Annotated in this window: 50 protein-coding genes, 1 pseudogene and 1 other annotated feature; of the genes and pseudogenes, 4 read left to right on the top strand and 47 right to left on the bottom strand. The window is 34.5% G+C overall.

All coding sequences use genetic code 11. From position 1 onward, the window contains the following. Positions 1–202: 202 nt before the first annotated feature. From ACSULM_RS09435 to ACSULM_RS09375, 13 genes are read right to left on the bottom strand one after another with little or no spacing between them, the layout of a single operon-like run. Positions 203–1,339 (bottom strand): glycosyltransferase family 4 protein, encoded by a 1,137-nt coding sequence (locus tag ACSULM_RS09435; RefSeq protein ID WP_436862371.1) that lies wholly within the window; start codon positions 1,337–1,339, stop codon positions 203–205. 11 nt (positions 1,340–1,350) lie between these two features. After that, positions 1,351–2,625, bottom strand: coding sequence for a nucleotide sugar dehydrogenase (locus ACSULM_RS09430; RefSeq protein WP_436862369.1), 1,275 nt, complete (start codon positions 2,623–2,625; stop codon positions 1,351–1,353). Positions 2,626–2,642: 17 nt separating this feature from the next. After that, positions 2,643–3,644 carry an NAD-dependent epimerase gene (locus ACSULM_RS09425; RefSeq protein ID WP_436862367.1) on the bottom strand — a complete coding sequence of 334 codons (1,002 nt, stop codon included), beginning with the start codon at positions 3,642–3,644 and terminating at the stop codon, positions 2,643–2,645. A gap of 2 nt (positions 3,645–3,646) precedes the next feature. After that, positions 3,647–4,198, bottom strand: coding sequence for an acyltransferase (locus ACSULM_RS09420; RefSeq protein ID WP_436862365.1), 552 nt, complete (start codon positions 4,196–4,198; stop codon positions 3,647–3,649). A gap of 5 nt (positions 4,199–4,203) precedes the next feature. Next, positions 4,204–5,079, bottom strand: a complete 876-nt coding sequence (locus tag ACSULM_RS09415; protein WP_436862363.1) for a glycosyltransferase family 2 protein — start codon at positions 5,077–5,079, stop codon at positions 4,204–4,206. Then, positions 5,076–6,266: a glycosyltransferase gene (locus tag ACSULM_RS09410; protein ID WP_436862361.1), complete on the bottom strand. Its 1,191-nt coding sequence runs from the start codon at positions 6,264–6,266 to the stop codon at positions 5,076–5,078. The genes ACSULM_RS09415 and ACSULM_RS09410 overlap by 4 nt, the downstream gene beginning before the upstream one ends. Continuing rightward, positions 6,263–6,688, bottom strand: a complete 426-nt coding sequence (locus ACSULM_RS09405; RefSeq protein WP_436862359.1) for a serine O-acetyltransferase — start codon at positions 6,686–6,688, stop codon at positions 6,263–6,265. The genes ACSULM_RS09410 and ACSULM_RS09405 overlap by 4 nt, the downstream gene beginning before the upstream one ends. Then, a complete protein-coding gene (wzx, locus tag ACSULM_RS09400) occupies positions 6,663–8,036 on the bottom strand; it encodes an O-unit flippase-like protein (protein WP_436862358.1) in 1,374 nt (457 codons plus the stop codon). Before wzx ends, ACSULM_RS09405 begins: the two co-directional genes overlap by 26 nt. A gap of 4 nt (positions 8,037–8,040) precedes the next feature. Beyond that, positions 8,041–9,414: a hypothetical protein gene (locus ACSULM_RS09395; protein ID WP_436862356.1), complete on the bottom strand. Its 1,374-nt coding sequence runs from the start codon at positions 9,412–9,414 to the stop codon at positions 8,041–8,043. Between the two features lies 1 nt (position 9,415). Next, on the bottom strand, positions 9,416–11,227 hold the full coding sequence (locus ACSULM_RS09390) for a polysaccharide biosynthesis protein (protein ID WP_436862354.1): 1,812 nt from the start codon (positions 11,225–11,227) through the stop codon (positions 9,416–9,418). A 23-nt stretch (positions 11,228–11,250) separates the two neighbouring features. Continuing rightward, a complete protein-coding gene (locus ACSULM_RS09385; protein ID WP_436862352.1) occupies positions 11,251–12,018 on the bottom strand; it encodes a tyrosine-protein phosphatase in 768 nt (255 codons plus the stop codon). Between the two features lie 2 nt (positions 12,019–12,020). Next, entirely contained in the window at positions 12,021–12,710 is a 690-nt protein-coding gene (locus ACSULM_RS09380) for a polysaccharide biosynthesis tyrosine autokinase (RefSeq protein WP_436862350.1), read from the bottom strand. Positions 12,711–12,726: 16 nt separating this feature from the next. Next, positions 12,727–13,188, bottom strand: a complete 462-nt coding sequence (locus tag ACSULM_RS09375) for a YveK family protein (RefSeq protein WP_436862348.1) — start codon at positions 13,186–13,188, stop codon at positions 12,727–12,729. Positions 13,189–13,416: 228 nt separating this feature from the next. Between ACSULM_RS09375 and ACSULM_RS09370 the strand changes: the two are divergent. Further along, a pseudogene (locus ACSULM_RS09370) lies at positions 13,417–14,770 on the top strand (IS1182 family transposase). Between the two features lie 124 nt (positions 14,771–14,894). On the opposite strand, the gene ACSULM_RS09365 reads toward ACSULM_RS09370, so the two are convergent. From ACSULM_RS09365 to ACSULM_RS09350, 4 genes are all read right to left on the bottom strand, one after another. Then, on the bottom strand, positions 14,895–15,401 hold the full coding sequence (locus ACSULM_RS09365) for a GNAT family N-acetyltransferase (protein ID WP_436862346.1): 507 nt from the start codon (positions 15,399–15,401) through the stop codon (positions 14,895–14,897). A gap of 24 nt (positions 15,402–15,425) precedes the next feature. After that, on the bottom strand, positions 15,426–15,998 hold the full coding sequence (locus ACSULM_RS09360) for a GNAT family N-acetyltransferase (protein WP_436862345.1): 573 nt from the start codon (positions 15,996–15,998) through the stop codon (positions 15,426–15,428). A gap of 254 nt (positions 15,999–16,252) precedes the next feature. Continuing rightward, positions 16,253–16,744 (bottom strand): kinase, encoded by a 492-nt coding sequence (locus ACSULM_RS09355; RefSeq protein WP_436862343.1) that lies wholly within the window; start codon positions 16,742–16,744, stop codon positions 16,253–16,255. A gap of 119 nt (positions 16,745–16,863) precedes the next feature. Beyond that, positions 16,864–18,054 (bottom strand): glycine C-acetyltransferase, encoded by a 1,191-nt coding sequence (locus ACSULM_RS09350; RefSeq protein WP_436862342.1) that lies wholly within the window; start codon positions 18,052–18,054, stop codon positions 16,864–16,866. Positions 18,055–18,246: 192 nt separating this feature from the next. Here ACSULM_RS09350 and ACSULM_RS09345 point away from each other — a divergent pair, with 192 nt between their 5' ends. Beyond that, positions 18,247–19,428, top strand: a complete 1,182-nt coding sequence (locus ACSULM_RS09345) for a M20 family metallopeptidase (protein ID WP_436862340.1) — start codon at positions 18,247–18,249, stop codon at positions 19,426–19,428. Positions 19,429–19,845: 417 nt separating this feature from the next. Here ACSULM_RS09345 and tuf read toward each other — a convergent pair whose 3' ends face one another. From tuf to ACSULM_RS09205, 28 genes are all read right to left on the bottom strand, one after another. Continuing rightward, positions 19,846–21,033 (bottom strand): elongation factor Tu, encoded by a 1,188-nt coding sequence (gene tuf / locus ACSULM_RS09340; RefSeq protein ID WP_436862339.1) that lies wholly within the window; start codon positions 21,031–21,033, stop codon positions 19,846–19,848. 217 nt (positions 21,034–21,250) lie between these two features. After that, positions 21,251–23,341 (bottom strand): elongation factor G, encoded by a 2,091-nt coding sequence (fusA, locus tag ACSULM_RS09335; protein WP_436862337.1) that lies wholly within the window; start codon positions 23,339–23,341, stop codon positions 21,251–21,253. A 119-nt stretch (positions 23,342–23,460) separates the two neighbouring features. Then, positions 23,461–23,931: a 30S ribosomal protein S7 gene (rpsG, locus tag ACSULM_RS09330; protein WP_069994187.1), complete on the bottom strand. Its 471-nt coding sequence runs from the start codon at positions 23,929–23,931 to the stop codon at positions 23,461–23,463. Between the two features lie 70 nt (positions 23,932–24,001). Continuing rightward, a complete protein-coding gene (gene rpsL, locus ACSULM_RS09325) occupies positions 24,002–24,415 on the bottom strand; it encodes a 30S ribosomal protein S12 (RefSeq protein ID WP_002484156.1) in 414 nt (137 codons plus the stop codon). A 94-nt stretch (positions 24,416–24,509) separates the two neighbouring features. Then, positions 24,510–24,764, bottom strand: coding sequence for a ribosomal L7Ae/L30e/S12e/Gadd45 family protein (locus ACSULM_RS09320; protein ID WP_436862335.1), 255 nt, complete (start codon positions 24,762–24,764; stop codon positions 24,510–24,512). Positions 24,765–24,923: 159 nt separating this feature from the next. Further along, complete coding sequence (rpoC, locus tag ACSULM_RS09315) at positions 24,924–28,520, bottom strand: DNA-directed RNA polymerase subunit beta' (RefSeq protein ID WP_436855345.1); 3,597 nt, start codon at positions 28,518–28,520, stop codon at positions 24,924–24,926. A gap of 164 nt (positions 28,521–28,684) precedes the next feature. Then, a complete protein-coding gene (gene rpoB, locus ACSULM_RS09310) occupies positions 28,685–32,236 on the bottom strand; it encodes a DNA-directed RNA polymerase subunit beta (RefSeq protein WP_436862334.1) in 3,552 nt (1,183 codons plus the stop codon). A 193-nt stretch (positions 32,237–32,429) separates the two neighbouring features. After that, positions 32,430–33,041, bottom strand: coding sequence for a class I SAM-dependent methyltransferase (locus ACSULM_RS09305; protein WP_436862332.1), 612 nt, complete (start codon positions 33,039–33,041; stop codon positions 32,430–32,432). Between the two features lie 257 nt (positions 33,042–33,298). After that, a complete protein-coding gene (rplL, locus tag ACSULM_RS09300; protein WP_069994182.1) occupies positions 33,299–33,667 on the bottom strand; it encodes a 50S ribosomal protein L7/L12 in 369 nt (122 codons plus the stop codon). A 40-nt stretch (positions 33,668–33,707) separates the two neighbouring features. Then, positions 33,708–34,217, bottom strand: a complete 510-nt coding sequence (rplJ, locus tag ACSULM_RS09295) for a 50S ribosomal protein L10 (protein WP_436862330.1) — start codon at positions 34,215–34,217, stop codon at positions 33,708–33,710. 78 nt (positions 34,218–34,295) lie between these two features. Then, positions 34,296–34,442 (bottom strand) — a sequence feature (ribosomal protein L10 leader region). A gap of 77 nt (positions 34,443–34,519) precedes the next feature. Further along, positions 34,520–35,218, bottom strand: a complete 699-nt coding sequence (gene rplA, locus ACSULM_RS09290) for a 50S ribosomal protein L1 (protein WP_436862328.1) — start codon at positions 35,216–35,218, stop codon at positions 34,520–34,522. A 233-nt stretch (positions 35,219–35,451) separates the two neighbouring features. After that, positions 35,452–35,874 carry a 50S ribosomal protein L11 gene (gene rplK / locus ACSULM_RS09285; RefSeq protein WP_046837699.1) on the bottom strand — a complete coding sequence of 141 codons (423 nt, stop codon included), beginning with the start codon at positions 35,872–35,874 and terminating at the stop codon, positions 35,452–35,454. A gap of 319 nt (positions 35,875–36,193) precedes the next feature. Further along, positions 36,194–36,742, bottom strand: coding sequence for a transcription termination/antitermination protein NusG (nusG, locus tag ACSULM_RS09280; RefSeq protein ID WP_436854870.1), 549 nt, complete (start codon positions 36,740–36,742; stop codon positions 36,194–36,196). A gap of 14 nt (positions 36,743–36,756) precedes the next feature. Then, a complete protein-coding gene (gene secE, locus ACSULM_RS09275; protein ID WP_002484168.1) occupies positions 36,757–36,936 on the bottom strand; it encodes a preprotein translocase subunit SecE in 180 nt (59 codons plus the stop codon). Positions 36,937–37,062: 126 nt separating this feature from the next. Continuing rightward, positions 37,063–37,206: a 50S ribosomal protein L33 gene (gene rpmG, locus ACSULM_RS09270; RefSeq protein WP_070014052.1), complete on the bottom strand. Its 144-nt coding sequence runs from the start codon at positions 37,204–37,206 to the stop codon at positions 37,063–37,065. Positions 37,207–37,314: 108 nt separating this feature from the next. Continuing rightward, positions 37,315–37,911, bottom strand: coding sequence for a sigma-70 family RNA polymerase sigma factor (locus ACSULM_RS09265; RefSeq protein ID WP_436862326.1), 597 nt, complete (start codon positions 37,909–37,911; stop codon positions 37,315–37,317). A gap of 73 nt (positions 37,912–37,984) precedes the next feature. Then, positions 37,985–38,509, bottom strand: a complete 525-nt coding sequence (locus ACSULM_RS09260) for an NYN domain-containing protein (RefSeq protein ID WP_436862324.1) — start codon at positions 38,507–38,509, stop codon at positions 37,985–37,987. Then, positions 38,506–39,255, bottom strand: coding sequence for a 23S rRNA (guanosine(2251)-2'-O)-methyltransferase RlmB (gene rlmB, locus ACSULM_RS09255; RefSeq protein ID WP_436855344.1), 750 nt, complete (start codon positions 39,253–39,255; stop codon positions 38,506–38,508). Before rlmB ends, ACSULM_RS09260 begins: the two co-directional genes overlap by 4 nt. A 7-nt stretch (positions 39,256–39,262) precedes the next feature. Further along, positions 39,263–39,649, bottom strand: coding sequence for a Mini-ribonuclease 3 (locus tag ACSULM_RS09250; protein WP_436862323.1), 387 nt, complete (start codon positions 39,647–39,649; stop codon positions 39,263–39,265). Position 39,650: 1 nt separating this feature from the next. Then, the gene (gene cysS / locus ACSULM_RS09245) at positions 39,651–41,051 is read right to left on the bottom strand and encodes a cysteine--tRNA ligase (RefSeq protein ID WP_436854867.1); all 1,401 of its coding nucleotides are present in this window, start codon (positions 41,049–41,051) and stop codon (positions 39,651–39,653) included. After that, positions 41,035–41,676: a serine O-acetyltransferase gene (gene cysE / locus ACSULM_RS09240; protein ID WP_436855343.1), complete on the bottom strand. Its 642-nt coding sequence runs from the start codon at positions 41,674–41,676 to the stop codon at positions 41,035–41,037. The genes cysS and cysE overlap by 17 nt, the downstream gene beginning before the upstream one ends. Before the next feature lie 346 nt (positions 41,677–42,022). Next, positions 42,023–43,477: a glutamate--tRNA ligase gene (gene gltX / locus ACSULM_RS09235; RefSeq protein ID WP_436862321.1), complete on the bottom strand. Its 1,455-nt coding sequence runs from the start codon at positions 43,475–43,477 to the stop codon at positions 42,023–42,025. A 434-nt stretch (positions 43,478–43,911) separates the two neighbouring features. Continuing rightward, positions 43,912–44,970, bottom strand: coding sequence for a PIN/TRAM domain-containing protein (locus tag ACSULM_RS09230; protein WP_436854865.1), 1,059 nt, complete (start codon positions 44,968–44,970; stop codon positions 43,912–43,914). 53 nt (positions 44,971–45,023) lie between these two features. After that, a complete protein-coding gene (radA, locus tag ACSULM_RS09225) occupies positions 45,024–46,394 on the bottom strand; it encodes a DNA repair protein RadA (protein ID WP_436854864.1) in 1,371 nt (456 codons plus the stop codon). A 318-nt stretch (positions 46,395–46,712) separates the two neighbouring features. Next, positions 46,713–49,175 (bottom strand): ATP-dependent Clp protease ATP-binding subunit, encoded by a 2,463-nt coding sequence (locus ACSULM_RS09220; RefSeq protein ID WP_436862319.1) that lies wholly within the window; start codon positions 49,173–49,175, stop codon positions 46,713–46,715. Between the two features lie 11 nt (positions 49,176–49,186). Continuing rightward, positions 49,187–50,194, bottom strand: a complete 1,008-nt coding sequence (locus ACSULM_RS09215; RefSeq protein ID WP_436862317.1) for a protein arginine kinase — start codon at positions 50,192–50,194, stop codon at positions 49,187–49,189. Continuing rightward, the gene (locus ACSULM_RS09210; RefSeq protein WP_436854860.1) at positions 50,187–50,738 is read right to left on the bottom strand and encodes a UvrB/UvrC motif-containing protein; all 552 of its coding nucleotides are present in this window, start codon (positions 50,736–50,738) and stop codon (positions 50,187–50,189) included. The genes ACSULM_RS09215 and ACSULM_RS09210 overlap by 8 nt, the downstream gene beginning before the upstream one ends. A 16-nt stretch (positions 50,739–50,754) precedes the next feature. After that, positions 50,755–51,216 carry a CtsR family transcriptional regulator gene (locus ACSULM_RS09205; RefSeq protein ID WP_069994169.1) on the bottom strand — a complete coding sequence of 154 codons (462 nt, stop codon included), beginning with the start codon at positions 51,214–51,216 and terminating at the stop codon, positions 50,755–50,757. 156 nt (positions 51,217–51,372) lie between these two features. On the opposite strand from ACSULM_RS09205, the gene ACSULM_RS09200 reads away from it, so the two are divergent. Beyond that, the gene (locus ACSULM_RS09200; RefSeq protein ID WP_436862315.1) at positions 51,373–52,587 is read left to right on the top strand and encodes a NupC/NupG family nucleoside CNT transporter; all 1,215 of its coding nucleotides are present in this window, start codon (positions 51,373–51,375) and stop codon (positions 52,585–52,587) included. A gap of 55 nt (positions 52,588–52,642) precedes the next feature. On the opposite strand, the gene pdxT is transcribed toward ACSULM_RS09200, so the two are convergent. Together pdxT and pdxS are read right to left on the bottom strand one after the other, a co-directional pair. Then, positions 52,643–53,218 (bottom strand): pyridoxal 5'-phosphate synthase glutaminase subunit PdxT, encoded by a 576-nt coding sequence (gene pdxT, locus ACSULM_RS09195; protein WP_436862313.1) that lies wholly within the window; start codon positions 53,216–53,218, stop codon positions 52,643–52,645. Between the two features lies 1 nt (position 53,219). After that, positions 53,220–54,107: a pyridoxal 5'-phosphate synthase lyase subunit PdxS gene (pdxS, locus tag ACSULM_RS09190; protein WP_069994166.1), complete on the bottom strand. Its 888-nt coding sequence runs from the start codon at positions 54,105–54,107 to the stop codon at positions 53,220–53,222. A 100-nt stretch (positions 54,108–54,207) separates the two neighbouring features. Here pdxS and ACSULM_RS09185 point away from each other — a divergent pair, with 100 nt between their 5' ends. Beyond that, a complete protein-coding gene (locus tag ACSULM_RS09185; protein WP_436862311.1) occupies positions 54,208–55,581 on the top strand; it encodes a PLP-dependent aminotransferase family protein in 1,374 nt (457 codons plus the stop codon). The last annotated feature ends 747 nt before the right edge of the window (positions 55,582–56,328 follow it).

Here is a 56,328-nt window from a genome sequence, read left to right as displayed (position 1 = left end):
TTGTGGTTATTAACATCTTACAATAGAGTGCCGTTTATGGGCATTTTTTTATGAAATTTTAAGAGTGTTGCACTTAATATTACAATCCGTCATATCAAAAAATATGAACCTACTAATATTGGTGATGTAATAACTAAAAAACTAAAACTAATTATCAAGTCAAAGATTCTCTTCAACATTGGATCTCCTCCCATTTTTTTCACTAATCAACTTGACTAAAAACTTCAAGTTGTTTTTTTACTACCTCAGTTTCATTATAAATATTTTTCGCTCTTATATAGCTTGCCTCTTTAAATTGATTCAATTTAATTTCATCATTTGCTAATTCTTCTATTTTATTTGCAATATACATACTAGCTTGTAAAGGAACTAAAAAACCATTTTCATTTTCAATTACTTCTTCTCTTGAACCTCTTATATTTGTAGCTATAATTGCATTTTTCATTGCCATTGCTTCAATAATAGACCTTGGCATACCTTCTCTATACGAAGGAAGACAATATATATCACTTAACGCTAAGTATTCGTTAATATTAGAAATTTGACCTGTAAAAATAATATTTTTCTCTTTTTTATACTTTTTGAGTAGTTCAAGTGTTTCTTTATCTCTTTCGCCTTCAGGTAAATCACCTATAATTATATATTTTATATTATTTAAAGATAATTTCTTATAAGACTCTAATAAATCTAATATACCTTTTTCTTTTACTAATCTGCCAATAAAAGTAACAACAATATCATTTACATTAATATCCAATTCTTTTTTAATGGCATTTACAGAATCTTTGTCTATAAATTCAATATTAAACTGACGATCTATATCTATTCCATTACTAATATGGAGATAATTATTTTGTTTAGAATTTTTCAAAAAATTGTTTTGTACAGCTGTATTATAGTCTTCTTCACTTTGTGTAAATATATAATCTGTAAAGTACTTACCAATAAGTTTTTCAATATTAAAATAAAATTTATAAGTCTTTAATGACATACCTTCATGGAAATAAAATCCATGTGCTGTATATATGATTGTTGGGACACCAGCTATTTTAGCCGCAATTCGCCCTAAAACCGCTGCTACAGGTGTATGAACATGTACAATATCTGGTTTGATTTGTTTAAATAACCTTACCATTTGCAAAATAGATTTCATATTGCCTATTGGATTTATGCTTCTGTCAATTTTTATATTATGATAATATACGCCTTGTTTTAGTACCTCATTTTTTTGAGTGCCAGAAGTACTCACACAATGCACCTCTAAGCCGTTTGCAACACTAGCTTCATTCAAGGCTTTCAAAAGTTTTATATGAGTCATTTCAATTGCGGCAATTTGCACAATTTTCAATTTTATAGCCTCCAAAGTTTTTGGTTCATCTGCACATCTTCACTGTTAATGTTACCTTTAATATCTATTAATACGCCATTTTCTTTTGCCAAATTCAAATATTCTTTAACGTTGTCAATATATTCCTTATGAGGAACTGCAAATAACAATACATCTGCTGTTTCTAATTCATTTACATCTTTCAAATCTAATCCAAAGAACTTTTTAGCTTCTGTTTTATCTGCTTCGACATCATTAACAGTTACTTTTAATCCGTATTCTTTTAATTCTTCAATGATATGAATAACTTTTGTATTTCTTAAATCAGGACAATTTTCTTTAAAGGTAAGTCCTAATACATTTACAGTCGCTCCTTGAACTTCTAATCCTTGCTTTAGTAATTCTTTAATTACATTAGAAGCTATATATTGTGCCATATTATCATTTATTCTTCTTCCGGCTAAAATGACTTCCGGATGATGACCTACTTCTTGAGCTTTATGAGTTAAATAATATGGATCAACACCGATACAGTGCCCTCCAACTAAACCTGGTTTAAAGTTTAAGAAATTCCACTTCGTACCTGAAGCTTTTAATACTTCGTTCGTATCTATATCTAATTTACCAAATATGATTGCTAGTTCATTCATCAACGCAATATTGACATCACGTTGCGTATTTTCAATGACTTTCGCCGCTTCTGCTACTTTAATAGAAGACGCTTTATGCACACCTGCTGTTACTACAGAGCTATAAACTTCTGCTACTACATCTAAAACTTCTGGTGTTTGTCCTGAAACGACCTTTGTAATCGTTTCGAAAGTATGCACTTTATCTCCAGGATTTATTCTTTCTGGTGAATAACCAACGTAAAAGTCTTTCCCACATACTAAACCTGAATATTTCTCCAGTACAGGTACACAATCCTCTTCAGTCGCACCAGGATAAACTGTAGATTCATAAACTACAATTGTATCAGGCGTAATAACTTTCCCCACTGTTTCACTTGCTTTTATTAATGGGAATAAATCCGGTTTATTATGTTTATCAATTGGTGTTGGTACTGCAATAATAATGAAATCTGCTTTCTTCAAATCTTCTGAATTTGAAGTGTATTCTATATCAGTATGCTTTAATTTTTCATCCGTTACTTCATTAGTTCTATCATATCCATTTTTCAACTCTTCAATTCTTGACTCATTAATATCAAAACCAATGACTTTATGTTTATTCCCGAAAGTAACAGCTACCGGCAATCCTACGTAACCTAACCCTACAACTGCAATTTTTCTATTCATAATAAAAACGCTCCCCTTTATTTGTAATATCCTAAATACCAATCCACAAATTTATTTACACCATCTTGAATCGTTGTCTCTGGTTTGAAATCGATGTCTCTGAATAAATCATCTACATTTGCATATGTTTCTGGTACATCCCCTGGTTGTAAATCCATATAATTTTTCTTAGCTTCTTTTCCAAGTTTATTTTCAATTGCTTCAACAAATTCCATTAATCTAACAGGGCTATTATTCCCAATGTTATAAACTTTATAAGGTGCATAAGATGAGCCAGGATCTGGATTAGCACCTGACCAATCTTTATTTGGTGATGCTGGTTTCTTAACAAGTCTGCTAATTGCCTCAACAATATCATCAACGTAAGTAAAGTCTCTCATCATGTTTCCATGATTATAAACATCAATCACTTCATCGTTTACAATTGCTTTGGTAAATTTGAATAGTGCCATGTCTGGTCTACCCCATGGTCCATAAACAGTGAAGAATCTTAAACCTGTTGTTGGCAAGTTATATAAATGACTATACGTGTGTGCCATTAACTCATTTGATTTTTTCGTCGCTGCATATAGGCTAAGTGGATGATCTATATTATCTGATGTACTAAATGGTTTGCTTGTATTCGCGCCATATACTGAACTTGAAGAAGCATAGATTAAATTTTTAATATTTTGATGTCTACAACATTCAAGCACATTCATAAAACCAACAATATTAGCATCGATATAAGCTCTAGGATTATCAATACTGTATCTAACACCTGCTTGTGCAGCTAAATTCACTACAACTTCAGGTTGTTCATCATCAAACACTTTAGTTAAATCATCATAATCTTCTAGTTTCAATTTATAAAAAGTGAAATTTTCTTTTCCAATAGATTCTAATCTATCTTCTTTTAAAGAAACTGAATAGTAATCATTTATACTATCTACACCAACAACATCATGACCTTGACTAATTAATTTTTTCACCAAATGTGACCCGATAAATCCTGCAGTACCTGTGATTAGAATTTTCATATTTAAATCTCCTTCACTTTTTTGATTGGAACGCCAACATAAACACTATTACGCTCAGTATTTTTATTCACAACTGCTCCAGCACCTATTACATTTCTTGTCTTAATAGTGTTGCCACCTAATATTCTTACTCCAGCTGCAATCCAGACATCATTTTCGATGATTATTTTTTTAGGATCCACTGGATTATATTTAATTGGATGATTATTGTCAGTCCATGTATGATCTGATGATATAATCGTGGCATGATTAGCTATTGAAACACTATTTCCAATTTCAATCTCCCCATATGCATCTATATAACTATACGCATGTATACTTACATCATTACCAATAGCTAATTTATTAATATTTTTTATAGTTATATACTTCCCTACAAAAACATTTTTCCCAACACTTTTTGCATATTTATTTAAATATAAATATCTATATAATATTGCCACTTTTGATTCACTTAATGAAGATAAATCCCATAATATATTAGAAATCCCTTTAGGAATTAAATTATATGGTTTTTGCATAATTTTTATAATGAAATATAATTTGTTTTTCATATCATTTACTTCCCTTGAAAATATTTTTTATAGTAAATATACATAACATACGAAATAGGTAAACAAAATATTGAAAATAAATATGATAGTTTATTCTTAAACTTAAATTTACTGTCCAATTTCAATTCAATCCAAGAAATATCAAAAAGTAAAATATTTTTTACTTTTTCATTTATATTTGGTAATTGTTTACTTGCAAACTTTCTATATTCACAATAATTTTCTGCAGATTTAAAATAATTCAATTTTACTTTACTACTAATACCATCACTTTGATATTCGACAAATTTTGTTTTTGTATTTGATAAATGAAAATTATAATATTTACTATATTCAAATAATTGATAGGATGGTGGCATGTGTTTAGATTCACCGAATTGTGGAAAAGTCATATACTTAACTATCTTTGTTTTAAACACATAACATTTATCTCCCTTAATGTGATATTTATATCTTAAGTCTACCCAATTAGCACTTTCTATATTGGGTAGTAACTCACCCACAACATTTCCATTTTCAAATGTATCAAGTGATATTAAAGCATTTATTTTACTATCCTCAGCAAATTTTCTAATAATAAATTCCACGGCGTTAGAATAAAACCAATCATCACTATCAAGACAAGTGAATAATTCACCTATTGCACTTTTCAAACCTACATTAGTAGCTATATGCTTTCCACCATTATTTTGTTTTATATATCTAATTGAAAATTTTTCTGTCACAAATGTTTTTACTAATTGTTCAGTATTGTCTGTAGATCCATCATCAACAATTAACCATTCAAAATCGTAATTAGTTTGATTTAATAATGATTCAAAGAGTCTAGGTAATGTATGCGCTCTGTTATACGTTGGTGTGAAAATAGTTAATTTAGTCATTTATTATCTCCTAACTGATACAGTATGCTAATAAATTCTTTGCCTTTATTCTCAGGAACACGCTTATTATTATGAAGTTCGCTTTTTATTTTTTTATACAGTTGCTCATCTTCACATAATTCAATAATTCTATTAGCTATTTCATTTCCGTTCATATTAGTAATGAATCCATTTTCACCATCTACAATTTGTTCATAGACTGTTTCAAAGTTAGTAGCCACAACAGGTATTTCATAATAAAGTGCTTCATCAATTGTGTTTGACTTGCCTTCAAATCTAGAAGGATGTACTAAAATATCCATTTTTTTAAGTACGTTTCCCGTATTGAATTTAAATCCTATTGGCAAAACTAATTTTTCTAAATTATTTTTTAGTATCTGTTCTTTTAACCATTCTTCCAATTTTCCAGTACCAACGATATACCAATTGAATTTTATTTTTTGTTTTTTCAAAATTTTTGCTGCTTCAATTAATAAATCTAAACCTTTACCATTGTCTAATCTACAAATAGTACATAAATTCATATATTTAGAATCTGTATTAAAATTTTCACTCTCTATATTTTCATATAGTTTAATCGGTAAACTGTTATAAAAAACACTAGGTTTAATATTAAAGATTTCTTCAAAACGCTTAGCAGTCATATTTGAAACTGCTAGCATTCCACTCATTTTCTTGAAATATTGATAATCTAAATCATGGTTTCTTTTCAATACTTTGTAATCTGTTCTAATCCATCCTATTTTATGTTTGGCATTAATGTAATCCTGAATAAAATAAACAGAATGACCTCCAGAAACACCTATCGCAAAATCATAAGTTTTTTCAAATTCAGATGTGTTCCATTTATTATTTACCCAAAAATTTTGCTTTGCCTTAGTATTATCTTGTAGCTTTAGTTTACTTTTTAAAATAAATAATAGTACTTTTAATATGAATATAGGCTTATCTATATTTGATATTATATTTTTAATTATTTTACTTTTATCGAGCATTAATAACGAATACTTGCTATGAATTGGAACTTCATTTACATAATCTGGCAAGTAACTACTCAGTTTATCTTGCTGATTCATAATCATTAAATCTGCTTCAATCCCATGGCCTTCTAACTCATATAATAAGTTTACAAGACTTTTTTGGGGGCCTCCAAAATTAAAATTATTTACAACAAAAAGTAACTTCATTTTTCCACTCCTTTAGCAGGTATACCTACTACAGTTTGAGAGTTTGCTACATCATTTAGCACTAAAGTCATAGCTCCAATCGTTGCATTATCACCGATTTTCACATTGCCTATAATCGTAGATCCTGCCCCAATAAAAACATTATTACCAATTACCGGCGTTCCCCTTGTTCCTCTACCACCAATAGTAACATTTTGTTGTATTTTACAATTTTCACCTATGACCGCACTTGAATGTATTACACAACCTAAACCACTATGTGCAAAAATAGTACCTTCACCAATTTTGACACTACGTGGAACATCACACGCAAAAATAAGTCTATTAAATTGTTGCATCAATCTAGGTACTATAGGTACATTTTTACTATAAAGCTTAGTCATAAGACCAATTGATTTATTCATTAATGATTTCTTTGTCATTTTTCTCATTCCTTATATCTTTTATAACATACAATACCCAATACCAATTATTATGTACTAACTGTACTATTAATAAAGGTAAAATTAGGTACATCAAACTTTTTTCCAAAAACACCAAAACAATGACTTGTACTGCAACCGTTATTAAAGCAGATATCATAAATTGCCTATAGTGAGGTATTTTGTTTTTTGTCGTTAAAAACGTCGTGAATAAAATTTGATTATTATATAAGAATCGATATACTATGATTAAAATAAGTGGCCCTAATGGCAATAATTTATAATCAGTTCCTAATATTTCTAAGAAAAATCCACCTAACAATACAAACAGTGTAAAAGCTACAATATTGAATATATAGTTGGTAATCATTGATTTTCTGAACAAAATTATAAGTTCATCAAATTGGTTTTTTACTCTTAAGTAGTTGAATTTAGATAAATATGTATTAAAATACGAATTTGATAACATTAAAATTAACGTAACAATTTGATTTACTAATCCAAATTGTCCTGATATTTTCAAAGATAAAAAGTAAGAACATATAATAATTGGAAAATTCACAATTAAATAGTTAGATAAAGACAAAATACCTGTCTTAACTGTATTTGGCAATAAAGCTTTAAATATTTCTTTATTGTACTGGAATTTTATTTGCCCTTTGGTTGCTTTGGTTTCATTTGAGTATCTATAATAACAGATTGACTGTAATACGCGGTTTATAATAACAGACAATAAATATGCTAAAGAAACACCAACAATACCGTAACCAAGCAACAAAAATAATACCGATAAAACAAGTTGTGCTACTTTAGTTACTACAAGTATTTGATTGTACAGTTTTATTGCACCGATACCTTTTAATAAAGCATTCCAAAATGAAAATGCAATATTTAAAATTATTGAAACCATATAAAACAGCCAAGCAGTTAATGCAGTATATAAATCAATTTCACCATTTGTGATTTTCACTAAATATAACGTGCCAAAACTGATGAAAATGATAAAAATCATTAACCCCATAGCGTAATATATAAATTTCACAGTGCTTAGCACTTTTACAAAATATCCAATGTGTATACCATTATTTTTAACTTCACTTGAATCATAGCCTTCACTTTGAATCGTTTTCGCTCCAGACCATAAATAACTAATATTTCTTGCTATGACCGTTTGAAAACCAAAATCAATAAGCATTGCTAAACCATAAAGAGATGTAAATGTATACCATAAGCCGAGCTCAGCAGAATTTAAAAATTTTAATATAATTGGAAGTAGCATGATATTGACACCTTGAACCATCGCTAAACTTATGTAACTCCATGCTACATCCACTTTTCCAATATTCATTTCACTACACCTTCTTAATCACTATCATTTTATTCATGAAAGCAATAATTAATAATATAAGGAAAAAGTTTGTAAAGAATGAAAGCTGTATTGTTGCATTAGCCATATAAAATAATGCTAGTTTTATACATAAATATGACATGATATACATCTTAAATACAGAATCACTATTATAAATTTTCTTATCAAGCAACATCACTAAAATTATACTTACTATTGAAAATAATGGTGCTAGATAAGGACCAAAATATAAATAACCTTGACCTATCATAGGTAAAATTTGATCTGACACTAAAAATCTACGATAGAATGTCTCATTGAACGCAATTAATGCACTTTGATGTTGTCCAAACAATGAATTTAAAAAGATAACAGACCTAAACAATTCTGAAATAATTGCGTTGGCTTGAAATGGTTCATATATATGACTTGTATCCATAGCATGTGCAACATTTGAAACACCTGAAAAATACAATTGCAAATCAGTATTCATTTTTTCAAAAGTGCCACCACTATGAGCGGATGATGCAGCATTTGTAGATGTAATTGTATTCTGCTTAAGTAAAGTCGATACACCTATCAGAAGTAACGACATACATACAGAAATAAAAACAATAATCTTTCTATAATTTTTATACAAAATGAAAATTGTAAAAAAACCAGTAGTTAAAGGTAAGATAATACTAAATCGGCTTGTTCCCGAAATAAATGAACTTGAAAAACCAACAACTAGAATTGAGAGTAATAAAAAAATGATACTTTTATTTTTCTCATACATTTTATAAATCCAATTTAATACACCTATAGTTACAACTACGTGTGCTAATTGAATTACTAGAAAGTAGATTGAGACTGCATCAACCGCATCTTTACTCTTTAATTGAGAAGCAGACCATATAAATGTATACCTCCCTAAAATATCTGGATTAAGTATCAAAATTATCATACTAAATATTACAAACGCCCACCCGAACAAATTGGGTTTAGCTTTTATTGTTCTAAAAGTAGATTCTGCAGTATAAAACCGTTTATGCATTAAACTAAATGTGAGCATTACCGCTAACATTTCAAATAGCATTAAATTAATAGCTATTGTCTGTGAACCTATAGACGTAGAAGTACCTAGATTAACGTTCACACCATATATGGACATTAAAAACGGTGAAATAACATATCTGATTAGCATTGTTATATTAACGATCGTTATCCCCACATTAATGAACATATATTTACTAAACATAGGTAACAATAAATATAAACACATAAATAGAAATGGGAGTGCTATTAAGTTTTGAGGCAATTGTAATTTACTGACTAAAATAGATATTATACTGATTAAAGATAGTACTACAACTGTAATTCTATAAAAACGTATCATATTATAACTTCCTATTAGCAAATTCTATTAATCTATCTTTTGCTTCATTTGTATTTGTAAATAATTCGTTTATAAACTCAATAAGCTCATCTTTAGAAACACTTAAAGCTTTACCACGATATATTTTCTCATATACCTGTTCTGAATGAATTTCATTTTTATTTAATAATTCTTCAAATAATTTTTCTCCTGGTCTCATACCAGTAAATTCAATACCTATTTCTTCTTCTTTTTTACCACTCAACCTAATAATGTTTCGAGCTAAGTCTACAATTTTGACTGGTTGTCCCATATCTAATACAAAGATTTCTCCACCTGTAGCAATTGCTCCAGCTTGTAATACCAACCTAGAAGCTTCAGGGATTGTCATGAAATACCTTGTCATGTCTGGATGTGTAACTGTTACTGGCCCACCATTTTCAATTTGCTTTTTAAACAAAGGAATAACTGATCCCCTTGATCCTAATACGTTTCCAAATCTCACGGCTACCAAATCAGTTTTTTGATTTTCATCATTTAAACTTTGTATAAACATTTCAGCTACTCTCTTAGTTGCGCCCATAACGTTTGGTGGATTCACTGCTTTGGCTGTAGATATCATGACAAATTTATTCACTTCTGCAAATATTGCAGCTTCTGCAGTATTTTTCGTGCCTAAAATATTGTTTCTCATAGCTTCAAATGGGTTCGCTTCCATAAGAGGTACATGTTTATGCGCCGCAGCATGGTAAACAACATACGGACGATAATTCTTCATTATTTGCTGTAATCTAGGCTTATTTTGAACATCAGCAATTACTGGAATAATTTCTATTTTATCTTTATAGATATTTGTTAATTCTTGATGAATCAAATAGATACTATTTTCTCCATGCCCTAAAAGAATTAACTTTTTAGGCCCGAATTTACAAACTTGTCTACAAATTTCAGAACCGATTGAACCGCCAGCACCTGTAACCAATATTGTCTTATGAGAAAGTTCGTTAGATATCATCGCCATATCTAATTCGACTGGATCTCTTCCTAGTAAGTCCTCTACATCAACTCTTTTAATTTGGTTGACTTCTAATTCACCTGACAATACTTCTTCTATATTAGGCATTTTAAATAATTCTACGCCATCAATATTACATATATCATTAATTTCTTGTAACCTGCTTGCATTTAAAGTAGGTATTGCTATGATGATTTTTTTAATATTAAACTTCTGTGCTAAATCTGGTATATCCTTAATATAACCTTGTACTTTGACACCTTCAGTTATTGTGATTTTTTGTTTGTTTTTATCATCATCAACTGCTAATACTGGCTCCATCTTCATGTCTGAACTTCTTAACATTTGACGAATTAGTAAAGAACCCCCTTGACCAGCACCTACAATAAGTGTGGGTTTCTTCTTCACACTTTTACCAATGATATACTTTCTGTAAACTCTCCAAAATAGTCTGGAACCACCAATGAAAATCAAATGCATCATCCATGTAATAAAATACAATCTGAAAAATGGGCTGCTACCAGTAATCAAAGACACTAATATGATTGTCGTAATTAATGAACTACTTACTGCTTTAACAACCAATATTAATTCATTTACACTCGCATACTCCCACGCCCTATGATATAAATCAAATAACCATGCAAAGACGTGGTGCGAAAAGAACAATATAATAGATGATAAAATTAATAGTTTGAAAGTATAACTTGCGAAATACGGTTCTAAAATAGAGTAGCCCAAAAATACTGATAATGTCACAATTAATGAATCAATTACTATCAACATTATTAATCGTGATTTTGCTGAAATACGCGTCAATTAAATTCCCCTCACTCAATTTTCTATAATATGCCAAACCATTTTTTTTGCTTATAATCTTGAGTTGGAATTTGTTTGGTTATTTTTTTATCATTAATCACTAAATCTGCATTATTTAAAAAATCATTCATTTCTTCATGATAATTTTTCAATTTCTTGCTTTCCCACATCGATTTCATAATAAATGGTCTTGCTTCAACACTATGAGCATCTGATGATACAAAATGTGTTAAATTATTTTCAATCATTTGTATTGCTAACGCTCTAACTTTTTTTCCCATGGAGCCATTTAAAGAAGATGAGGTGATTTGACTTAATGCACCACCGTTTATTAACTCAAATAACAAATCTAAATTCTGAGCAATTGCCTTATTTCTTTCAGGATGCGCTATTATCGGTACATAGCCCATAGATTGAATTTCATAAAATAATCGCTGTGTATACTGTGGAACTTCATTAGATGGCAATTCAATCAACAAATATCTTGAGTTATTGATTCCAATAACTTCACCTTCATTAATGTTATTAATGATTTGATCTGTAATTCTGATTTCTTGTCCTGGGTAAATATTTACACCAAGTGCTTTTACGCCCTCAAGCGCTTTTAAATCATCAATTTTCTGTTTAACTTTTGCTATCGGATTATCGTATCTAGTATGCAAATGATGTGGAGTAGCTACTATTCTTGTAATTCCTTCATCATATGCTTGTTGAATTAATTTAATTGCATCTTCATCTGTTTTAGGTCCGTCATCGATATCAACCAATATATGATTGTGTATATCTATCATCTCTACTCATCCCCATAATAGTAGTAATAACTTGATCCTTTTTCGACTGTCATTTTATTTAATACGACTCCAATAACTTTTCCACCTGATTTTTCTAACAATTGCTTTGCTTTTTTAACTTCACCCTTATCATTTTTCGATCCATCAATAATCATTACGCAGTCTTTTACATTTCTAGCATATAACTGTGCATCTGTTACTGTTGTAACTGGTGGTGTATCAATTAATATAAAATCATATAAACCACTTAAATTTTGAAATAATTCTTTAAAACGTGTTGCTGCAATTAATTCTGATGGGTTAGGTGGCACCGGACCAGATGTTAACACACTTAAATTTTCAATATGAGTCTCTTTAATAGCATCTTTTTGCAAAGCTTTTTCTATAATAAGATTTGACAGACCACTATGATTAGTTAAGTCAAATATGTACTGTTGTGTCGGCTTTCTCATATCACCATCGATAACTAATGTCTTATATCCCGCTTGGGCATATGTAATTGCTATATTAGCAGTAACCGTACTTTTACCTGATGCTGGTTTTTCAGAGGTTACTAATAAAGACTTAATTTCACTATTAGCGCCAGAAAACATAATATTAGATCTAATACCTCTAAACTTCTCACTTATTGTAGATTTTGGATTGTCATAAACATATAAAGGTGATACTTTTCTTTCTTTTTTCTTAGCCATTATATAGTTACCTTCCTTATTTGAATTTTTGAATAGATCCTAATACTGGAACGTCCAATTCTTCTTGTACATCCTGTTCATTCCTAATACGTGTATCAAAAATTTCTTTAATTGCAATAATTATTATTGCTACAATCATCCCTAATACAATACCTAGTAGCGCATTAACTGTCATTTTAGGTTTTGTTTGAGTTGCAGTTCCATCAGCTTTAGATAAAATTGAAACATTATCTATATTCATAATTTTAGGTGTTTCTTCACTGAAAACTTTTGAAAATACATTCGCTATTTTTTCAGAATCATTCTTATTTGAACTTTCAACAGCTATATTTAAAATTTGTGATTCTGTTTCGTTACTTGCAATAATCATTCCTGATAATTCTTTTGCAGAGTATGCACCCTCTAATTCTTTTGATACTTTATCAAGAATACGTGGACTTGTTGCTATCTCAGAATATGTATCAAACACTAAAATCAATAATTAATTATTTTAAAAAAACAAAAAACGTGTAACAAAAGTTACACGTCAGACTGTCGACAAAGTCTCCGACTTTGTTGGCAGTTTTTTATGCACGCTTTCCGCGGGCACTGCCTTAGCCTGTAGTCTTCGGCTAGTGCTATTCCCGCAGGAGTCGGCATAAATCACTGCCAATATTTCACAAAAAATATTATAATATATGTAAATTAAACAGTGGTGGTGTTTATTATGTTGAATAAATCAATTGATAAAAGAGATCAATATGAAATGATTTCTATCTCTGAATTAGTCCCTAATAATCATTTATTACGTAAAGTCGATGCGATATTAGATTTAAATTTTGTGTATGAACTTGTCGAAAACAAATATTGTCTCGATAATGGTAGACCATCTATAGATCCTGTGATTTTAGTGAAAATATTACTCATACAAAGATTGTTTGGCATTAAATCAATGAGACAAACAATTAAAGAAATAGAAACAAATGTAGCTTACCGTTGGTATTTAGGATATAGCTTTTTAGATAAAGTACCTCATTATGGAACTTTTAGTAAGAACTATACACGTCGTTTTCATGATACAGATTTATTTGAACAAATATTTGAGAAAATACTAGAAATAGCTATCAAAAATAACTTAATAGATCACTCATCTTTATTTATTGATTCTACGCATATTAAAGCAAATGCAAATAAGAATAAATACCTCAAAAAAATTGTAAAAAAAGATGCACTTCACTTCCAAGAAGAATTGGATAATGAGATAAATGAACAAAGGCGAGCACAAGAAAAAAAGCCAATAAAAAATAAAAGCAAGGAGGAATATAAAACCAAGAAAGTAAGTACGACTGATCCAGAATCCGGATACTACGTTAAAGGCGAGCGAGAAAAGCAATTTGCTTATAGTTTACACGCATGTGTAGATAAAAATGGTTATATTATTGATAAGCATGTAACACCTGGTAATATTCACGATAGCACACAACTCAAACCAATGATTGAAAGATTAGAAACCAAGCAGATGTTACCTATCACATTAGCAATTGATTCAGGATATAAAACACCTTTTAATGCCCACTTTTTACTTGAAAAAGCAATTGTACCAGCAATGCCATATACGAGACCTAAAGGAAAACCTGGTTTTTTTCAGAACAAAAGATTTCATCTACGATGAACATTATGATACTTATATTTGCCCTAATGATGAAACTCTATTATATAAAAGAACAATGCCAACAGGACACAGATTATATGTGTCCGATGGTTCAATATGTCGAAATTGCCCACTACTAAGTAAATGTACTGAAAATAAAGATGCCATAAAACAAATTAGAAGACATGTTTGGCAAGATGATTTAGATATAGTTGAAGACTTAAGGTTTGTGGATACAATTAAAAAACAATATAAAATGCGGAGTCAAACAATAGAGAGAAGATTTGGCGATGCAAAAGAGCAGCATGGTATGCGATGGACGAGATATAGAGGATATGACAAAGTTTCCATGGATACCACGCTAATTTGTGCTGCCATGAATCTTAAAAAAATCGCAATGTGGCTAGTAAAAAGACCAGTAATGGTCTGAAAAACTACTACAATTTTTGAAAAACTATATAAATGGAAAATAAACAAACCCTTCGCGTCTATTTGCGAAGGGTTTGTCAACGTTCTGACGTGTAACAAAAGTTACACGTTAAATACTATATTCTTTATGCAATTTCGATTTGGAAGCGACGTACGACTGTGCCATCTTCTAGTGTAGATGATTCTATTTCTTCTCCACCATTGTGCTCAATTACTGCTGCAGAAGCTTTATTATCTACTTCGCATGTGACAAGTGCTTCTTGGACACCAATTCTTGATAAATAGTCCAATGATTTCTTCAGAATTTTATTTCCGAATCCTTTGCCACGTTGTGACTTGCGGACGCCATAGCCAACATGGCCACCGATAGTCTTCAGCTTTTCATTTAGATTATGACGTATATTTGCTGCCCCGATAATTTCATCATCGTATATTAGGAATAATGTTGTATTGTCTACAAATGCATCATGTGATTTGTTGTCTGCGAGTACATGTACAAGTTCGTCGAAATCATTATATTTGGTGATATTTGTGATTTCAGGGACAATTTTTTCATCATGATCAATCCATTCTCTCATATAATCACAATACATTAGCTCATCACCCATTGTTAATTCTCTAAATTCAACCATGTTAACACTCCTTCCTTTCTCGACTTATATATTTAGTGGTTCATCATGAGTATTTATGTAATACACATAATGATCGGTCCATTGTTCATTTTCAAAAATGAAACCTTTGCGAATGCATTCAAATTGGAAACCTACTTTTTCAATTAAGCCTATAGACGGTTGATTATCCAAATTAATATGCGCTTCAATTCTATGAAAATGCAATTTCTCTTGTACTTGTTTCACCAATTCTCTCAATGCTTCAAATGCATAACCTTGTTGCCAATACTGATTATGAATAAAATAGCCAATTTCAGCCCATTGAAAATGATCGCGACTTAAATTCTTTATATTTAACATCCCAATATGATGCCCTGCTTTGTCAAATATTCCAAAAATATATAAATCGTCCGCTTCAATTGCTTTCTGTTGCCTCGCAACGAGTGCCGCAAACCAGGGCTCCGTTGCATCTGACATATCAATTTGACCTTTATCATGTCTATATTGCGCTAGCTTGCGATTTACAAAGCCATGCAACCATGACGTATAATCACTTTCTTCCAACGGTCTAATGATAAGACGTTGTGTAGTGAATTGCAACCCCAAATTTTTCGTCATTCAAAATCCCCTTATTCATTAATCTTCTACTATTTTTTCCCATTAAAACAACCATCACCATTAGAACTCGCCCTTATCTTACTTACAACCTTATATAACCTAATCCAGAATGTCTAAAACTTTAAATACCATTGCTAGATGTTAGCAAGTTCTATTTTACTATTACTCCTATTTAAGCATAGTTAACATATTATGCCAATATTCTGGATTGCTAGTGGTAATAATCACCTATACTTATATTTGTCCTTAGCAGTCTATTTCACATCACTTAATATCTGTCTTAATATTTGAGTTTCAGACATTTCCGGGGAAATACACACTTCTCCCTTTACTTGCAGCGTATCATGTTCGACGAACCACCTTGCCATTGCTACTTCTCCAAAATCAGTATCTTTCTTTGAATGATGTCTACGTACTGTTTCTTCAAAAGGTAAATCAAAGTAATATGCGTGTGTTTCAACCTGCTCATGTTTGATAAATGAATCTAACATCTCTCCATATTTTGCTTTATTTAAAATGCCTTCTAAAATAATAAACTCGCAATGTTGTATCCCGAAGGCCAATATCTCTGCTATCAGCGTTATCGCCAAATTACCAGGTCGATCATGCACATGCAGCATTTGCCGCCTAACGATATCTTGCTCTACTAATAAGACGCCTTCGTCATCTAGTTCATGCTGTAACTTTCGTGCAATTGTTGTCTTGCCACTGCCTGAATTCCCTCGGATAATTATGAGTTTGACCATGTGCATGTTCTCCTTCCTATTGAAAATGCTAAAAAACGCTCGAAGACCATCATAGCTCCGAGCGTTCATCAATTTTCAAACACGACGATATTTGTATACCGTATGCTTTATATCAAAAATTATTTAATTGTACCTAGTTCTTTACCTACTTTTTCAAAAGCAGCTAAAGCTTGTTCTAACATTTCTTTTGTATGTGCTGCAGTCGGCATGTTACGAACACGACCAGTGCCTTTTGGTACTGTTGGGAATACGATTGATTTCACGTATACACCTTCATCTTTAAGACGGCTACTAAACGCTTGCGTTTCTTTTTCATCACCGATAATTACTGGTGTAATTGGTGATTCAGAATCGCCAATATCAAAACCTAATTTTTGTAAGCCTTCTTTAAGGTAGTTACCATTTTCCCAAAGTTTGTCATGCAATTCTGTAGATGCCATTAATTTTTTCACTGCAACTGTAATTGCTTTTGTATCTCCAGGTGCTAATGAAGTTGAGAATAAGAATGGTCTAGATTGCGCTTTTAACCAATCAATAAGTGATTGTGTACCAGCTACATAACCACCGACAACACCAATTGCTTTAGATAACGTACCAATTTGGAAATCAATTTTATCTTGTAAACCAAAATGTTTCACTGTGCCGGCACCTTTACCCATAACACCTGAACCATGTGCGTCATCGACATATGTGATTAAACCAAATTCTTCAGCAATTTCTACGATTTCTGGTAATTTAGCAACGTCTCCGTCCATACTAAATACACCATCCGTGATGTACATCACTTTATTATATTGACCTGATTCTACTGCTTCTTTGGCTTTCGCACGTAAGTCATCCATATCGGAGTGATTTACACGAATAATCTTCGCTTTAGATAAACGACAACCATCAATAATAGAGGCATGGTTTAACTCATCAGAAAGAATTGCGTCATTTTTGTTCATAACAGCAGAAATTGCTGCCATGTTACAGTTGAAACCTGATTGATAAGCAATCGCTGCTTCTGTACCTTTAAATTCGGCAAGTGTTTGCTCTAATTCATCATGCACATCTAATGTACCATTGATTGAACGTACTGCACCTGCGCCTACACCATGTGTATCAATAGCATCTTTTGCTGCTTGTTTCAAATCTTCATCTGTTGCTAAGCCTAAATAGTTGTTTGAAGACAAGTTAACATATTTTTTCCCATTAATTGTAATTTCAGGGCCATTCGCACCCTCAATTGTATCTATTTCATTATATAATCCATTATCTTTTAAATATTGGATATTTTCATCTAAAAATCCGTGTAGTGATTGAACCACTGCAAGTCCCCCTTTTGGAATTATCATAGTTTTCAAGTTAATCATACCTTATTTTTATTGTTGTGGAAAGTAGAATAATTATATCGCAGAAAGCGTTTACTACAATTTAATTTATCAACACTCAATTGCGCCTACAGATACGTATTATAAAGTGGTATAATAATTAAAAAGCTTAAGGAAGAAGGGTTGAAGTTGTTTGATTGGTTTCAACTAGCACAACAAAAAGAAAGTAGAATGATTCAAATACGTCGCTATTTACATCAATATCCAGAATTATCGTTTGAAGAATATCACACACACGACTATATTGTGAATCAGTTGAGTCAATTATCGTGTGACATACGTACACCAGTAGGTCGCAATGGTATTGTTGCTACATTCAAAGGTCGTGGCGATGGCCCCACAGTAGCATTACGTGCCGACTTTGACGCTCTACCAATAGATGAACTCACTGACGTAGATTATAAATCTAAAAATCCAGGTGCTATGCATGCATGTGGACACGACGGACATACTGCTATCCTATTAGGTGTCGCAGAGATTATTGAACAACATCGCAATTCATTAAACGGGAATGTTGTATTGATCTTCCAATATGGTGAAGAAATCATGCCTGGTGGCTCTCAAGAAATGATCGATGATGATTGCTTAAAGCATGTTGATAAAATTTATGGCAATCATTTGTGGTCAGGTTACCCGACTGGCATGATATACTCCCGTCCTGGTGCAATGATGGCATCCCCTGATGAATTTAATATTACCATTCAAGGAAAAGGTGGACATGGTGCTAAACCTCATGAAACAATCGACCCGGTCGTGATTATGGCTGAATTTATTATGAGTGCACAGAAAATAGTTTCTCGTACCATTGATCCTGTCAAACAAGCTGTTATTAGTTTCGGTATGGTGCAAGCAGGTTCAGCCGACAACATTATCCCTGATACAGCATTCTGCAAAGGAACTGTACGCACATTTGACACAGAGGTTCAAAGTCATGTTATGACGAAAATGGAAAAACTATTGCAAGGTCTTGCTGTGTCAAATGACATTACCTATACGTTTGATTACATTAAAGGGTACTTACCTGTTCATAATCATCCAAACAACTACGAAATCGTAAAACAAGCTGCGAATGATTTGAATTTACGTTTTTATAAATCAGAATTAATGATGATTGGTGAAGACTTCGCGCACTACTTAAAGGTACGTCCCGGTGCATTCTTTTTAACTGGCTGTGGTAATCCAGAAAAAGATACCATGCACCCACACCATAGTCCAAAATTCAATATAGATGAAAAAGCAATGAAATACGCTACGTGTGAGTTCCTTAAAATTCTAGAACTTGAAAACGTAATTGTTAGAGCCACTTCGTAACTCTGTTACGTTAGTGGCTTTTATGCATGAGCTTTAGCTCAAGTATTCCTCTTGGTATTTTATTACTTAGTTGCTTTTATACACGAGCTTTAGCTCAAGTATTCCTCTGCTGGTGTTTTATAACTTTAACTATTCAATCATAAATTTATATTATGTATAAAAAGACCGTTGTCATGCGCTAATGACAATGGTCTTTTTGTTATGCTTAATTCTGCAATTCTATGATAACTTTGTTTGCATTAGCAATTGACTAATGCACTAAGAACCCCTAATTCACATAGTGAAGAAATTCGGTTTACATTAGCTAGCAGCTAATGCACTAAGAACCCCTAATTCACATAGTGAATAAGGGGTTCTATGAAAAAAGAGGCTCCCGAAGGAACCTCTTGAAAATTCTATCTAAGATAGAGATTTATATTATTGGTTGATTACTGTAACAACGCCTGATCCAACAGTACGTCCACCCTCACGGATAGAGAAACGAGTACCGTCTTCAATAGCGATTGGAGAAATTAATTCAACTTCCATTTCAACGTTATCGCCAGGCATAACCATTTCAGTACCTTCTGGTAAGTTAACAACACCAGTTACGTCTGTAGTACGGAAATAGAATTGTGGGCGGTAGTTAGTGAAGAATGGAGTATGACGTCCACCTTCTTCTTTAGATAAAACATACACGTCCGCTTTGAATTTTGTATGTGGTGTAATAGTACCAGGAGCAGCTAAAACTTGACCACGTTGTACGTCATCACGTGAAACACCACGTAATAATGCACCAATGTTGTCACCAGCTTCAGCGTAGTCTAATAATTTACGGAACATTTCTACACCAGTAACTGTTGTTTTGCTTGACTCTTCTTGCATACCGATGATTTCGATTTCTTCACCGACTTTGATTTGACCACGTTCAACACGGCCTGTAGCAACAGTACCACGACCAGTGATTGAGAATACGTCCTCAACTGGCATCATGAATGGTTTGTCAGAATCACGTTCTGGTGTTGGAATGAATTCATCAACAGCGTTCATTAAGTCTAAGATTTTTTGCTCATAGTCAGCATCGCCTTCTAAAGCTTTTAATGCAGAACCAGAGATTACAGGTACATCGTCACCTGGGAAGTCATATTCGCTTAATAAGTCACGAACTTCCATTTCTACTAATTCTAATAATTCTTCATCGTCAACCATGTCAACTTTGTTTAAGAATACAACTAATGCTGGAACACCAACGTTACGTGATAAAAGAATGTGTTCACGAGTTTGTGGCATTGGGCCATCAGCAGCAGATACTACTAAGATAGCTCCGTCCATTTGAGCAGCACCAGTGATCATGTTTTTAACATAGTCAGCGTGACCTGGGCAGTCAACGTGAGCATAGTGACGTTTGTCAGTAGTATACTCGATGTGTGAAGTATTGATTGTAATACCACGTTCTTTTTCTTCTGGAGCGTTGTCAATCATGTCATATGATTGTGCTACAGAGTCACCATTTTTTGCTAATACAGTTGCGATAGCAGCTGTTAAAGTAGTTTTACCATGGTCAACGTGACCAATCGTACCAATATTGGCATGTTCTTTTGAGCGGTCAAATTTTTCTTTAGCCATTATAAAATCTCTCCTATTCGTTAGAAAATTAATTTTTAAATTTATCTCTCATGACAGTTTCTCACCATCATGAGAAGATTGTTTGGTTTTTTATATAAAGGACCATACAGTACCTTTATAATGCATTTTTCCCAAAAAATCAATTAATAAAACTATAAGCTATCTAATTAAGCTTTACATGTATTGTACAGACAGAAGCCCTACAACACAAGTTTAATTATTCGCTTTTATTACCACTGTTTTTCTTGATAATTTCTTCAGCAATTGATTTTGGAACTTCAGCATAGTGATCAAAGTACATAGTGTAAGTACCACGACCTTGAGTGTTAGAACGTAATGATGTTGCGTAACCGAACATTTCTGAAAGTGGTACATAAGCATTTACAACTTGTGCATTACCACGAGGTTCCATACCATCAACACGTCCACGACGAGATGTTACATCACCCATGATGTCACCCATATACTCTTCAGGCATTTCGATTGTTACTTTCATCATTGGTTCTAAGATAACTGGATCACATTTTTTAGCAGCTTCTTTAAGTGCTAATGATGCAGCAACTTTGAAGGCCATTTCTGATGAATCGACATCATGGTATGAACCATCAAATAATTTAGCTTTAACATCAATTAAAGGATAACCAGCTAATACACCGTTTTCCATTGAATCTTTAAGACCTGCTTCAACTGATGGAATGTATTCACGAGGAACTACACCACCAACGATAGCGTTTTCGAATTCGAAACCGCCACCTGTTTCGTTAGGTGAGAATTCAATTTTAACGTCACCATATTGACCACGACCACCTGATTGACGAGCGAATTTACCTTGAACTTGAGCTGATGTTTTGAATGTTTCACGGTATGAAACCATTGGTGCACCAACGTTACATTCAACGTTAAATTCTTTCTTCATACGGTCTACTAAGATATCTAAGTGAAGCTCACCCATACCACCAATGATAACTTGTCCAGTTTCATCGTCTGTGTGTGCATGGAATGTTGGGTCTTCTTCTTGTAACTTAACTAAAGCTGTAGTCATTTTGTCTTGGTCTGCTTTAGATTTAGGTTCAACTGATAAGTGAATAACAGGCTCTGGGAAATCCATAGATTCCAAGATAATGTCATTTTTCTCACCACATAAAGTATCACCAGTACCAGTATCTTTTAGACCTACCGCTGCTGCGATATCGCCTGAGTATACTGTGTTTAACTCTTGACGAGAGTTAGCGTGCATTTGTAGTAAACGACCTACACGTTCACGTTTGTTCTTCGTAGAGTTTTTAACGTATGAACCTGATGATAATGTACCTGAGTACACACGGAAGAATGTTAATTTACCAACATAAGGGTCAGTCATTACTTTGAACGCTAACGCAGCGAACTCAGCATTGTCATCAGCTTTTGCGATAACTTCTTCTTCAGGGTTCTCAGCACGGTGACCAACGATTGGTTTAACATCTAATGGTGAAGGTAAGTAGTCAATTACTGCATCAAGCATTAATTGAACACCTTTGTTTTTGAATGCTGTACCAACAAGTACTGGGTAGAATTCTACATCAGTAGTTGCTTTACGGATTGCATCTTTTAACTCAGAAATAGAAATTTCTTCATCACCAAGATATTTTTCCATTAATTCGTCGTTAGTTTCAGCAACAGCTTCAACTAATGCCGCACGAGCTTCTTCAGCTCTTTCTTTATGATCTTCAGGAATTTCAATTTCATCAATTTCAGTTCCTAAGTCATTGTTGTATTTGAAACATTTCATTTCAACTAAGTCAATGATTGCTTCAAATTCATCTTCAGCACCAATTGGTAACTGAATTGGTTGCGCGTTCGCTTGTAAACGGTCATGAATTGTACTTACTGAATATTCAAAGTTAGCACCTAATTTGTCCATTTTGTTTACGAACACAATACGAGGTACACCATAAGTTGTTGCTTGACGCCAAACTGTTTCAGTTTGAGGTTCAACACCTGATTGTGCATCTAATACTGTTACTGCGCCATCAAGTACACGTAATGAACGTTCAACTTCTACAGTGAAGTCTACGTGTCCAGGTGTATCGATGATGTTTACACGGTGGTTATCCCATTCTGCAGTTGTTGCAGCTGATGTGATAGTAATACCACGGTCTTGCTCCTGTTCCATCCAGTCCATTTGTGAAGCACCTTCGTGTGTTTCACCAATTTTGTGGATACGTCCAGTGTAGTAAAGAATACGTTCAGTCGTAGTTGTTTTACCAGCATCGATGTGAGCCATGATACCAATATTACGAGTTCTATCTAAACTAAAATCTCTAGCCATGTATTTTTCTCCTTCCAGTATAACTGCGAATAAATACTATAAATATGGCGATGCCCTAAACACGCGCCGACGATAGTAAACTATCTTTGTGGAACATGCTCAGGGAAAAAGCTACTATCCTACCAGCGATAGTGAGCGAATGCTTTGTTAGCTTCAGCCATTTTGTGAGTGTCTTCACGTTTCTTAACTGCACCACCTGTATTGTTTGCTGCATCTAAGATTTCGTTAGCTAAACGTTCTTCCATAGTTTTTTCACCACGAAGACGTGAATAGTTAACTAACCAACGAAGACCTAAAGTAGTACGACGCTCTGGACGAACTTCTACTGGTACTTGATAGTTAGAGCCACCAACACGGCGAGCTTTAACCTCTAATACTGGCATGATGTTGTCGATAGCTTCTTCAAATACTTCAACTGCTTCACGACCACTACGTTCTTTAACGATGTCGAATGCAGAATAAAGAATTCTTTGTGCTGTTCCACGTTTACCATCTAACATAATTTTGTTAATCAATTTTGTAACTAATTTAGAGTTGTGAATTGGATCTGGTAATACGTCTCTTTTTGGTACTGATCCTTTACGAGGCATAATATAAATCCTCCCTTCCTATTATAGTATAATTTTTAAATTTATAGCGAAAATTTACGCAATCTTAAACTTATTTTTTAGGTTTTTTAGTTCCGTATAATGAACGGCCTTGTCTACGTCCATCAACACCTGAAGTATCAAGTGCACCACGTACAATATGGTAACGTACACCAGGTAAGTCTTTCACACGGCCACCACGTACAAGTACAACACTGTGTTCTTGTAAGTTATGTCCGATACCAGGGATATACGCATTGATTTCAATGTTGTTAGACAAACGAACACGAGCATATTTACGTAACGCAGAGTTTGGTTTTTTAGGTGTCATAGTACCTACACGTGTACAAACACCGCGTTTTTGTGGAGAGTTTAAGTCAGTAAATTTTTTCTTTTTACTGTTAAAGTTTCTGTTTAATGCTGGTGAATCAGATTTTTTTGATTTGCTTTGTCTTGGTTTGCGTACCAATTGGTTAATTGTTGGCATTGAATGTTCCTCCTTTCCTCATTTATAATCCCACACATCCAGGTGGTTCATTTTAAGGGTAAATAAAATTTAGTAAGAATAATTCTTACTAATCTCATTTTAATAATGCAACGATTGCTGCATTAACGTTTATACCTACATATTCTCCTAAAGCCTTTTTACTTTCGAAAAATGAGACAGGTATGTGTTTGTGATTGATTTGGCTTAACACGCGAGTCATAAGATGAACTTCAACGTCCTCAGCGATAATCAATGATGTCACTTGATCCTTATACAAAGCTTTGCGCGTTTGTTTCAGACCAATAACATAGTGTTGTTTGTTAAAGCGTGCAACTTTTTCATTAGACATATACATATCCTCCAAAGTTCTGCTTGCATCAACCTTAATAATAATAACACTTTCAATACGACTGAGTCAACTTTTATTCGCATTTTTTGATTAAAAAATATAAAAAACAAAGTGGTCAAAATATATAACTTCGACCACCTTGTGATTTTCTACTAAATATTAGATTTCAGTTGTTTGAACTTCTTCTAAAATTTCAGTATTTGGTGTTGCTTTATCGTATTCAACATCTCTGTAACGTCTCATACCTGTACCAGCTGGAATTAATTTACCGATAATAACGTTCTCTTTAAGACCGAGTAAGTTATCACGTTTTCCTTTAATTGCAGCATCAGTAAGTACACGAGTTGTTTCTTGGAATGAAGCCGCTGATAAGAAGCTTTCAGTTTCAAGAGAAGCTTTCGTAATACCTAATAATACAGGTTTAGCTGTTGCAGGGCGTTTACGCTCTTTAAATGCTTCACGGTTTGCATCAGTAAAGTTATGAATATCTACTAATGAACCTGGAAGTAATTTCGTATCTCCAGCTTCAATGATACGTACTTTACGTAACATTTGTCTTACCATAACTTCAACGTGTTTATCGTCGATTTCAACACCTTGCATACGGTAAACTTTTTGAACTTCTTTTAGTAAATAACTTTCTGTTGCATTTAAACCAGAAACAGATAAATAGTTCTTAGGTTCAATTGAACCTTCTGTAAGCACTTCACCACGTTCAACACTTTGGCCAACTTCTACTTTCAATCTAGAAGTACCAGAAGCTAGATATGATTTAGACTCATTTGCGCCTTTAATCACGATCTCTTGTTGACGGTCTTTGGCAAGCTTGATGTCGTCAACGACACCTTCGATTTCAGTAATCACTGCTTGACCTTTAGGATTACGCGCTTCGAAAATCTCTTGGATACGAGGAAGACCTTGAGTGATATCGCTACCTGCTACACCACCTGTATGGAATGTACGCATTGTAAGCTGAGTACCTGGTTCACCAATTGATTGGGCAGCAATTGTACCAACTGCTTCACCAACTTCAACTTTTTCACCAGTTGCAAGGTTTTTACCGTAACATTTTTCACATACACCATGACGTGTATTACATGTAAATGCTGAACGGATATACATTTCCTCTATACCAGCGTCAGTGATTTTCTTAGCAATTTCTGCAGTCACTAATTCGTCAGGATGGATAATTACTTCATCAGTTTCAGGATGACGAATCGTTTCTTTAGAATAACGACCTTCAATACGCTCGATAAATGGTTCAATCATTTCTGTACCTTCTTTGATATCAGAAACAAGTAAACCACGGTCAGTTCCACAGTCTTCTTCGCGGACGATAACATCTTGTGCAACGTCAACAAGACGACGTGTAAGGTAACCTGAATCGGCAGTCTTAAGTGCTGTATCGGCAAGACCTTTACGCGCACCATGTGTTGAAATGAAGTATTCTAATACTGTTAAACCTTCACGGAATGAAGAAGTGATTGGTAATTCGATAATCTCACCTGATGGTGCAGCCATTAGACCACGCATACCTGCTAACTGTGTAAAGTTAGATGCGTTACCACGGGCACCAGAGTCACTCATCATAAAGATTGGGTTTGTTTCTTCAAGTGATCCCATTAGTTCGCTTTGAATTTGGTCTTTAGCGTCTGTCCAAATTTCAATAACTGCGTTGTAACGTTCAAAATCAGTGATTAAACCACGATTGAATTGTTTCGTTACTTTTTCAACTAATTTCTCATGTTCATCTAAGATATCTTGCTTATCTGGTAATACTACGATGTCAGATACACCAACAGTAATACCTGCTTTAGATGAGAACTTGAATCCTAAGTCTTTCATTCTGTCTAACATCATTGATGTATCTGTGATGCTGAAACGGTTAAACACTTCTGCAATAATATTTCCTAAGAAATTCTTATTGAATGGTTTGATTAACGGTTGCTCATCAAAGTAAGCTTTTAAGCCTTCTTCACCAATTTCAGTAGGCGCGATGAAATATTTCTCAGGTGTTTTGTTTTCTAAGTTTGTTTGTGTTGGTTCATTAATATATGCAAATGAATCTGGAATGATTTCATTAAATATTACTTTACCAACTGAAGTTAATAAGATTTTCTTATTTTGTTCTTCAGTGAATGTTGGATTATTAAATGATCCAGCGTGTACACCAATACGTGAATGCAAGTGAACATAACCATTTGCATACGCTTTTAGCACTTCATTTGTATCATTATAAATTGTACCTGTATTCACAGCTTCTTTACGCTCTAAAGTAAGGTAATAGTTACCTAATACCATATCTTGTGATGGTGTAACTACTGGTTTACCATCTTTAGGGTTCAAGATGTTTTGTGCTGCTAACATTAACATACGAGCTTCAGATTGAGCTTCTTTAGATAACGGTACGTGGACAGCCATTTGGTCACCATCAAAGTCGGCGTTGTAAGCTGTAGTCGCAAGTGGATGTAAACGAATCGCACGTCCTTCAACTAATGTAGGTTCAAATGCTTGAATACCTAATCTGTGAAGTGTTGGTGCACGGTTTAAAAGAACTGGGTGTTCTTTAATAACATCCTCTAATACGTCCCATACTTCATCATCCATGCGCTCAATTTTACTTTTCGCATTTTTAATGTTTGTCGCAATTTCACGTTGAACTAACTCTTTCATAATGAATGGTTTGAACAATTCAAGCGCCATCTCTTTAGGTAGTCCACATTGATACATCTTCAAGTTTGGTCCAACAGCAATAACTGAACGACCTGAATAGTCAACACGTTTACCTAATAAGTTTTGACGGAAACGACCTTGTTTACCTTTCAACATATGAGAAAGTGATTTCAATGGACGGTTACCTGGTCCAGTAACTGGACGGCCACGACGACCATTATCAATAAGTGCGTCAACAGCCTCTTGTAACATACGTTTTTCGTTTTGAACGATGATGCCAGGAGCACCTAAATCCAATAAACGTTTCAAACGATTGTTACGGTTGATAACACGACGGTATAAATCATTTAAATCACTTGTTGCAAAACGGCCACCGTCTAATTGAACCATTGGTCTGATTTCTGGTGGGATAATTGGAAGTACATCTAAAATCATCCATGCTGGGTTATTACCAGAATGTCTAAATGATTCTACAACTTCTAAACGTTTGATTGCACGAGTAAGTCTTTGACCAGTTGCTGATTCTAATTCATCACGTAAATGCTTCAATTCAGCGTCTAAATCAATTTCTTCAAGTAATTCTTTGATACCTTCTGCACCCATTTTAGCAGTGAATTTGCCTGGGAATTTATCATAATATTCTCTGTATTCAGCTTCAGATAGTAATGTCTTTTTCTCTAATCCAGTTGGACCTGGATTAACAACAACATATGAAGCAAAGTAAATTACTTCTTCTAATGCTCTTGGTGACATGTCTAATAATAGACCCATACGACTTGGAATACCTTTGAAGTACCAAATGTGTGAAACTGGTGCAGCTAATTCAATGTGTCCCATTCTTTCACGACGCACTTTTGATTTAGTTACTTCTACGCCACATCTGTCACAAACCATACCTTTATAGCGTACACGTTTGTATTTACCACAACTACATTCCCAGTCTTTTGTAGGTCCAAAAATTCTTTCACAGAATAGACCATCTTTTTCTGGTTTTAAAGTACGATAATTAATTGTTTCTGGTTTTTTAACCTCACCAAAAGACCATGAACGGATTTTTTCAGGTGAAGCAAGTCCTATTTTCATATAATGGAAATTATTTACATCAATCAAGGAGCCTACCTCCTTCAATTTAGATTAGCTGTGCAAATTGATTGATTGCTCTATTTCAATAACGGAACAAACACTCATGAGGGGCACTTAAAATGCAACACCTCATGAGATTTATTCTTTTATATACTTAAATGCAATTAGTCTGTAATTTCTTTTTGTGATTGTGGTGCTTCTTTTTGTTGAAGATCCACTTTACGTTCAACGACATCGTCATCTTCATTATCTTGCATGTCAATTTCATTGTCATGCTCATCCATAATCTTAACGTCTAATCCTAAACTTTGTAATTCTTTCATCAATACTCTGAATGATTCAGGAACACCAGGTTTAGCAATATTTTCACCTTTAACAATAGATTCATATGTTTTCACACGACCTACTGTATCATCGGATTTATAAGTTAAGATTTCTTGAAGTGTATATGCAGCACCATAAGCTTCAAGTGCCCATACTTCCATCTCACCGAAACGTTGTCCACCAAATTGTGCTTTACCACCAAGTGGTTGTTGTGTAACAAGTGAGTATGGTCCAGTTGAACGTGCGTGTAATTTATCGTCTACCATGTGTGCAAGTTTCAACATATACATAACGCCGACTGAAATTCTGTTATCGAACGGTTCACCCGTACGTCCATCGTATAATACTGTCTTACCATCACGTGCCATACCAGCTTCTTCAATTGTTGACCATACATCTTCATCACTGGCACCATCAAATACTGGTGACGCAACATGGATACCTAAGTTCTTAGCAGCCATACCTAAGTGTAGCTCTAATACTTGTCCGATATTCATACGTGATGGAACCCCTAGTGGATTCAACATGATATCAATTGGTGTACCATCTGGTAAATAAGGCATATCTTCTTCAGGTACAAGTTTTGAAATTACACCTTTGTTACCGTGACGTCCACACATTTTATCTCCGACATGAATTTTACGTTTTTGAACGATATAAACACGTACTAATTGGTTTACACCTGGAGATAATGTATCGTCGCCTTCTTCACGGTTAAAGACTTTAACATCTAGAACAATACCACCTGCACCATGAGGTACGCGTAATGAAGTATCACGTACTTCACGTGCTTTTTCACCGAAGATTGCGTGTAATAAACGCTCTTCTGCAGTTAATTCTGTTACACCTTTAGGCGTTACTTTACCTACTAAGATATCACCATCATTAACTTCAGCACCGACGTAAACAATTCCACGGTCATCTAAGTTTTTAAGCGCACTATCAGATACGTTAGGAATATCGCGTGTAATTTCTTCAGGTCCAAGTTTCGTATCACGTGCTTCTGATTCATACTCTTCAATATGAATAGAAGTATATACGTCATCTTTAACTAGACGTTCACTCATAATTACAGCATCCTCGTAGTTATAACCGTCCCAAGTCATGAAACCAACAACTACGTTTCTTCCTAATGCCATTTCACCAAGTTCCATTGATGGACCGTCAGCTAAGATTTCGCCTTTAGTCACTACGTCACCAGAAGCAACGATTGGTCTTTGGTTATAACATGTACCTGTATTTGAACGTTTGAATTTAGCTAATGGGTAGCGATCTAATTCGCCCTCATATTCTTGGCCATCTTCTTCAATAAGTTGACGTACAAGAATTTCATTTGATTCAACGTGTTCAACACGGCCTTTACGTTTAGCAACGATTGCCGCACCAGAGTCACGTGCTGCCACGTGCTCCATACCTGTACCTACGAATGGTGATTCTGGATTCATCAATGGTACTGCTTGACGTTGCATGTTTGCACCCATCAATGCACGGTTAGAGTCATCGTTTTCTAAGAAAGGAATACATGCTGTCGCAGCAGAAACAACTTGTTTAGGTGAAACGTCCATGTAGTCCATTTTTTCTTTAGCCATAACTGTGTTATTACCACGGAAACGACAAACGACTTCATCATCTGTAAATTTACCATCTTCATCTAATTTAGAATTTGCTTGTGCTACCACATAGCTATCTTCTTCATCCGCTGTTAAATAGTCAATTTGGTCTGTAATTGAGTTCGTTTCAAGATCTACTTTGCGGTACGGTGTTTCAATGAAACCAAATTCATTTACACGTGCGTAACTAGATAATGAGTTGATAAGTCCAATGTTTGGACCCTCTGGTGTTTCAATTGGACACATACGGCCATAGTGAGAGTAGTGAACGTCACGTACTTCCATTTGAGCACGTTCACGTGTTAAACCACCCGGTCCTAAAGCTGATAAACGACGTTTGTGAGTTAACTCAGCTAACGGATTCGCTTGGTCCATGAATTGTGATAATTGTGAACTACCAAAGAATTCTTTAATAGATGCAATTACTGGACGAATATTGATTAATTGTTGTGGTGTTACAGAATCTGTGTCTTGAATAGACATTCTTTCACGTACCACACGTTCCATTCTTGATAAACCAATACGGAATTGGTTCTGTAATAACTCACCTACTGAACGTAGACGACGGTTACCAAGGTGGTCAATATCATCTGTAAAGCCAATACCACTTAATAAGTTAAAGAAGTAAGACATTGATGCGATAATATCTGCTGGCGTAATACATTTCACTTCAGAATCTGGTAACGCATTACCGATAACTGTAGTTGTACGACCTTCTTCATCATTAGGTACGTAAACTTTAATAGATTGTATTTCAACAGGCTCATCAATAACTGTGCCTTCTAATTCAAATACTTCACTGTTTGCATTTGCTTCAAGTACGTCTATAATTTCATCTAAATTACGACGATCAAGTACTGTACCTTCTTCAGCTACAATTTCACCTGTTTCAGTATTAACAATTGGTTCTGCTAATTTTTGATTGAACAGACGGTGTTTTAAGTGAAGTTTCTTATTTGCTTTATAACGACCTACGCTTGCTAAATCATAACGTTTCGGATCAAAGAAACGAGAATATAATAAGCTCTTAGCATTTTCTACTGTAGGTGGTTCGCCAGGGCGTAAACGCTCATAGATTTCTAATAGCGCTTGATCTGTATTTTCAGTACCATCTTTTTCTAACGTATTACGTAAGTACTCATTATCTCCTAAAAGATCAATGATTGATTGATCAGTTGAGAAACCTAAAGCACGTAATAATACTGTTAATGGTAATTTTCTAGTTCTATCGATACGTACGTAAACAACATCTTTTGCATCAGTTTCATATTCTAACCATGCACCACGGTTTGGAATAATAGTTGCATCGAAGTTGGTACGGCCATTTTTATCTAGTTTTTCATTGAAGTATACGGATGGTGAACGTACTAATTGTGATACGATTACACGTTCTGCACCGTTAATTACGAATGTACCTGTATCTGTCATTAATGGGAAATCACCCATAAACACTTCTTGCTCTTTTACTTCGCCGGTTTCTTTGATGATTAAACGTACTTTAACACGTAGAGGTGCTGAATACGTTGTATCACGGTTCTTCGATTCTTCTAAATCATATTTTGGTTCTCCAAGTCTGTAATCTACAAACTCTAAAGATAGATTACCTGTGAAATCTTCAATCGGAGAAATGTCTCTAAACATTTCTAATAAACCTTCTTCTAAGAACCAATCGTAAGACTTAGTTTGAATCTCAATTAAATTCGGTAATTCTAATACCTCTGAAATTCTCGCATAGTTTCTACGTTTACGATGTCTTCCATATTGGACAAATTGACCTGCCAAACAGATTCACCCCTCAAAAATTGTATGCTACTTCCACAAAACCAACTAATATAATTAGACAAAAAGAAAACGGTAACATACTTATGACACCATTTTCTATTTCACCTTATATACATTGTTAATTTATGCGTAAAAGTACACACTTATTGAACATAATTTTTTACATTCTATTACTATATCAGAATAGCATTATTTAATCAACCTTTACACTTCTTAAAATGTAATAGCCTTTACTCTTTTCTAATACTTCTACGTTATTGAATGTTTCTTGCATTTTACTTTTAGCTGATGGCATACCTTGCTTTTTTTGAATGACCACAAAAAGTTCGCCATCATGCGTTAATTTATCAAATGCTTCTTCTAAAATTCTGTGAACGACTTGTTTACCTGCTCTGATTGGTGGATTAGTTAACACGAAATCATAAGCATCATCTTCTACATTAGATAAACCATCACTTTCTTTAACTTCAACATTATCTATACGGTTTCTTTTTATGTTTTTTCTTGCTAATGAAAGCGCACGTTGATTAACGTCTACCATCGTTATTGCATGATGCGGAGATGTTTTTGCAATCATCAAACCGATAGGACCATAGCCACAACCAACATCAATAATACGTTTGGTAGGACCAGGCGGATATGCTTTCAAAAAAGTTCTCACTAACAAATCAGAACCGAAGTCTATTTTCCCTTTCGAGAAAACACCAGCATCCGTTACTAATTCAATGTTTTGGTTATCGTAGGAGTACGTAAAAAGCGTTTCATCACTTTCTACTTCAGGATTTTCATCATAGTAATGACTCATGACTACACCTCTTTTAATCTAATTGTTTTAGATTATTACTATACCCAACCTCTGAATACTCGATCAAAAATGTTCATATATTCAGCATGGATATATCAAATAAGACAAAACCCCGTTATCTAGATAACGGGGTTTTCATTTCTCAAAGATATGAGACTATCTATCAACAACTTAATCTCAACGTACCAAAGTAGTTGATGCATTAAGCCGTTTGAATAATCTGCAATATATAATTATGAGTAGTTAGGCAGCAAGAATTATTTTAATTCTACTGTAGCGCCTACTTCTTCTAAAGCTTCTTTAAGTTTTTCAGCTTCGTCTTTAGCAAGAGCTTCTTTAATTACTTTAGGAGCTCCGTCAACTAATTCTTTAGCATCTTTAAGACCTAAGCCAGTAGCTTCTTTAACAGCTTTAACGACTTTGATTTTAGATGATCCAGCTGAAGTTAATTCAACGTCAAATTCAGTTTTTTCAGCTGCTGCGTCTCCGCCTGCTGCTGCACCTGCTGCTGCTACTGGAGCTGCTGCAGTTACACCAAATTCTTCTTCAATTGCTTTTACTAAGTCGTTTAATTCTAAAACTGACATTTCTTTAATTGCTTCAATGATTTGTTCTTGATTAGCCATTTTAATATTCCTCCATTAATTTTAATTAGTTTATGCGCAATTATTCAGCGCTTTCTTCTTTAGAATCTTTTTCTTCTCCAATTGCTTTAACTGCATAAGCGAAGTTGCGGACTGGAGCTTGTAATACTGATAAAAGCATAGAAACAAGACCGTCGTGTGATGGTAATGAACCAACAGTGTTAACTTCTTCTGCTGTAATAACATTGCCTTCCATAACACCTGTTTTAATTTCTAATGCTTGATGTTCTTTTGCAAATCCTGCGATAACTTTTGCTGGAGCAACAACATCTTCTGTTGAAGTAGCAACTGCAGTAGGACCTACTAAGAATTCATCTAAACCGTCGATACCAGCTTGTTCAGCTGCACGGCGAACCATAGTGTTTTTCAATACTTTGTATTCTACACCAGCTTCACGTAATTGCGAACGTAATTCAGTTACTTCAGCAACAGTTAGACCACGATAGTCAACGATAACTGTAGATACTGAGTTTTTTAATTGTTCAGCAATGATATCAACTTCTTGTTTTTTTGCATCGATGATAGCAGACATTTAGACACCTCCATAGATTTTAGTTTTGGTGCTTTTAATTTTGAAATTCTAAAGTACAGCTACTGCTAAACTTTAGGCAATCCAATAAAAAAAGCACTTTCTACCCGTGGCAAAAAGTGCTTGAAAGATCTAAATTCTCACGTTCAAGTCAATTTTAGCCTCGGTAGGATTAATTTTTAAGTTATTACTAACTCCTACTGTCTTAGGTAAAATAATACATTAACCAATATAACTAAATTAATGTACTCTGTCAATATTTTTTTAAAGACTGAAAGCAAAACTTTCAGCCTTTAATATTTATTTTATGATAATTTGAAGCTTGAAGTATCGATTTTAACTCCAGGGCCCATTGTTGTAGTTATAGCAACAGACTTGAAGTACGTACCTTTAGCTGAAGCAGGCTTCGCTTTAGTTAATACGTCTTGTAAAGTTTTGAAGTTTTCAACAAGTTTGTCAGTATCAAATGATGTTTTACCAATTGATGCATGTACAATACCTGATTTTTCAGCACGGTATTCAACTTTACCAGCTTTGATTTCTTCAACTGCTTTTTTAACGTCCATTGTTACTGTTCCAGTTTTAGGGTTTGGCATTAAACCTTTTGGTCCTAATACGCGACCAAGTTTACCAACTTCGCCCATCATGTCTGGTGTAGCTACTACTACGTCAAAGTCAAACCAACCTTGTTGGATTTTCTCAACATATTCACCTTCACCTACGAAGTCAGCACCTGCAGCTTCTGCTTCAGTTGCTTTTTCTCCTTTTGCGAATACTAATACACGTTGTGATTTACCAGTACCGTTTGGAAGCACTACTGCTCCACGGATTTGTTGATCATTTTTACGAGTATCAATACCTAAACGGAATGCTACTTCAACTGATGCGTCAAAGTTAGCGATGTTTGTCTCTTTAGCTAGTTCAAAAGCTTCTTGTACACTGTAGTGTTTTAAGCGGTCGATTTTACTAGCTGCTTCTTGATATCTTTTGCTTTTTTTAGCCATTTCATGTTCCTCCTTTAGTGGTTTTAGCGGAATTTCCTCCCACATTTACTTGCTTTCACAAGCTAAGAGCAGATAACAGTGAGGCAAAGTTGTATTTTATCGTAGGGGCTAAAATAACCCTTTAATAAATGACATCTCACCTCATACTACGACAATATTGAACGCTGTCATCATGTTTGTCATTTCTGTCATCTGCTTCTATCGTCAATCTATGTTTTCGTTATTCATTAAAATTATTGAACTGTGATACCCATACTACGAGCAGTACCTTCGATAATACGCATAGCTGCTTCTTCGTCTGCAGCATTTAAATCTTGCATTTTTTGGTTTGCAATTTCACGTACTTGATCTTTAGTTACTGAAGCAACTTTGTTTTTATTAGGTTCGCCTGAACCTTTTTCAACGCCTGCTGCTTTTTTAAGTAGTACTGGAGCCGGTGGTGTTTTTGTAATAAATGTAAATGAACGGTCTTCATAAACACTGATTTCTACCGGAATAATTAAACCTGCGTCTTCTTGTGTACGTGCGTTGAATTCCTTACAGAATCCCATAATATTCACACCTGCTTGACCTAATGCTGGACCAACTGGTGGTGCTGGATTTGCTTTACCTGCAGGAATTTGTAATTTAACAACTTTTTCTACTTTTTTAGCCACGATGTGCACCTCCTTGATATCGTGATGTGGTCACAGGACTGAGTTTTGTCCTCCCACTCTTCTACATTTCGTGACGAAATGAACGCTCTATGAGCGCGACCACAGTATTATAACATTAATGTTTTATATAAAGCAATGGTAAATTGTAATTTTTTTATAGTACAAGAGAGACATCAAATTTTCCCTTCTCTTAATGTACGAGCTTTAACTCAGGTATTCTTGAACGTCATTTTCGGTTTGAAAGCCCAAGTAAAACGACACCCACACAATTAAAGTGATAAGTGCCGCCTATTACAAATACTATGCATTGCGTTTAAATTTATAGTTTTTCAACTTGATCAAATTCTACTTCAACTGGCGTTTCTCTACCAAACATGTCTACAAGAACAGTAAGTTTGAATTTATCTGTTTCAATTTCTTGAACTTCTCCAACTTGATTCGCAAATGGACCTGATTTTATTCTCACTTGCTCACCTAGTTCGATTTGAACATCAATTGTTTTTTCCTTCATACCCATTTGTTTAAGGATGAAGCGCGCTTCTTCCGGAAGTAATGGGTTAGGTTTGGATCCCGCACCTGCTGAACCAACAAAACCTGTTACACCTGGTGTATTTCTAACTATGTACCATGATTCATCAGTCATTACTAATTCAACTAATACATAACCTGGAAACGTCTTTTTAGTTAAAGTTTTAGCTTTTCCATCTTTAACTTGCGTTTCCTCTTCTTCTGGTATCACTACTCTGAATATTTGTTCCGTCATATTCATAGATTCCACACGTTTTTCTAAATTCTGCTTCACTTTATTCTCGTAACCAGAGTAAGTATGCACTGCATACCAACGCTTTGCGCCAACTTCTTCAGACATGTCGTCACTCCTATCTATTTAATTAACTCTATAATTCTACCAATTCCTAAGTCTAAGGCATAGAAGAACACTAAGAAAAATACTACTGTAGCTACCACAATGACCGTATACTTAAATAATTCTTCTTTTGTCGGCCAACTCGTTTTTTCCATTTCCGACTTAACGCCTTGGAAGAAATTCTCTTTTTTAGCCATTTATAAGACCTCCGTATAGTTCGTTATTCCTTATTTGCTTATTTCAGGCAACAAATCAAGCATATACAATACAACTAGCTCAATATGAACGTGTATAAACACTCAATTGCTTTTAATATATTTTTGTTATTTCGATTCCTTATGCAACGTATGTGCATTACATCTCGGACAATGTTTTTTTAGCTCTAGTCTAGATGTAAGATTACTTTGTTTGGGAACGTTATAATTTCTATTACCACACACTTCACAACTTAATGGTACTTTCTTCATTAGACTTCCCCTTACTCATTATAATACCAATCTACTATACATAACTTCTGAGTCAATTGTCAATCAACAATCATGTAACAATGCTCTAGCTGAGGGTTATTTTAAAGCTTAAATATCACTTCTTAATATAGCTTCCATTTTAAAATTAAGTTTCAATTTCATTTTACAACGTTGTATCGCATTGTAAACCACTTTGACCTGCATATCTAATGCAGTTGCTATTTCGTTAGGTTTATAGCCATTCAATAAGTAAACAACTACAGTTTGTTCTAAATGGGTTAAGTTGACCATACTTTTTTGTAATCTAATACCAATATCTACAGCAATAATATACGTATCTAGCGGTCGCTCACTCTTACTATAGTTATAACTAACCATATACTCATTAATTAACATCGACTGACGTTCGTAGCCATAAAGCTTTTGACGTAAATAATCATTTTTCACATTTTTAATAACTCTATTCACATAATGCTCAATAGGAATATCCGCTTCAAAATCAAAATGCTTAAATGCTCTGTATAGTTTAATAAGTACATCTTGGCATAAGTCATCTTGGTCATTTGGATGTATTGAATAATGCTTCAGCCGTAAACGAATTACAGGTAAAAACATCTGTAAAATCTGAGGCACGTCATTATATCTTAGACCTTGTTTATAATCGCTAGTTGTTTGTTCTTCGTTGTTAAAAGTTTCCTCTTGCATGACAAGTTCCTTTCTTCGTAAAAGTAAAGCAAGCATACCTGTCATGTTATTAAAAAATCAAACTGCATTATATTTATTTGTGATTATCACCGCGTCTAAGTTTCTCAAATTCTTCTAAAATTTCATTTGAAAGTTCGATACGGGTCCTAGGCTTTTGTTCATTAAAACCATCTAACTTCTTAGAAACAGATAACTCATTCTCTCTCAGGTCTCTCCACATTTCTCTTGAAGATACACGATACGCACCTGCACCAAAAATCGCATGCTGTTCGCTCATATCACTTGTTACAACTGTAATATGACGCGTGTGCTTATCGTACAAGTCATAAACATATCGTTCTATATAGCTATCTGCAGTTTCTTTTTCCTTAGTAAATATCGTTTTTACGCCATGATACATATATTCTGAATGTGCACCAGCTTGATCATAAGCATCAAATACACAGACAACTTCATCTGCAATAACTGCATTATAATTTGCAATTGCAGTAAGTAATTGGTCGCGCGCTTCTTCTAGGTTATCTTTTGCTATACGACTTAATTCTTGTGAGTGCCCAATCATGTTATATCCATCAATGATTAAATAACGATCCTTCATGCCTTATCCCCAATCGCATTTCTCTTGCGGAATACTTCATACATCATCAGACTCGCAGCAACAGATGCATTAAGACTATTCACATGACCTACCATCGGAATATTGATATAGAAGTCACATTTCTCTTTAACCAAGCGACTCATACCTTGACCTTCACTACCTATAACTATCGCAAGTGGCATGCCCGCATCCATTTCTCTGTAATCCGTAGAATTTTCCGCTTCTGTGCCTACTACCCAATATCCATTGTCTTTAAGGACTTCGATCGTATTAGCCAAATTAGTTACGCGCATCACTGGGATGTGTTGAATCGCACCTGTTGATGCTTTAGCAACAGTTTGTGTTAATGCGACAGAACGACGTTTGGGTATAATCACTCCGTCTACACCTGATGCGTCAGCCGTTCTTAATATTGACCCTAAATTGTGCGGATCTTCTAACCCATCTAAGATTAACACGGTTGATAGTTTATCTTGTTCTTTTTGCGTTGCTAAAAACGCATCGAAATCTGCATACTCATAAGGTGCGATATATGCCGCAATTCCTTGATGTGGCGCGTCAGATAAATTGTCGATTTTTGATTTTGGTACTGATTGTACTATGATTTTTTTACTATTTGCTAATTTTAAAATTTCATTTATTTGGCCTTTTTTGATTGTATCTTGTATTAAAATTTTATTAATTGTATGATCTGACACGATTGCTTCTTTGACTGCATGTCGACCAACAATAACGATTTCTTCCATAGTATCACTACCTTTCATTAACATTTTGGATGATGCACTCCAATAGTGCTGTTAAACGTTCTTGTTCTTTTTCCAAGTATAAATAGCCTATCACTGCTTCGAGTCCAGAACTTTTTCTATATGTTTGAATATCTGTATTTTTAGCCTTTGTATAACTCTTGGCATTACGACCACGGCGTACGATATCCAACTCTTCATCTGTAAACCATTCATTTTCAAGTAAAGCTTCTAACGTTTGTGCCTGACTTTTCGCAGATACATAACGCTTTGCTTCTTGATGCAATCCATTCGGCTTTGCTTTCAACTTCAATACAATATATGCTCTCACATGCTGGTCCAGGACCGCGTCGCCCATATATGCAAGTGTCAGTGGATTTAATAGTTTGTTATCCATATTAACCACGTTTAAATCTAACACCTTGAGGCGTATCTTCTAAAATAATATTTTGTGCTTTTAACTGGTCACGAATTTCATCAGCACGTGCAAAATCTTTATCTTTTCTAGCTTGGTTACGTTCTTCAATTAATGATTCAACCTCTTCATCCAATAATTCATCGCTATTTTCAGCTTTAAGCGGTACACCTAATACATCACTGAAAATTTGATACACTTCTTTGAAACGTTGAATAACTTGCGTAGAAGTTGTTTGTTCTAATACATATTTATTAGCTAATTTCGCTAAATCATACCACGCTGTAATCGCATTTGCCGTATTAAAATCATCATTCATTACTGTTTCAAACTGTTGAAGCACTTTATCAATTTCTAAAATATAAGCTTCTTGGTCTTCAATATTTGTAGCAATCGCTTCTCTTTCTACAATAGCTTGATAACTATTTCGTACACGTTCCAAGCCACTTTTCGCTGCTTCAACAAGTTCCATATTGTAATTAATTGGACTTCTATAATGCACACTAATCATGAAAAAGCGTAAGACATCAGGATCAATTTGTTTAATAATGTCATGCACTAATACAAAGTTTCCAAGTGATTTACTCATTTTTTCATTATCTATATTAATGAAGCCATTATGCATCCAATAATTTGCGAATGGTGCATGGTTATGTGCTTCAGATTGTGCAATTTCATTTTCATGATGAGGGAATTGTAAATCAGAACCACCTGCATGAATATCTATCGTTGCGCCAAGTTCATGGTATGCCATGACAGAACATTCTATGTGCCAACCCGGTCTACCTTCTCCAAATGGACTTTCCCAACTAATCTCACCAGGTTTTGCTTGCTTCCATAGTGTGAAATCAAGCGCATCTTCCTTTTGTTCACCTTGCTCAATACGTGCACCGACTTTTAAATCATTTAATGATTGGTGACTCAGCTTGCCATACCCATCAAATTTACGTGTTCTGAAATAAACGTCTCCACCACTCTCATATGCATAGCCTTCATCAACAAGTTCTTTAATAAATTGAATAATATCGTCCATATGATTCATTACACGCGGATTAGACGTGGCTTTTTTAACATTTAGAGCACCTACATCTTCATGAAAAGCTTTAATGTAGCGATCTGCAATCGTTTCTACAGATTCGTCTAACTCTTTAGAACGTTTTATTAATTTGTCATCTACATCAGTGAAATTAGATACATAAACGACTTCATATCCTTGATACTCGAAATATCTTCTAACTACATCATAATTGATAGCGGGTCTAGCATTTCCAATATGAATATAGTTATATACGGTTGGTCCGCAAACATACATTTTAACCTTACCTGGTTCGATAGGTTCGAACGTCTCTTTCTGGCGTGTTAATGTATTATATAATGTAATCATCTTGTATCTCTCCATTTCTTGTTTTCTCAAGTTGTTTTTCTAACTCTTTTAACTGCTCATAAATTGGATCTGGTAAATTGCGATGGTCGAATGTTTTTCCGATACGCTTACCATCTTGCTTAACAATATGACCCGGGATACCTACAACAGTTGAATAACTTGGCACCGTATTTAACACCACGGAATTCGCACCAATATTTACATTTGAATGAATTGTGATATTACCTAATACTTTAGCACCTGCAGCAATTAGTACATTATCGCCTATATCAGGGTGTCGTTTCCCTTTTTCTTTACCTGTACCACCTAAAGTCACACCTTGATAAATCGTTACGTTGTCACCTATTCGGCACGTTTCGCCAATGACTACACCCATACCATGGTCAATAAATAGACGTCTACCAATTTGCGCTCCTGGATGAATTTCTATACCTGTAAAAAAACGTGTGACTTGTGATATTAATCGTGCAAGTACGAATTTTTTCTTTTTATATAATTCATGTGCTATCAAATGACTCCATACTGCATGTATACCAGCATATGACGTCACAACTTCTAATGTTGTTCGTGCTGCAGGGTCTTGTTCAAACACCATATTCACATCATCTTTTATTCTTTTCAAAATTTTAAACAAGGTTGCTACCTCCTTATAAAAAAGCACCTCTAACTCAATTTGTTAGAGGCGCTTATGCACGGTTCCACTCTTATTTTTCATATAAGCCAGTACTTTCATCAATCAAACTAGTGATTACTGAAAAGCAACACAACTTACATGTACTCTTTAAAGTTATTTAATTCAAACTCAAAGGTGCATTCCGTAATTTCAGTGATGTGCTCACAGCAACCGCACACTCTCTTGACACTGTTCACCACTTACTAATCCTTTGGTAATTTCAACTATAATCATAGGTTGTTTAACATGATTTTTCAAGTGTTATCTATTTAACCTAATCTTTACAAATGTTTAGCTATTATACATATTTTTTCAAACGAGATAATACTTTATCTTTACCTAACACTTCGATAGTATTTGGTAATTCTGGGCCATGCATTTGTCCAGTTACAGCCACACGAATCGGCATGAACAACTGCTTACCTTTGATTCCCGTTTCTTTTTGTACTTCTTTAATTGTTTTTTTGATTTCTGCAGCTTCAAACGGTTCAAGCGCTTCTAATTTGTTGTATAGATGACTCATCAATTCTGGTACTTGTTTACCATTGATTATTTCTTGTTCGTCATCACCTAAGATTTGTTCATCACGGAAAAATAATTCAGATAACGGAACGATTTCTCCAGCATAACTCATTTCTTTTTGGTAAAGCGCAACGAGTTTACGTCCCCAATCTAAATCTGACTCACTAGGATTTTCTGGTAATAATTCAGCTTTGATTAAGTGTGGTAATGCCAATTCAAATACTGTTTCCGTATCTTTTTGTTTCATATATTGGTTATTAACCCAAGCAAGTTTCTGTTTGTCGAAAAATGCAGGCGACTTAGATAAACGTTTCTCATCAAAGATTTTAATAAAATCTTCTTTCGAATAGATTTCATCTTCGCCTTCTGGTGACCAACCTAATAATGTAATGAAGTTAAATAACGCTTCTGGTAAATAACCTAAATCACGATATTGTTCGATGAATTGTAAGATTTGTCCATCACGTTTACTTAATTTCTTACGTTCTTCATTTACGATTAATGACATATGAGCAAATCTTGGCGCTTCCCAACCAAATGTTTCATAAATCATTAACTGTTTTGGTGTATTGGAGATATGGTCGTCACCACGAATTACATCAGAGATTTCCATGTAATGATCATCAATAGCTACCGCAAAGTTATACGTAGGTACGCCATCTTTTTTAACGATGACCCAATCACCCATATTATTCGAGTCAAATGAAATTTCGCCTTTAACCATGTCGTCAAATGAATACGTTGTATCTTTTGGTACACGGAAACGGATTGATGGCTGACGCCCTTCCGCTTCAAATTGTTGACGTTCTTCCTCAGTCAAGTGTGCGTGTTTACCACCATAGCGTGGCATTTCCCCACGTTCAATTTGTTGCTGACGTTCTGCCTCTAATTCATCTTCTGTCATATAACATTTATATGCTTTGTCTTCATCCAATAATTGTTGAATAAGTGGGTTATAAATCTCTGCACGCTCTGATTGGCGATAAGGACCGTAGCCTTTATCTTTATCAACAGATTCGTCCCAATCGATGCCTAACCATTTTAAGTTATCAAATTGTGATGATTCTCCATCTGTTAAATTACGTTTACTATCCGTATCTTCTATACGAATAACAAAATCTCCATCATAATGTTTAGCAAATAAATAGTTGAATAATGCAGTTCTTGCATTACCGATATGCAAATATCCTGTTGGACTTGGCGCGTATCTTACTCTTACACGATCACTCATTATGTTCACTCCTGTTTTTATAATATTAATTATTATGTCGCATCTTATTCTCTAATTTCATGTTCCTAATAAACATCACATACTAGTCAAACGTCTGTTATCAATATTACATTCAAACCTACAATCTAACGCTCAACCAATGATTCGTTTATGATGCATCGCCTATTAATAATACCATAGCTTATTAATTTTTAAAGTATCTCTAAATAAACTTTTTCAACGCTATACTACCATCGCATCTATACTCTAACTAGCGCGGCAAGCATTACTTAGAAATACAATTTCGCTACCTATTGTAGCATTTTAACGCTAAATATGATAACACCGCGCTTATGTTCATGTTCGCTCTATGATAAATAGCTATTATCCAAACCGCTACCACATTAAAAAGGTTTCATGTGAAACTGTGACACTTCACACAAAACCTTATATAATTAATTTATTTTTTTCGCGAAAATAATTCTACCTGATGATGTTTGTAATAAACTAATGACTTCCAAATCTATATGTTCACCGATATGTTTTTTAGCATTATCTACAACCACCATTGTGCCATCATCTAAATAACCAACGGCTTGACCAGACTCTTTACCCATTTTCGTGAGCAATAAGTTGAAACGATCACCTTGATGTACTGACGGTTTAATCGCTTCTGATAAATCATTCACGTTCAATGCCTGTATTCCTTGAACATGGCACACTTTATTAAGATTAAAATCTGTAGTAATGATATGCGCACGATAGTGTTGCGCCAACTTAATCAACATTGCATCAATATCACTATGTGTCTTGGTCGGGTGAATAATTCGTGTTGGATGATTTGTATCATATAAGGAATTCAATATATCTAAACCACGTTGTCCTTTTTCACGTTTCACGCTATCGTTTGCATCTGCAATAATTTGTAGTTCGTTGATAACACCTTGTGGGATTAATATTTCTCCATCAATAAACCCACATTCGATAATATCTAAAATACGACCATCAATAATAGCACTTGTATCGATAATTTTGGGTACGGCATTACGTGCATTGATAGACATAGAACGCGCCATATTTTCTGGTAAAAATAGGAGCATCTCATCACGCTTACGTAAACCAAATTGAAAACCAAAATAACCTAAAATAATAGTGATAATAATTGGGACAAAATGGTTAATCACACTGTTTCCAATGATTTGAAATATAAAAGATATCATAACTGAAATAAGTAAGCCTATCATGAGGCCGATTGTTGCAAAAAGAATTTCGACTGCACTTTGACGCATAATGGTTTGTTCTAATTCTTTTAATGCATAAGTAGCTTTTTTAATAAACCAACCAAAAATCAAGAAAAATATAATAATCCCAAGCAAGCCATTAAAATATGTATTTGTTAATAATGGTAAGTCGCTCAGACCAGCATCATTTATAATTTCTGGTAGGAGATACACGCCCAAACTTGCACCTAAAATTATGTAGCACAAGATTACAATTAACCTTATCATATTCACAATTTAACACTCCTTTCTTTCTAAATTATTTTAACTTATCTTCTAATTTATATTTAGTGCTTTGTCAGTGCATATTTTAATGCTTCATGTACATTCTTTACACCTATGACTTTAATACCTTCAGGAAATTGCCAACCACCAATATTCGATTCTGGAATAATCGCACGTTTGAATCCTAATTTTTCAGCTTCTTGAACGCGCTGCTCGATACGTGACACACGTCGAACCTCACCAGTTAAACCAACTTCACCAATAAAACAATCTAAGCCATCAACAGTTAAGTCTTTGAAGCTTGAAGCAGTAGCCACGACAATTCCTAAATCTACTGCTGGTTCAGTAAGCCTTACACCACCAGCTACTTTGATATAAGCATCTTGTTGTTGCAATAAATAATTTTCTTTTTTCTCCAATACTGCCATCAACAGACTCAAGCGATTGTGATCAATACCTGTTGCCATACGTCTAGGGTTGTTGAATGTTGTTGGTGTCACCAATGCTTGAATTTCAATCAGAAGTGGTCTTGTTCCTTCCATAGTAGAAACAATCGTCGAACCTGGCACATTTGTCGAACGCTCTTCTAGGAACATTTCTGACGGGTTACGAACGCCTTTCAAACCTGTTTGTTTCATCTCAAAAATACCCATTTCATTCGTTGAACCAAAACGGTTTTTCACTGCTCTTAAAATACGATATGCATGATGCTCATCACCTTCGAAATAAAGAACTGTATCTACCATGTGTTCCAACAAACGTGGACCAGCTATTTGACCTTCTTTGGTAACATGACCAACGATAAACGTCGCTATGTTCATTTGTTTCGCAATATTCATCAAACTCTGAGTACTTTCTCTAACTTGAGAGACCGAACCAGGTGCCGAACTAATTTCCGGATGGAACACGGTTTGAATCGAATCGACGACTAACAAGTCAGGCTTAATTTGTTTAACTGTTTCGTGAATGATTTCTAAATCCGTTTCCGCAAAAACATTTAATTCGCTTGAATCTTCATCCAATCTTTCAGCTCTCAGTTTCGTTTGATTTAACGATTCTTCACCCGTAATATATAACACATTCTTAGATTGTGATAACGCTGCACATATTTGCAAGAGTAATGTAGATTTACCAATCCCTGGATCCCCACCAATCAAGACGAGTGAACCATTTACAATTCCTCCACCCAGCACGCGGTTAAACTCTTCTGAATTCGTCTTCACTCTTGGTGTCGTTTCATGTTTTATCTCATTTAATTTTTGTACTTTAGAAACGTTGTCTCGACTGCGCACGCCATGCTTTGGACTTGCTGCCTTTTGTTCAACAATTTCTTCCATTTGATTCCAACCACCACAATTTGGACATTTCCCCATCCACTTAGGTGACTGGTAACCACATGCCATACATTCAAAAATCACTTTCTTTTTAGCCAAAACAGCACCTCCATCTTTCCTTGAACAAATCTATTTTAAACCTCTATCTCTTTAAAAACAAATTTTATTCTTAATAAATTAATTCACCCAGTTTATAATCATAAAGCTTAGTAGAAATTTTAAATAATCATACTATTTTTCAAGTTATTGTTATAAAATACCATGCAGTGCATTTTAGTACCAATAATAATACAATTTCTATTGAAAAATTTATAATTATAGTACACGCGCCTCATATACTTACATCCAAAAACTAAAGAGCCTCCCAAATATGAATACACATATTTGGGAGGCTCTTTTAAATTTCGTTATACCTTTTTATGATTCTGTTGTTTCTTTTTCTTCTTTTGTATCTTTTCTTTCAGTAATATCATATTTGAATTCTTTGCCATCGTGATCAATTTTAACTTCTTTACCTTCAATTTGGTTACCATCTAAAATTAATTCACTTAGGTTATCTTCAACTGTTTTTTGAATGGCACGAATCAATGGTCTTGCACCATACTCTGGATCATAACCTTCTTCAGCAATTTTTTCTTTCGCCGCTTCTGTAACTGTAATATTGATATCTTGTTCTGAAAGACGGTTTGTAAGTTTGTTAACCATCATAGTCACAATTTGTTTCAATTCATCTTTAGAAAGTTTGTGGAATACAATGATATCGTCAACACGGTTTAAGAACTCTGGACGGAAAGCATTTTTCAATTCTTTCATCATAGTTTTACGAATTGATTCATAATCTTGACCTTCTGACGCACCGCCGAATCCAGCAAAACGCTGATCTTGTAATTCTTGCGCACCAACGTTAGATGTCATAATAATAACTGTATTGCGGAAATCGACACGACGACCTTTGGTATCCGTTAAATGACCATCGTCTAACACTTGTAACAGAATGTTAAATACATCTGGATGTGCTTTTTCAATTTCATCAAAAAGGATGACTGAATATGGTTTGCGTCTAACTTTTTCAGTAAGTTGTCCACCATCATCATGGCCTACGTAACCTGGAGGTGCACCAACTAAACGGCTGACAGCATGTTTCTCCATAAATTCACTCATATCAACACGAATCATGGCATCATCTTCACCAAACATAGACTCTGCTAATGCACGTGCTAACTCAGTCTTACCTACACCTGTAGGACCTAGGAAAATGAAACTACCAATTGGACGTTTAGGATCTTTCAATCCAGCTCTAGCACGTCTCACTGCTTTACTGATAGAAGTAACCGCATCTTTTTGTCCAATTACTCTATTGTGTAACGTATCTTCCAAGTTTAACAGGCGATCTGATTCCGTTTCATTAATTTTAGTTAGTGGAATACCTGTCCAACCAGCAATAACTTCGCCAATATCTTCTTCAGATAATGATGTGTTATCGCCATTTTGAGCATTTTTCCAATTATTATTTGCTTCTTCATATTGTTTTTCTAACTTCGTTTGTTTATCACGTAAGTTCGCTGCATTTTCAAATTCTTGCGCATGAACCGCGGCATCTTTTTCATTTTTAACTTGTTCAATTTGTTGTTCTAGTTCTTTTAAGTTTGGTGGTGTTGTATGACTTTTTAGTCTTACTTTTGAACTTGCTTCATCAATTAAATCGATTGCTTTATCAGGTAAGAAGCGATCTGAAACATAGCGATGACTTAATTTTGCTGCTGCTTCTAGTGCTTCATCTGAAATATTGATACGGTGATGCGCTTCATAACGATCACGTAAGCCTTTTAAGATTTCAATTGTATCTTCTACAGTAGGCTCATCAACTTGAACTGGTTGGAAACGACGTTCAAGTGCAGCGTCTTTTTCGATATTTTTACGGTATTCATCTAATGTCGTTGCACCAATACATTGTAATTCACCACGTGCCAATGCTGGTTTAAGAATATTTGATGCATCGATAGCACCTTCTGCACCACCAGCACCAACTAATGTGTGCAATTCGTCGATAAATAGAATAACGTTACCCGCTTGATGGATTTCTTCCATTACTTTTTTCAAACGTTCTTCAAATTCACCACGATATTTGGTACCAGCAACAACAGTTCCCATATCTAGTGACATTACACGTTTGCCTTTTAGTGTTTCAGGTACTTCATTATTAACAATCGCTTGTGCTAAGCCTTCTGCGATTGCAGTTTTACCTACACCTGGTTCACCAATCAATACTGGATTATTTTTCGTACGGCGACTTAATACCTCAATAACTCTCGTAATTTCTTTATCTCTACCAATTACGGGATCCAACGTACCGTCTTTCGCAATAACCGTTAAATCTCTTGCAAGACTATCTAGTGTTGGCGTGTTATTAGATTTACTTGCTTGTGCGTTTTTGTTACTCATTTCGGGGCTACCCAATGCTTTCACTACTTGCGCGCGTGCTTTTGTAATATTTAAATCTAGATTAGCAAATACACGTGCTGCCACACCTTCATTTTCTCTGATTAGTCCAAGTAAAATGTGTTCTGTACCAACAAAGTTATGGTGTAATTTTCTTGCTTCATCCATTGATAGCTCAATGACTTTTTTCGCACGTGGTGTATAATGTAATGCACCCATTTGCTCCTGTCCATGGCCGATGAGTTTTTCAACTTCTTCAACCACTTTTTCTTCAGTAATATCAAAGGATTCTAATACTTTCGCAGCAATTCCTTCTGGTTCTTTCATTAAGCCTAAAAGTAAATGCTCTGTTCCTATATTTGAATGGTTTAAGCGAATTGCCTCTTCTTGAGCATGTGCTAACACACGTTGTGCTCTCTCTGTTAATCTTCCAAATAACATTGCGTAACCTCCTAGTTTATATGTTCTCTTAATATATCGGCTCGTTTCTCATTAACTGTTCGTTCATCTTCTTCATCCAATAAAAATGGTGATTGTATCGCAACCATCAATTCATTGAATTTAAAATTATCTAATTCAATGTATTCTAAATCTATTCCTAACTTCACTTCACTCAACCTTAGTGAGGCCTCTTCCATAGATATCAGTCTACTATATTTTAATATTCCTAACGAACGATACACTCTATCTAACGTTTCAGTGTGATTATGGCGGTTCAATCGTTGTCGGATTTGCATTTCTTCATTAATAATTTGTTGAACAACTTCGGATAAACTTTCAATAATGTCTTCTTCATTTTTCCCAAGTGTCAATTGATTGGAAATCTGATATATATGACCATAAACTTGTGAACCTTCTCCATAAATTCCTCTAATCGTAAATCCAAAACGATTTATCGTTTGAGCGATACGATTCATCCGTTTCATGATAGCTAAACCTGGTAAATGCAACATGACACTTGCCCGCATACCAGTACCTATATTTGTCGGACAGGTTGTTAAATAGCCTAATGTTTCATCAAAGCTCACGTCTAATTCAGCATCCAGTCGATCATCAATTTCTGACGCTTTCTCATAAAGTGAAGATAATGACAAATCATTACCCATTGCTTGAATTCGAATATGATCTTCTTCATTCACCATAATACTTAATGACTCATCATCATTAAGCAATACAGCTGAAGCTGGTTGTTTAATTAATTCCGGACTAATAAGATGTTTCGCCACAAGTTTATATTTATTCTGCTGATCCATCGCGTCTAAGCGCTGAACAGTCAAATCGGGAAGCGCATCTTGTACTTCATTAATAACTCTATAACCATCTTGTTCAGATGGAAACATGAGCGGATGTACATAATTTTCAAGATTTCTTGCCAATCTTATTCTTGAGGACATTACGATTGGACTTTCCTCTTTATCTCGCATCCATTCACTCATATACGCACTGATGTCATTACTCATCACGTTTCACCTCACTTTGATCTCTCAACGCCTTGATTTCGTCACGTACAACGGCTGCTTCTTCAAAGTTTTGGGTTTCTATTAAGTGATTCAAATATGCAGTTTGTTCTTCAATTTGTTTTTTTAAGGCTAGTTTTCTATGTGATGATTTAGGTGTTTTACCAACGTGTTCTATTTGACCGCCTTGTACACGTCGTACTATATCGACAATGTCTTCTTTAAATGTCGCATAGCAATCCGCACAACCAAATTTACCAACATGTGCGATATCCTTTAATGTCATTTGGCAAGTAGGACAACGCTTTTCTTCTTTAAATGTAATTTCATCAAAATCAATGCCATGTTTTGCAGCTAGATGTTGCAAAATCTGTTTAACAACAAAAGCACCTTCAATATCATCTTGTGGTGCAATTTGTTGATTTTGCGTCCAAGGGTTACCACCTTGTGCACATGTAGCGCAAACCCATTTTTCATTGATGCCATCTTGACCTTTAACTGCCAATTTCACTTCCGCTTCATTTAAATGACAATTTTCGCATAGCACGGCGAACCACCTCGCTTTAATAATAATTTATAACATGTAATAAGCGTTTAATTATATTTGCACGGATGATATCTCTCGATAATACATCCATCTTCAAAGTCTCTCTATCAATAACTGCATATATCATTTTTGCTTCTCGTTCAGTAATGTACGCTTTATCTAATAGCCCATCAACAATATAATACGCTTGTTGTTGAGAAATGGATGGCCCGATTAACTGAAGCAGATGATTAATGTAACCTGTTTCGTCTCTGTTTTCTATCTTGGTGATACGGATATAACCACCGCCACCTCTTTTACTTTCAATCTCGTAACCATGCTCATTTGTAAAACGTGTCTTAATTACATAATTGAGCTGAGAAGGCACACAGTCAAAACGCTGTGCAATGTTCGCACGTTGAATTTCTACAACGTCTTCATTGGTGTCTTCAAATAATTTTTTAATGTATTGTTCTATGATGTCTGACATATTATGCATGATTATCACCTCTTTTGACCTTCTTTGACTATATTATATGACCAACTTTGACCTTTTTCAACCAATATGTTTTAGAAATTTTAAAATAAATATGTAAGTGCTATCAATTTTATTGTATTATAGATATTAAGAAAAATTAAAAGGGATGAATAACTTATGCATATTATTATTGGTTTAATTGGGATAGCAATCTTTCTTGCATTAGCGTTTCTATTTAGCTCAGATAGAAAAAATATCCGTTGGCAATACATAGGCTTATTACTTGTTATACAACTGGTATTTGCATTTATATTACTTAAAACAAAATTTGGTATCACAGTCATTGGCGGCATCTCATTTGGCTTTAACTATTTATTACAACAAGCTGCTCAAGGTGTGAATTTTGTTTTTGGCGGATTTGAATTTGTTGATCCAAAAAATCCACCGTTCTTCTTTAACGTATTATTACCAATCGTATTTATTTCAGCATTAATCGGTATTTTACAATATACACGTATTTTACCGTTAATTATTAATTTATTAGGTATCGCGATTTCAAAAATCAACGGTATGGGGCGTTTAGAGTCTTATAATGCTGTAGCTGCAGCTATTTTAGGACAATCCGAAGTATTCATTTCTTTAAAACATGAATTAGCTCACATTTCAAAACAACGCCTATATACATTAACTGCATCTGCAATGTCTACAGTATCAGCGTCTATCATCGGTGCATACTTTACACTGATTGAACCGCGTTATGTCGTAACAGCAGTCGTGTTAAACCTCTTCGGCGGTTTCATCATCGCATCTATTATCAACCCTTATAGAGTTGATCCTGAAGAAGATAAACGTATTGTGGCAGAAAGTAAAATTGAGAAACAATCATTCTTCGAAATGTTGGGTGAGTACATCTTAGATGGATTTAAAGTTGCCGTTATCGTTGGTGCTATGTTAATTGGTTACATTGCAATCATTGCATTACTTAATGGTGTCGTAAGTGCCATCTTCACTTGGGTTTCTGGTGGCAGTATTACTTGGGATTTCCAAACGCTAATTGGTTTCGTATTTGCACCATTTGCTTTCTTAATTGGTGTGCCATGGCACGATGCTGTACAAGCTGGTTCGATTATGGCAACAAAATTATTATCAAATGAGTTCGTTGCAATGCAAAGCTTGAACCAAGCGAAAGATATAAGTGACCACGCTAAAGGAGTTATCTCAGTCTTCGTTGTGTCATTTGCAAACTTTAGCTCAATTGGTATTATTGCTGGTGCAATCAAATCACTAAATAGTGAAAAAGGAGATGTTGTCGCACGATTCGGATTAAAACTATTATTCGGTGCAACATTAGTATCATTCATTTCAGCAGCAATCGCAGGATTTTTCATCTAAACATAAATTCAAAAAGCAGTAGGGTATATGCCCTACTGCTTTTTTCATGACTCATTTAATTATTTTTTGAACATGTGGGTTTGACGATTTTTTCAATGAAATATTGTGTCACTCTATAATCATCTGTAAGTTCAGGATGGAATGAAACGCCTAAATAGCGATCCTCTTGAACAGCTACAATCTTTTCACCAACCCTACTAAGTACTGACGCTTCTCCATGAGTTGCTTCAATATGTGGCGCTCTAATAAATACACCTTCAATATCTGGAGCAATCCCTTGCACATCTAATTCACTTTCGAAACTATCGACTTGTCTGCCAAATGAATTTCTTTGTACTGTGATATCTAGTTTATTTAAGTATCCTTCTTCACCCACTATTTGTTTAGCCAAGACAATCAAGCCAGCACATGTTCCAAACATTGGCAGTTCTGATTGTTGTAAAGCATCTTTAAAACCATACAAATCCATTAATCTACGTAATGTCGTAGACTCACCACCTGGTAAAATTAGACCATCAATCGTTGCTAATTGCTCAACGCGTTTAATTGCTACACCTTCATGACCACTCAATTCAATATGATGTATGTGCTCTCTCACTGCGCCTTGCAATGCTAATACACCAATCTTCATTTTACCAACCACGCTCTTGCATACGTTCTTCTAATGATAACTCATTGATATCTAAGCCTTTCATTGCTGTACCCAATTCCTTAGCTAAACGACCAATCAATTCATAATCTTGATAGTGCGTTGTTGCTTGGACAATTGCTTTAGCGAATTTTTCAGGATCTTCAGATTTAAAAATACCTGATCCAACAAAGACACCATCTGCACCTAATTCCATCATTAAAGCAGCATCTTGAGGTGTTGCAACACCACCAGCCGCAAAGTTTACAACAGGTAACTTACCATTTTCTTTAATATTTTTTAGCACTTCAAAAGGCGCCCCAATATTTTTAGCTTCTGTCATAATTTCATCATCGTTCATAACCGTTAAACGACTTACTTCTGAGTTTACTTGACGCATATGTCTCACAGCTTCCACAATGTTACCTGTACCTGGCTCACCTTTCGTACGTAACATCGCTGCACCTTCACCAATACGACGCGCTGCTTCGCCTAAATTACGACAGCCACATACAAATGGTACTGTGAATGTATCTTTACGCAAGTGGTATTCTTCATCAGCAGGTGTCAATACTTCTGATTCATCAATATAGTCCACACCCATTGATTCAAGTACACGAGCTTCAGTGATATGTCCGATACGACCTTTAGCCATAACAGGAATTGATACAGCATTCATAACTTCTTCAATAATTTTTGGATTAGCCATACGTGCAACTCCACCTGCAGCTCTAATATCAGAAGGCACACGTTCCAATGCCATAACTGCTACAGCACCTGCTTCTTCTGCAATTTTAGCTTGTTCTGCATTGACAACGTCCATGATGACGCCACCTTTTTGCATTTCTGCCATTCCTCTTTTTACTCTTTCTGATCCAGTAACTTTAGACATATATGTATTTCCCCTTTACTTAGTTGATTAAATTCATTTTAAAAGATAAACTGGTATTTAAAAAGGTACAATTTAAAAATAATTTAAGAGGTCAGTTTAAATGTCAAAATCACATTTATATATAAATCTATATGAAAATTTAAAGCGTCAAATTATTGAAGGTCAATATAGCTCTGGTGATAAGTTCCCTTCAAAACGTGCACTAGGACAACATCTATCTTTAAGCAATACCACAATTGAACATGCCTATCAATTTCTACTTGATGAGGGGTATATCTATTCAAAACCACGTTCAGGTTATTTTGTTTCAGACATCGAAACGCTACCTATAATTACTAAAAATAATACTCACACAATACAAAAGGTAACTAATGAACATTCGGATGATGGTAAAACACATTTCAAATATGCGTTTAACGTATCTGAAATTGATACTGAATACTTTCCAATGCAACAATTTAGAAAATACGCTCGTGATGTATTTGATGACAACCAAATTAACTTGCTACAACATGCTAATCCAGATGGAGATTGGTCATTAAGACAAGAAATCGCACATTACTTATTTAATAGCAGAGGCGTGTCTTGTCATCCAGAACAAATTATTATAGGTTCCTCAACTGAACAATTAATCAATTTACTTACCGACATACTTAACAAAGAGCAATTCAATATTGAAAATCCAAGCTATCCACCTATTAAGCAAGTACTTGATAAAAAGCAAATATCATATATGCAAGTACCTGTTGCCCAATCTGGTATAGATATGTCATATGTAAATAAATCTCAAAATAACATTACCTACGTCACTCCATCACATCAATTTCCTACAGGTTATGTTATGAATTTAAAAAAACGTATCCAACTTATCAATTGGGCACGTCAAAGTGAAGAAAGATATATTATTGAAGATGATTATGATTCTGAATTTCGTTATTTTGAAAAACCTATACCCGCACTTCAAAGTTTAGATACAGAAGATAAAGTAATATACATGAGCACATTTTCAAAATCTCTATTTCCTAGTTGCAGAATTGCATATCTTGTCTTACCTAAAAAATTATTAAATCATTATAAATCCATAGAAAATAAAGAAGGAAATACTGTACCAACACATATGCAAAAAATTATCGCTAATTTCATGCAATCCGGTAGTTTTGATCGTCATTTGAATAAAATGAGAAAAGTGTATAAAAATAAGCTTTCCTTAATTACCGAAAAACTTAAAAAATACGAAGATCAATTATATATTGATGGTGCATTAGCAGGTATGCACTTTACTTTAACTGTGACGAATGGTTTATCATTAGAACAATGTTTACTGAATGCCAAAAATAACAGTTTAAAAATCACACCATTCTCTCTCTATGATCCTACTGAATCGACTGTAAAATTCATACTCGGATTTGGTGGTATACCCTATTCTCAGATAGAAGCACATGCAGATGCATTAATAAAAAGCCTATGTCAATAAATGATGCGTGAACACCACTATGCCAAGAAAGCTATATTAAATAGATAAGTAATATTTTGAATCCGCTGATTAACTTTCATCATTCGATAAAGTGTTACTTTTCAATTTATTGAATTTAGTAACACTTATGCAAGCGGTTAGCCGCTTGCAACATTCGAATTGTGTACTCACTTCATATTTTTTTAATCCGCTAGTAAATTCCACACATTACGCACTACCTCACAATTTCATTATATATAGTAGTCCTTATGTATGAGCAAATGCTCTGCGTTCCTTTTTATTTACTCGTATCTTTTCTCTCTTTCGTGCTTTCCTTGCTCACTTACCACTTGTAAGCTCGCTTCGTCCATCGCTCAGTTCGGCAGCTTCAAACGCTTTCTCATATCAGTTTATTTTTAATTCTTCGACTCAAAATTAGCAATTCACATAAAAAAAGAGACCTCTCGGTCTCGGCTCATCGCATCCTATTAATGCTGCCTGGCAACGTCCTACTCTTGCGGAACGTAAGTCTGCTACCTTCGGCGCTAAGGAGCTTTTTCTGTCATGAGACAAGCGCTCGCATCTCTTCTCTCTTTCACGCTTTCCTTGCTCACTTACCACTTGTAAGCTCGCTTCGTCCATCGCTCAGTTCGGCAGCTTCAAACGCTTTCTCATAACAGTTTATTTTTAATTCTTCGACTCAAAATTAGCAATTCACATAAAAAAAGAGACCTCTCGGTCTCGGCTCATCGCATCCTATTAATGCTG

This window comes from Staphylococcus caeli (genome assembly GCF_051413795.1).
GTDB lineage: Bacteria > Bacillota > Bacilli > Staphylococcales > Staphylococcaceae > Staphylococcus > Staphylococcus caeli_A.
This window is presented reverse-complemented; position numbering and strand designations above follow the sequence as displayed.

Excerpts from the sequence above, each read along its gene's own strand:
- ACSULM_RS09365 (WP_436862346.1), bottom strand. The coding sequence starts at position 15,401 with ATGGTTGAATTTAGAGAATTAACAATGGGTGATGAGCTAATGTATTGT.
- ACSULM_RS09360 (WP_436862345.1), bottom strand. The coding sequence starts at position 15,998 with ATGACGAAAAATTTGGGGTTGCAATTCACTACACAACGTCTTATCATT.
- rpoC (WP_436855345.1), bottom strand. The coding sequence starts at position 28,520 with ATGAAAATAGGACTTGCTTCACCTGAAAAAATCCGTTCATGGTCTTTT.
- ACSULM_RS09250 (WP_436862323.1), bottom strand. The coding sequence starts at position 39,649 with ATGGATAACAAACTATTAAATCCACTGACACTTGCATATATGGGCGAC.
- ACSULM_RS09415 (WP_436862363.1), bottom strand. The coding sequence starts at position 5,079 with ATGACTAAATTAACTATTTTCACACCAACGTATAACAGAGCGCATACA.
- ACSULM_RS09215 (WP_436862317.1), bottom strand. The coding sequence starts at position 50,194 with ATGAGTAATGACATCAGTGCGTATATGAGTGAATGGATGCGAGATAAA.
- tuf (WP_436862339.1), bottom strand. The coding sequence starts at position 21,033 with ATGGCTAAAGAAAAATTTGACCGCTCAAAAGAACATGCCAATATTGGT.
- rplJ (WP_436862330.1), bottom strand. The coding sequence starts at position 34,217 with ATGTCTGCTATCATCGATGCAAAAAAACAAGAAGTTGATATCATTGCT.
- fusA (WP_436862337.1), bottom strand. The coding sequence starts at position 23,341 with ATGGCTAGAGATTTTAGTTTAGATAGAACTCGTAATATTGGTATCATG.
- cysS (WP_436854867.1), bottom strand. The coding sequence starts at position 41,051 with ATGATTACATTATATAATACATTAACACGCCAGAAAGAGACGTTCGAA.
- ACSULM_RS09320 (WP_436862335.1), bottom strand. The coding sequence starts at position 24,764 with ATGTCTAATGAAAAAGTTGCACGCTTTAACAAACAACACTATGTTATT.
- ACSULM_RS09430 (WP_436862369.1), bottom strand. The coding sequence starts at position 2,625 with ATGAATAGAAAAATTGCAGTTGTAGGGTTAGGTTACGTAGGATTGCCG.
- rplL (WP_069994182.1), bottom strand. The coding sequence starts at position 33,667 with ATGGCTAATCAAGAACAAATCATTGAAGCAATTAAAGAAATGTCAGTT.
- rplA (WP_436862328.1), bottom strand. The coding sequence starts at position 35,218 with ATGGCTAAAAAAAGCAAAAGATATCAAGAAGCAGCTAGTAAAATCGAC.
- rpsL (WP_002484156.1), bottom strand. The coding sequence starts at position 24,415 with ATGCCAACAATTAACCAATTGGTACGCAAACCAAGACAAAGCAAATCA.
- rlmB (WP_436855344.1), bottom strand. The coding sequence starts at position 39,255 with ATGGAAGAAATCGTTATTGTTGGTCGACATGCAGTCAAAGAAGCAATC.
- ACSULM_RS09185 (WP_436862311.1), top strand. The coding sequence starts at position 54,208 with ATGTCAAAATCACATTTATATATAAATCTATATGAAAATTTAAAGCGT.
- ACSULM_RS09355 (WP_436862343.1), bottom strand. The coding sequence starts at position 16,744 with ATGGTCAAACTCATAATTATCCGAGGGAATTCAGGCAGTGGCAAGACA.
- rpmG (WP_070014052.1), bottom strand. The coding sequence starts at position 37,206 with ATGAAGAAAGTACCATTAAGTTGTGAAGTGTGTGGTAATAGAAATTAT.
- ACSULM_RS09405 (WP_436862359.1), bottom strand. The coding sequence starts at position 6,688 with ATGACAAAGAAATCATTAATGAATAAATCAATTGGTCTTATGACTAAG.
- nusG (WP_436854870.1), bottom strand. The coding sequence starts at position 36,742 with ATGTCTGAAGAAGTTGGCGCAAAGCGTTGGTATGCAGTGCATACTTAC.
- pdxT (WP_436862313.1), bottom strand. The coding sequence starts at position 53,218 with ATGAAGATTGGTGTATTAGCATTGCAAGGCGCAGTGAGAGAGCACATA.
- ACSULM_RS09265 (WP_436862326.1), bottom strand. The coding sequence starts at position 37,911 with ATGCAAGAGGAAACTTTTAACAACGAAGAACAAACAACTAGCGATTAT.
- pdxS (WP_069994166.1), bottom strand. The coding sequence starts at position 54,107 with ATGTCTAAAGTTACTGGATCAGAAAGAGTAAAAAGAGGAATGGCAGAA.
- ACSULM_RS09260 (WP_436862324.1), bottom strand. The coding sequence starts at position 38,509 with ATGAAGGATCGTTATTTAATCATTGATGGATATAACATGATTGGGCAC.
- gltX (WP_436862321.1), bottom strand. The coding sequence starts at position 43,477 with ATGAGTGATCGTGTAAGAGTAAGATACGCGCCAAGTCCAACAGGATAT.
- rpsG (WP_069994187.1), bottom strand. The coding sequence starts at position 23,931 with ATGCCTCGTAAAGGATCAGTACCAAAAAGAGACGTATTACCAGATCCA.
- ACSULM_RS09200 (WP_436862315.1), top strand. The coding sequence starts at position 51,373 with ATGCATATTATTATTGGTTTAATTGGGATAGCAATCTTTCTTGCATTA.
- ACSULM_RS09305 (WP_436862332.1), bottom strand. The coding sequence starts at position 33,041 with ATGAGTCATTACTATGATGAAAATCCTGAAGTAGAAAGTGATGAAACG.
- ACSULM_RS09380 (WP_436862350.1), bottom strand. The coding sequence starts at position 12,710 with ATGGCTAAGAAAAAAGAAAGAAAAGTATCACCTTTATATGTTTATGAC.
- ACSULM_RS09395 (WP_436862356.1), bottom strand. The coding sequence starts at position 9,414 with ATGATACGTTTTTATAGAATTACAGTTGTAGTACTATCTTTAATCAGT.
- ACSULM_RS09425 (WP_436862367.1), bottom strand. The coding sequence starts at position 3,644 with ATGAAAATTCTAATCACAGGTACTGCAGGATTTATCGGGTCACATTTG.
- ACSULM_RS09410 (WP_436862361.1), bottom strand. The coding sequence starts at position 6,266 with ATGAAGTTACTTTTTGTTGTAAATAATTTTAATTTTGGAGGCCCCCAA.
- ACSULM_RS09220 (WP_436862319.1), bottom strand. The coding sequence starts at position 49,175 with ATGTTATTTGGAAGATTAACAGAGAGAGCACAACGTGTGTTAGCACAT.
- secE (WP_002484168.1), bottom strand. The coding sequence starts at position 36,936 with ATGGCTAAAAAAGAGAATTTCTTCCAAGGCGTTAAGTCGGAAATGGAA.
- ACSULM_RS09205 (WP_069994169.1), bottom strand. The coding sequence starts at position 51,216 with ATGCATAATATGTCAGACATCATAGAACAATACATTAAAAAATTATTT.
- ACSULM_RS09385 (WP_436862352.1), bottom strand. The coding sequence starts at position 12,018 with ATGATAGATATACACAATCATATATTGGTTGATATCGATGACGGACCT.
- ACSULM_RS09420 (WP_436862365.1), bottom strand. The coding sequence starts at position 4,198 with ATGAAAAACAAATTATATTTCATTATAAAAATTATGCAAAAACCATAT.
- wzx (WP_436862358.1), bottom strand. The coding sequence starts at position 8,036 with ATGAATATTGGAAAAGTGGATGTAGCATGGAGTTACATAAGTTTAGCG.